At 36.6% G+C, this 57,671-nt stretch carries 53 protein-coding genes, 3 tRNA genes and 2 pseudogenes (1 of these 58 running past the window's edge); 17 read left to right on the top strand and 41 right to left on the bottom strand.

Features of this window, described 5'->3' with window-relative positions; all coding sequences use genetic code 11:
- The 3 genes and pseudogenes from CQ058_RS25165 to CQ058_RS25150 all read right to left on the bottom strand — a co-directional run.
- Positions 1-368, bottom strand: a pseudogene (locus tag CQ058_RS25165) (hypothetical protein) (it extends 397 nt beyond the left edge of the window).
- Between the two features lie 422 nt (positions 369-790).
- Positions 791-970, bottom strand: a complete 180-nt coding sequence (locus CQ058_RS25155; protein ID WP_033709536.1) for a hypothetical protein — start codon at positions 968-970, stop codon at positions 791-793.
- Positions 971-1,045: 75 nt separating this feature from the next.
- A complete protein-coding gene (locus CQ058_RS25150; RefSeq protein WP_002129615.1) occupies positions 1,046-1,393 on the bottom strand; it encodes a YxeA family protein in 348 nt (115 codons plus the stop codon).
- Positions 1,394-1,610: 217 nt separating this feature from the next.
- On the opposite strand from CQ058_RS25150, the gene CQ058_RS25145 reads away from it, so the two are divergent.
- Together CQ058_RS25145 and CQ058_RS25140 are read left to right on the top strand one after the other, a co-directional pair.
- The gene (locus CQ058_RS25145) at positions 1,611-2,069 is read left to right on the top strand and encodes a helix-turn-helix transcriptional regulator (RefSeq protein WP_002191017.1); all 459 of its coding nucleotides are present in this window, start codon (positions 1,611-1,613) and stop codon (positions 2,067-2,069) included.
- Between the two features lie 24 nt (positions 2,070-2,093).
- Positions 2,094-2,477, top strand: coding sequence for a hypothetical protein (locus CQ058_RS25140; protein ID WP_002129618.1), 384 nt, complete (start codon positions 2,094-2,096; stop codon positions 2,475-2,477).
- Positions 2,478-2,527: 50 nt separating this feature from the next.
- Here CQ058_RS25140 and CQ058_RS25135 read toward each other — a convergent pair whose 3' ends face one another.
- Together CQ058_RS25135 and CQ058_RS25130 are read right to left on the bottom strand one after the other, a co-directional pair.
- Entirely contained in the window at positions 2,528-3,127 is a 600-nt protein-coding gene (locus CQ058_RS25135; protein WP_105590034.1) for a DedA family protein, read from the bottom strand.
- Positions 3,127-3,705, bottom strand: a complete 579-nt coding sequence (locus tag CQ058_RS25130; RefSeq protein ID WP_002129619.1) for a class I SAM-dependent methyltransferase — start codon at positions 3,703-3,705, stop codon at positions 3,127-3,129. The genes CQ058_RS25135 and CQ058_RS25130 overlap by 1 nt, the downstream gene beginning before the upstream one ends.
- A gap of 307 nt (positions 3,706-4,012) precedes the next feature.
- Here CQ058_RS25130 and CQ058_RS25125 point away from each other — a divergent pair, with 307 nt between their 5' ends.
- Positions 4,013-4,471 (top strand): epimerase, encoded by a 459-nt coding sequence (locus CQ058_RS25125; protein WP_258169546.1) that lies wholly within the window; start codon positions 4,013-4,015, stop codon positions 4,469-4,471.
- 65 nt (positions 4,472-4,536) lie between these two features.
- Here the strand turns inward: CQ058_RS25125 and CQ058_RS25120 are convergent, their stop codons facing one another.
- Both CQ058_RS25120 and CQ058_RS25115 read right to left on the bottom strand, forming a co-directional pair.
- Positions 4,537-6,486, bottom strand: coding sequence for an ABC transporter permease (locus CQ058_RS25120; RefSeq protein ID WP_000176129.1), 1,950 nt, complete (start codon positions 6,484-6,486; stop codon positions 4,537-4,539).
- Positions 6,473-7,243, bottom strand: a complete 771-nt coding sequence (locus CQ058_RS25115) for an ABC transporter ATP-binding protein (RefSeq protein ID WP_002145182.1) — start codon at positions 7,241-7,243, stop codon at positions 6,473-6,475. Before CQ058_RS25115 ends, CQ058_RS25120 begins: the two co-directional genes overlap by 14 nt.
- A 305-nt stretch (positions 7,244-7,548) precedes the next feature.
- Here CQ058_RS25115 and CQ058_RS25110 point away from each other — a divergent pair, with 305 nt between their 5' ends.
- Positions 7,549-8,421, top strand: a complete 873-nt coding sequence (locus tag CQ058_RS25110; protein WP_002191023.1) for an AraC family transcriptional regulator — start codon at positions 7,549-7,551, stop codon at positions 8,419-8,421.
- Positions 8,422-8,486: 65 nt separating this feature from the next.
- Here the strand turns inward: CQ058_RS25110 and CQ058_RS25105 are convergent, their stop codons facing one another.
- The 4 genes from CQ058_RS25105 to CQ058_RS25090 all read right to left on the bottom strand — a co-directional run bounded on the left by CQ058_RS25105 (position 8,487) and on the right by CQ058_RS25090 (position 11,832).
- On the bottom strand, positions 8,487-10,061 hold the full coding sequence (locus CQ058_RS25105; protein WP_016127569.1) for a hypothetical protein: 1,575 nt from the start codon (positions 10,059-10,061) through the stop codon (positions 8,487-8,489).
- The gene (locus CQ058_RS25100) at positions 10,051-10,767 is read right to left on the bottom strand and encodes an ABC transporter ATP-binding protein (protein WP_002167491.1); all 717 of its coding nucleotides are present in this window, start codon (positions 10,765-10,767) and stop codon (positions 10,051-10,053) included. The genes CQ058_RS25105 and CQ058_RS25100 overlap by 11 nt, the downstream gene beginning before the upstream one ends.
- A gap of 160 nt (positions 10,768-10,927) precedes the next feature.
- Entirely contained in the window at positions 10,928-11,563 is a 636-nt protein-coding gene (locus CQ058_RS25095) for an SdpI family protein (protein WP_002191025.1), read from the bottom strand.
- A complete protein-coding gene (locus CQ058_RS25090) occupies positions 11,560-11,832 on the bottom strand; it encodes an autorepressor SdpR family transcription factor (protein ID WP_002089211.1) in 273 nt (90 codons plus the stop codon). The genes CQ058_RS25095 and CQ058_RS25090 overlap by 4 nt, the downstream gene beginning before the upstream one ends.
- A gap of 207 nt (positions 11,833-12,039) precedes the next feature.
- On the opposite strand from CQ058_RS25090, the gene CQ058_RS25085 reads away from it, so the two are divergent.
- The 6 genes from CQ058_RS25085 to CQ058_RS25060 all read left to right on the top strand — a co-directional run bounded on the left by CQ058_RS25085 (position 12,040) and on the right by CQ058_RS25060 (position 20,617).
- A complete protein-coding gene (locus CQ058_RS25085; RefSeq protein ID WP_000276730.1) occupies positions 12,040-12,735 on the top strand; it encodes a response regulator transcription factor in 696 nt (231 codons plus the stop codon).
- Positions 12,736-12,737: 2 nt separating this feature from the next.
- Entirely contained in the window at positions 12,738-13,760 is a 1,023-nt protein-coding gene (locus CQ058_RS25080; protein ID WP_002015836.1) for a sensor histidine kinase, read from the top strand.
- A gap of 94 nt (positions 13,761-13,854) precedes the next feature.
- Positions 13,855-15,825 (top strand): FtsX-like permease family protein, encoded by a 1,971-nt coding sequence (locus CQ058_RS25075; RefSeq protein ID WP_105590032.1) that lies wholly within the window; start codon positions 13,855-13,857, stop codon positions 15,823-15,825.
- A gap of 85 nt (positions 15,826-15,910) precedes the next feature.
- Positions 15,911-17,869, top strand: coding sequence for an FtsX-like permease family protein (locus CQ058_RS25070; protein WP_002191027.1), 1,959 nt, complete (start codon positions 15,911-15,913; stop codon positions 17,867-17,869).
- Positions 17,870-17,888: 19 nt separating this feature from the next.
- Positions 17,889-18,641: an ABC transporter ATP-binding protein gene (locus tag CQ058_RS25065; protein WP_000393251.1), complete on the top strand. Its 753-nt coding sequence runs from the start codon at positions 17,889-17,891 to the stop codon at positions 18,639-18,641.
- Entirely contained in the window at positions 18,638-20,617 is a 1,980-nt protein-coding gene (locus tag CQ058_RS25060; RefSeq protein ID WP_002143552.1) for an FtsX-like permease family protein, read from the top strand. Before CQ058_RS25065 ends, CQ058_RS25060 begins: the two co-directional genes overlap by 4 nt.
- Positions 20,618-20,670: 53 nt before the next feature.
- On the opposite strand, the gene CQ058_RS25055 is transcribed toward CQ058_RS25060, so the two are convergent.
- From CQ058_RS25055 to CQ058_RS24980, 16 genes and pseudogenes are all read right to left on the bottom strand, one after another.
- Positions 20,671-20,883, bottom strand: coding sequence for a YjcZ family sporulation protein (locus CQ058_RS25055; RefSeq protein ID WP_002129632.1), 213 nt, complete (start codon positions 20,881-20,883; stop codon positions 20,671-20,673).
- Positions 20,884-21,062: 179 nt separating this feature from the next.
- A complete protein-coding gene (gntP, locus tag CQ058_RS25050; protein ID WP_105590031.1) occupies positions 21,063-22,388 on the bottom strand; it encodes a gluconate permease GntP in 1,326 nt (441 codons plus the stop codon).
- A gap of 65 nt (positions 22,389-22,453) precedes the next feature.
- On the bottom strand, positions 22,454-23,179 hold the full coding sequence (locus CQ058_RS25045) for a GntR family transcriptional regulator (RefSeq protein ID WP_002015828.1): 726 nt from the start codon (positions 23,177-23,179) through the stop codon (positions 22,454-22,456).
- The gene (locus CQ058_RS25040; protein ID WP_002191029.1) at positions 23,179-24,195 is read right to left on the bottom strand and encodes a sugar kinase; all 1,017 of its coding nucleotides are present in this window, start codon (positions 24,193-24,195) and stop codon (positions 23,179-23,181) included. The genes CQ058_RS25045 and CQ058_RS25040 overlap by 1 nt, the downstream gene beginning before the upstream one ends.
- A complete protein-coding gene (gene dagF / locus CQ058_RS25035) occupies positions 24,188-24,943 on the bottom strand; it encodes a 2-dehydro-3-deoxy-phosphogluconate aldolase (protein WP_002191030.1) in 756 nt (251 codons plus the stop codon). The genes CQ058_RS25040 and dagF overlap by 8 nt, the downstream gene beginning before the upstream one ends.
- Before the next feature lies 1 nt (position 24,944).
- Positions 24,945-26,048 (bottom strand): DgaE family pyridoxal phosphate-dependent ammonia lyase, encoded by a 1,104-nt coding sequence (locus tag CQ058_RS25030; protein ID WP_002191031.1) that lies wholly within the window; start codon positions 26,046-26,048, stop codon positions 24,945-24,947.
- On the bottom strand, positions 26,026-27,126 hold the full coding sequence (locus CQ058_RS25025; RefSeq protein ID WP_002191032.1) for an amidohydrolase/deacetylase family metallohydrolase: 1,101 nt from the start codon (positions 27,124-27,126) through the stop codon (positions 26,026-26,028). Before CQ058_RS25025 ends, CQ058_RS25030 begins: the two co-directional genes overlap by 23 nt.
- A 275-nt stretch (positions 27,127-27,401) precedes the next feature.
- The gene (locus CQ058_RS25020) at positions 27,402-28,262 is read right to left on the bottom strand and encodes a M15 family metallopeptidase (protein WP_002129642.1); all 861 of its coding nucleotides are present in this window, start codon (positions 28,260-28,262) and stop codon (positions 27,402-27,404) included.
- 82 nt (positions 28,263-28,344) lie between these two features.
- Positions 28,345-29,451: a HAMP domain-containing sensor histidine kinase gene (locus CQ058_RS25015; protein ID WP_002164874.1), complete on the bottom strand. Its 1,107-nt coding sequence runs from the start codon at positions 29,449-29,451 to the stop codon at positions 28,345-28,347.
- Positions 29,444-30,142: a response regulator transcription factor gene (locus CQ058_RS25010; protein WP_002015820.1), complete on the bottom strand. Its 699-nt coding sequence runs from the start codon at positions 30,140-30,142 to the stop codon at positions 29,444-29,446. The genes CQ058_RS25015 and CQ058_RS25010 overlap by 8 nt, the downstream gene beginning before the upstream one ends.
- A gap of 205 nt (positions 30,143-30,347) precedes the next feature.
- The gene (gene menC / locus CQ058_RS25005; protein ID WP_002191034.1) at positions 30,348-31,454 is read right to left on the bottom strand and encodes an o-succinylbenzoate synthase; all 1,107 of its coding nucleotides are present in this window, start codon (positions 31,452-31,454) and stop codon (positions 30,348-30,350) included.
- Positions 31,455-32,900 (bottom strand): o-succinylbenzoate--CoA ligase, encoded by a 1,446-nt coding sequence (locus CQ058_RS25000; protein ID WP_063226033.1) that lies wholly within the window; start codon positions 32,898-32,900, stop codon positions 31,455-31,457.
- 492 nt (positions 32,901-33,392) lie between these two features.
- A complete protein-coding gene (gene menB, locus CQ058_RS24995) occupies positions 33,393-34,211 on the bottom strand; it encodes a 1,4-dihydroxy-2-naphthoyl-CoA synthase (RefSeq protein WP_002089233.1) in 819 nt (272 codons plus the stop codon).
- Positions 34,212-34,282: 71 nt separating this feature from the next.
- A pseudogene (gene menH / locus CQ058_RS24990) lies at positions 34,283-35,092 on the bottom strand (2-succinyl-6-hydroxy-2,4-cyclohexadiene-1-carboxylate synthase); the annotation flags it as partial.
- On the bottom strand, positions 35,089-36,843 hold the full coding sequence (gene menD / locus CQ058_RS24985; protein WP_002164870.1) for a 2-succinyl-5-enolpyruvyl-6-hydroxy-3-cyclohexene-1-carboxylic-acid synthase: 1,755 nt from the start codon (positions 36,841-36,843) through the stop codon (positions 35,089-35,091). The pseudogene menH and the gene menD, both read right to left, overlap by 4 nt.
- Positions 36,840-38,234 (bottom strand): isochorismate synthase, encoded by a 1,395-nt coding sequence (locus tag CQ058_RS24980; RefSeq protein ID WP_002191042.1) that lies wholly within the window; start codon positions 38,232-38,234, stop codon positions 36,840-36,842. The genes menD and CQ058_RS24980 overlap by 4 nt, the downstream gene beginning before the upstream one ends.
- A gap of 193 nt (positions 38,235-38,427) precedes the next feature.
- On the opposite strand from CQ058_RS24980, the gene CQ058_RS24975 reads away from it, so the two are divergent.
- A complete protein-coding gene (locus CQ058_RS24975) occupies positions 38,428-39,381 on the top strand; it encodes a 1,4-dihydroxy-2-naphthoate polyprenyltransferase (protein WP_105590030.1) in 954 nt (317 codons plus the stop codon).
- Positions 39,382-39,660: 279 nt separating this feature from the next.
- A complete protein-coding gene (locus CQ058_RS24970) occupies positions 39,661-40,392 on the top strand; it encodes a yteA family sporulation protein (RefSeq protein ID WP_002034523.1) in 732 nt (243 codons plus the stop codon).
- A 43-nt stretch (positions 40,393-40,435) separates the two neighbouring features.
- On the opposite strand, the gene cspD is transcribed toward CQ058_RS24970, so the two are convergent.
- Positions 40,436-40,636, bottom strand: a complete 201-nt coding sequence (cspD, locus tag CQ058_RS24965; RefSeq protein WP_001193051.1) for a cold-shock protein CspD — start codon at positions 40,634-40,636, stop codon at positions 40,436-40,438.
- A gap of 321 nt (positions 40,637-40,957) precedes the next feature.
- On the opposite strand from cspD, the gene CQ058_RS24960 reads away from it, so the two are divergent.
- Both CQ058_RS24960 and CQ058_RS31915 read left to right on the top strand, forming a co-directional pair.
- A complete protein-coding gene (locus CQ058_RS24960) occupies positions 40,958-41,740 on the top strand; it encodes a TIGR00266 family protein (protein WP_002191043.1) in 783 nt (260 codons plus the stop codon).
- A 417-nt stretch (positions 41,741-42,157) separates the two neighbouring features.
- Positions 42,158-42,307, top strand: coding sequence for a hypothetical protein (locus CQ058_RS31915; protein WP_000521653.1), 150 nt, complete (start codon positions 42,158-42,160; stop codon positions 42,305-42,307).
- Between the two features lie 183 nt (positions 42,308-42,490).
- On the opposite strand, the gene CQ058_RS24950 is transcribed toward CQ058_RS31915, so the two are convergent.
- Complete coding sequence (locus CQ058_RS24950) at positions 42,491-43,261, bottom strand: MerR family transcriptional regulator (RefSeq protein ID WP_002015805.1); 771 nt, start codon at positions 43,259-43,261, stop codon at positions 42,491-42,493.
- 141 nt (positions 43,262-43,402) lie between these two features.
- Here CQ058_RS24950 and CQ058_RS24945 point away from each other — a divergent pair, with 141 nt between their 5' ends.
- Both CQ058_RS24945 and CQ058_RS32415 read left to right on the top strand, forming a co-directional pair.
- Positions 43,403-44,125 carry a lipase family protein gene (locus tag CQ058_RS24945; protein WP_002143573.1) on the top strand — a complete coding sequence of 241 codons (723 nt, stop codon included), beginning with the start codon at positions 43,403-43,405 and terminating at the stop codon, positions 44,123-44,125.
- A gap of 76 nt (positions 44,126-44,201) precedes the next feature.
- A complete protein-coding gene (locus tag CQ058_RS32415) occupies positions 44,202-44,336 on the top strand; it encodes a hypothetical protein (protein WP_000911073.1) in 135 nt (44 codons plus the stop codon).
- A gap of 157 nt (positions 44,337-44,493) precedes the next feature.
- On the opposite strand, the gene glgP is transcribed toward CQ058_RS32415, so the two are convergent.
- The 8 genes from glgP to CQ058_RS24895 form a co-directional block, all read right to left on the bottom strand.
- Positions 44,494-46,902 (bottom strand): glycogen phosphorylase, encoded by a 2,409-nt coding sequence (glgP, locus tag CQ058_RS24930; RefSeq protein ID WP_002015802.1) that lies wholly within the window; start codon positions 46,900-46,902, stop codon positions 44,494-44,496.
- 18 nt (positions 46,903-46,920) lie between these two features.
- Complete coding sequence (gene glgA, locus CQ058_RS24925) at positions 46,921-48,351, bottom strand: glycogen synthase GlgA (RefSeq protein ID WP_002191045.1); 1,431 nt, start codon at positions 48,349-48,351, stop codon at positions 46,921-46,923.
- A 113-nt stretch (positions 48,352-48,464) separates the two neighbouring features.
- Positions 48,465-49,499, bottom strand: a complete 1,035-nt coding sequence (gene glgD, locus CQ058_RS24920) for a glucose-1-phosphate adenylyltransferase subunit GlgD (protein WP_002015798.1) — start codon at positions 49,497-49,499, stop codon at positions 48,465-48,467.
- Between the two features lie 18 nt (positions 49,500-49,517).
- The gene (glgC, locus tag CQ058_RS24915; protein ID WP_002089246.1) at positions 49,518-50,648 is read right to left on the bottom strand and encodes a glucose-1-phosphate adenylyltransferase; all 1,131 of its coding nucleotides are present in this window, start codon (positions 50,646-50,648) and stop codon (positions 49,518-49,520) included.
- Positions 50,596-52,533: a 1,4-alpha-glucan branching protein GlgB gene (gene glgB, locus CQ058_RS24910; RefSeq protein WP_078205273.1), complete on the bottom strand. Its 1,938-nt coding sequence runs from the start codon at positions 52,531-52,533 to the stop codon at positions 50,596-50,598. The genes glgC and glgB overlap by 53 nt, the downstream gene beginning before the upstream one ends.
- A gap of 634 nt (positions 52,534-53,167) precedes the next feature.
- Positions 53,168-54,112 (bottom strand): L-lactate dehydrogenase, encoded by a 945-nt coding sequence (locus CQ058_RS24905; RefSeq protein WP_000715348.1) that lies wholly within the window; start codon positions 54,110-54,112, stop codon positions 53,168-53,170.
- A 468-nt stretch (positions 54,113-54,580) separates the two neighbouring features.
- Complete coding sequence (locus CQ058_RS24900) at positions 54,581-54,751, bottom strand: hypothetical protein (RefSeq protein WP_002067841.1); 171 nt, start codon at positions 54,749-54,751, stop codon at positions 54,581-54,583.
- 145 nt (positions 54,752-54,896) lie between these two features.
- Positions 54,897-55,496, bottom strand: a complete 600-nt coding sequence (locus CQ058_RS24895; protein WP_002067839.1) for a TetR/AcrR family transcriptional regulator — start codon at positions 55,494-55,496, stop codon at positions 54,897-54,899.
- A 323-nt stretch (positions 55,497-55,819) separates the two neighbouring features.
- Between CQ058_RS24895 and CQ058_RS24890 the strand changes: the two genes are divergently transcribed.
- Positions 55,820-57,043, top strand: a complete 1,224-nt coding sequence (locus CQ058_RS24890; protein ID WP_002192379.1) for an MFS transporter — start codon at positions 55,820-55,822, stop codon at positions 57,041-57,043.
- A 30-nt stretch (positions 57,044-57,073) separates the two neighbouring features.
- On the opposite strand, the gene CQ058_RS31910 is transcribed toward CQ058_RS24890, so the two are convergent.
- The 4 genes from CQ058_RS31910 to CQ058_RS24875 form a co-directional block, all read right to left on the bottom strand.
- The gene (locus CQ058_RS31910; protein ID WP_165690453.1) at positions 57,074-57,229 is read right to left on the bottom strand and encodes a hypothetical protein; all 156 of its coding nucleotides are present in this window, start codon (positions 57,227-57,229) and stop codon (positions 57,074-57,076) included.
- Between the two features lie 135 nt (positions 57,230-57,364).
- A tRNA-Glu gene (locus CQ058_RS24885) sits at positions 57,365-57,436 on the bottom strand.
- Positions 57,437-57,442: 6 nt separating this feature from the next.
- Positions 57,443-57,533, bottom strand: a tRNA-Ser gene (locus tag CQ058_RS24880).
- Positions 57,534-57,536: 3 nt separating this feature from the next.
- A tRNA-Asn gene (locus CQ058_RS24875) sits at positions 57,537-57,611 on the bottom strand.
- Positions 57,612-57,671: the final 60 nt, after the last annotated feature.

The following is a 57,671-nucleotide window of genomic DNA, read 5'->3' as shown; positions in this document are numbered from 1 at the left end:
CTCTTCATTTCAGTATGAACGATTTGAAGTGCTAATTCTTTTTTCTCTCTATCTGATAAATATGGAAAATCCTTTACACTCCCACACTCTACAAACACATTCATATATTCAGGAAAAATTCGATATTTCTTCTCCCACTGATTTAATAATGAAATATCATCCACACAGTAAATCAAGATAACTTTTTAATAGTCTGTTCTTAACTTTGACATATGTCGCTCGTATAAAGAAGTAATACAGCTCGTTTCTTTTAAAAAAGATATCTCTTCCTCATAGTTACTCGAGGATGTTGATTGTAATATCTCTAGACTGCTTATATTCTCTTTTCTCTTTAGAAAACTTAATCGGATATCTCTTATAATCGGCATTTACTCTCTCCTTCTTAATTCTACGAATATATAATTGATTCTCTAGCGCCAACTAATCAATTTCAACCCATCCCATTCCCATATAGAGAAATAAAAGCCCCACTACAAAAAAGAGCGCACCAATTAAAAAGTAGAACGGTGCACCTCCCTGCAGCGCATCACAAAATAGCCCTAGAATGTTTTGTGATACTACTGTCCATTTATCTTTTTTTGAATCTTTTTCTTTTATTTATTTTACAAACCTATAAATACTTAGACCAATAAAAATGATGCCTATTAATAGGCACCCTACTATGATAAGAATTTCCAAATATAACACTCCATTTAAACCTTGCTATGTACACCCTATTTTAACTAAAAAAGCGAAAGAGAACATCATTTTCTCTTTCATTTTTCTGAAATCGCAATGTGATTTTTTATAGTTAAAATGTTACATTGCATTTCGAACAAAAAGGAGCAGAATTGCCTCTCCTAATTTTCGCATCACATTTTGGACAATATACATATCGTTCTTCTATCTTTTGTCGCTCTATCCTATGTAAGGATACTATTCTCATACTACACATAAATCCAATTAAAATAAGACTAACAATGAGTAGCATCATTCTTGCCCCCTCCCACTACACTTTACCATAAAATAACAAAACCGATTCCTTCATTAAGAATCAGTTTTATACTTACAGTCCTAACTTAGCCTTCGCCCCATCAGGAATTTTATCTATCGTTACTTGCACTTTATCACGCAAGAACTCGCCTCTAGTAAGCACATGCCAGTACGAACCTTTTTGTAATTCATCTACTCCATCGATTGTAACTTCTTTTTCCTTACCATTTTCATCATAAGCTTTCACTTTATATTCACGACCTTTATCTCCACCTAACTCTTTGCCATCTGTATCAATTATTGCATAATGATCCTCTATATCAAGAAAGGGATTCATTTGATCTAGCTTAGCGCTCCCATTTAATAAATATACCGCTCCTGCCATGATGACAAGTAACGATGCAAGGATAAATCTTTTCATCTATATTCCACCTTTCATTATGTTTTTCTATAGGACGTTTCTAAATATAGAGTGTATTTCTTAATAAAAACTTGTACGGTTTCTTAACATTTTCTTAAACTAAAAGGGAACTATTAATTAGCAAGATCAAAAAAATAAAAAGTGACCCTTTACACCATTATTGACATTTTTACACCTATAGTGTAATTTTACACCATACAAGAGAGGAAGATGTATGATGGACAAGCAAGAATTTATTGGATTAGTCAATTCAAAATTAAAACTCATTCGTGTTGAGAGCGATTTATCACAAGATAAAATGTCAGAAATTATTGGTTTATCAAAGAAAACATTAGTAGAAATTGAAAAGGGTAGACGCACGCTAACATGGGCAGGCGCAGTTTGTGTCGTAACACTCTTCGAACAGAGCGATACAGTCCAAATGACATTCGGGGATGATGTGAATGAAATTATAAAAACGATCGCTTTTACACACTACAATACGAACTTCCCGAAGACTTTAGGAGGAAAAGTATGGTGGCGACAAATAAAAGAATTAAACGGTTACCAAATCCAACAAAATATTTTATCACAACATTATAGAATTTTAGATACAGAAGACCGCAGAATATGTCATTCATTCGAATTGGATGAAATTGAACAAAGATTTACGGAAATGGCAAACTCGTCTCAATAAAATAAATTTCGGAGTATAATTCAAATGAAAAAACAGACAAATATCACGATTTTAAATACGTTAATCATTAGCACCTTAGTATTTAATTTGTTTATTTTCACATCGAGAATGAGCTTTTTACCTTGGTATATTGAAGATGGATGGGGATATTTAGGATTATTATTTACATCCTTTATTTTCTTACTTTGCTTCTTTCAATCTTCGAAGCTTCATAAAGATGGAAAGTTAACTACGCTACAAAAGTTCATTCCACTTGCTTCTGCCGCACTTTCAATCTTTGTTCTTATCACTCCATCAAGTGATTTTATGACTATATTAGCCAATCTGATCAATACAATCATATTAACAATTTATATAATTGTATTTCAGACAATGCCTAATGTAAGCAATAAGAAGCTATTACATTAAAGGGGAGAGTTATTCTACAAAATAACTCTCCCTAAGTATAAACCTCTATTCTACTTACTCATCACTGTATTTCTTCTTTGCTTATACAAATAAGCACCACTCGCAATAACAAAAACAATCCCGCCAAAATACGCGCCATACTTTATCGCAACTGCTACAATACTTTCAATATGTTGTCCAAATAAAGAACCGAGCACAAAATAAACAAGTGTCCAAACGAACCCTGTCGTATAGGAATATAAAGCATACGTCTTAAATGACATGTTATTCATTCCAACTAAATACGGCACAATATGTCTTACAACAGGTATGAAATAACTTGTAACTAACGCATAATGACCGTATTTTTCAACCATCTGTTGCGATTTTAAAAGATATTTTGCTTTTTTCTTTTTCATTAGCTTATCAAGTACTTTCGTACCAAATACTTTTCCTATTATATAACCTAAAAAAAGCCCTGATACAACGCCTAAATATGTTAAGACAAAAGCGGGAATTACATTTAATATGCCTAATGATGATACGAAACCACCACTCATTACAATCATTTCATCTGGAATCGGCATACCGATAATACCAAGCCATAAACAAAAAAATAGTGCCCAATAACCATACTGCTCAATGTATGACATTAATTCATGTAGCTCCATTATGCATATGCTCCCCTTAGCTCTTTTTTACAGCTAAAGACGTAAGCTGGTGGGAAATTGAACCACACTTTTTCTAGTGTAATTTCAGGGAAGAAATGCTGTATAAATCCTTTTTTCACAAGTGAATATTGGAATGTAATAAATTCTCCATTCTCATGTATCGTTTCCATTACACTGTTTAAAATGCGCTTTGAAACCTCTTCTGGTAAAGAAGTGAAAGGCAATCCCGATAAGACGTAATCAATACATTCTATATTCAATTGTTCCATATACTTCTTTATATTTTCCGCTGAGCCGTGTATAACAATCACGTTCTGCTCATCTTTAAATTTTCTCTTTAACTCTTTGAAAAATACTTCATTAATTTCAATAAGAAGAAATATTGTCTCCTTCTTCTTTCTCTTTATAATTTCTTTCGTAAAGGCTCCTGTACCAGGCCCTAGCTCTACAATGCATTTCGCTCTATTAAAATCAATTACATCTACCATTTTCTTTGCTAATATCTTTGAACTTGGCGCAATCGCACCAGTATGTTTCGGATGTTTAATAAATTCATTTAAGAATGTTATGAGCTGCATGTAACTTCTCTCCATTCGTTCAATAGTTTTCAACTTGTGTTTAAGTATAACTATCGTTTCTTAACAAAAATTGAGGAGATTTCTTAAGATTTTATGAAGATGAAGGAAATCTCCTTATTTACTATAAGCAGATATGAAAATTGAATTACAAGGATAAACGACTCGAACATATACGAATAAGGCATCTTGTTTATTTACCATGAATGATCATGATCCTACTCCGATTTTGTATAGCGAAGTTACTATTTTTATGTTAGAATCCTCTAAGATATTTGAAATTAGTATAGAAATCATTTTTGGAGGCTTTATGAATAATCAAAACGATAATAAATCAAATGCATTATTTGCAGCTATACAAATAGTGCTACCACTTTTATTACCTATTCTTGTCCCTACATTTTTAATAGTGGGAATGAAAAAGTGGATGCCCGATGAAGTTAAGTATCCAAGCATAATATCATTGTTCGCATTATGTATGGGATTTTTCATAGTAGGAATTCTCTTCTCTATTGTTTTACGTTTATGTAAATTATCTGAGGAAAAATTAAAGGAATTAGGATTTTTAGGATTTACACTTTCGGCTGTTAGCACATTTCTAAGTTTTTATGTAGGTTACTTTTGGTTGGCAGACCTTAACTTCACATCAGTTGAATTATCACCTCATGCCGTATTAATTTTCGCTATTCTATATACCTTGCTATTGGAAGGTATTTTTAAAGTAATGGACATGTTTGATAGTTCGGACGAAAATAAAGCTCACGTATAGACAAAAAAGCATTCGACTAACATGTTAGTCGGATGCTTTTTTACTAAGATAAAACAACTCTTTCATTACTTCGCGCTCACAATCTTATAATAAGAGCGAACTGTTAAGAAGTAATATCCGATATAAATAACGCTGTATACTCCGATACTAATTAGAAGCGGAATCATAATTTCAAATGGTAGTATGTTCCCTAAACCTTTTAATGCAAACAAACTGTGTAGAATTCCGATTACTAGTGGAATTGCAAAGATAAAGCTCACTTGTTTTGCAATAGCTTTTTTCATTTCTTGTTTCGTTACACCGACTTTATGAAGGACAACGTAACGCTCACGATCTGCACTTGCTTCTGTTAGCTGTTTGAAGTAAATAATAGAACCTGTTGCTAGTAAGAATACAAGTCCTAAGAACATTCCGATGAACATCATTAGTCCAGTTGCTTCAAGTCCCATATGGAAACCAGTATAGAAGTCTCTAAATGGTGGTGCCATTTCTGATTCACTAGCTGGCATCACTTTTGTTAATTTTTCTGTTAATACTTTACTGTTTCTTTCATCTTTTACATCAATATTTTTTACAACACGTGTTCCAAATGCTTGCTTCGCCTGTTCATACATTTCATCTGAAACGACAACAACTAATTCACCTAAGTTCGTAATTGCATTATTATTTGCACCTTGGATCGTCAATGTCTTCGTTTCATTTCCAATTTGGAATACCGCTTTATTTCCTTTATATTCAGGGCTAAACTCATACCCTTCAATATAAGAACTATCATATATAAATGCTTCGCCAGTAGCTATATTCACTGTTTCCGCATCGATTTTTTTCGCAAGTTTGTTGAATTCAGATTGAGATATAAATTGATATTTCTCTGAGATACTGTAGTTCATATTAAAGATGAAATCGACTTTAGCTCCTTCAAACTTTCCTTTTACAGGAACCATCTCAACTTCAAATTGATCTTTTACAGGGTGATTCTCTTTCTCTTCAGCAAAAATCGCATTTACTTTCTTATCTAGTTCTGCATCTTTCTTCTCATAAGAGTAGCTGTATGGTGCAACTGCTTTTGATTGTGTAAATGTGTTGTAATACATCGTAACTGACGTACCAACCGCCGTTAATGTTACTGCACTTAAAATAGAAATTGTCGCAAGTGACTTTGCATTTCCTTTAATACGATATAGTAACTGTGACGTCGTTATCATATTCATACCGTTATAAAACGATGATTTATTATTTCTTGCACGTTTCAATACGAATACTGTAAAGAACATAAATAGTAAATACGTACCTAATACTGTCGCAAGTAATATATAAAGTGCGACTGCCATAAAGTTTGCATACATAACTGCCTTCATAAACATTAACGCTAAGAAATAACCTGAGCCGATTAAGAAAACTGAAATTAACGCCATAATTACGGATCCTTTTGGCATTGCTTCTCCTTCACGCTCTGCGCGGAAAAGTTCAATTAACTTAAAGCGATAAATTAAACGATACCCTTGAAGTGATGTATATAAAATAATCACAAAGAAAATAATTGCTGTATCAATAATCGCAGCCATCGGTACTTCAAAATGAACATTTAAGTTTAATCCCATCATACTTACTAGTAGTTCAAGGAATAGTTTCGAAAGGACGCTACCGATCGCAATCCCGATAATTAAAGACATTAATCCCATTAACATATTTTCATAAAAGAGCATTTTACCGATCTGTCTTTTTCGGATACCAAGTAACGAATATAGCCCAACTTCTTTTTTACGTTTTCTTGTAAAGAAACCGTTCGAATATATAATAAACACTGCTACGAAAATGATTAGCATTACACTGGAAACTTGGAATGCACCGCTAATCTTTTTTGATGCTTCCGCTGCTTTTTCCATTTGTGAATTATATTGCAGTGCTTTAAATGTAAAGTAAATTACGATACTAAATATCATAGATGCAAAATATACAAAGTAGTCTTTAAAGTTCCGCTGTATGTTGCGGAGGGCAATGCTAGATAAGGTCATCAGCCATACCTCCAGAAATGGAAGACATTACGTCAACGACTTTTTGGAAGAACTGTTTACGTGTTAATTCACCACGGTGTAATTCTTTATATAACTCACCATCTTTAATGAAAATAACTCGTTTACAATAACTAGCCGCAAACGCATCATGCGTTACCATTAAAATTGTAGAATTATCATATTCATTTAACGACTTCATACTTTCTAATAAATCTGTCGCTGATTTAGAATCAAGTGCTCCAGTCGGCTCGTCCCCAAATATCATACTAGGACTTGTAACGATCGCACGCGATGCTGCACAGCGCTGCTTCTGTCCACCGGATACTTGATATGGGAACTGACTTAAAATATGATCAATACCGAATTTCTTTGAGATTTCAAGAACGCGGCGATCAATCTCACTCGCTTTCACCTTTGATAACGCAAGAGGTAACGCAATATTCTCTTTCACCGTTAACGTATCTAATAAGTTATAATCTTGGAAAATGAAACCTAAATGATCGCGGCGGAATAACGCTAGCTTATCATCGTTCATCTTCACGATATCTTTTCCATCAATTAAAATTTCACCGTCCGTCGCATTATCAATTGTAGAAAGGACATTTAAAAGAGTCGTCTTCCCAGAACCAGAAGGCCCCATAATTCCAACGAACTCCCCTTCTTTTACTTGTAAGTTAATACCTTTTAAAGCTGCAAATTTATTCCCACCTGTGTCATATACTTTTTCAATATTTTTTGCTTCTAACACTGTTTTCATCTCGACATCCCTCATTTCTTCTATTCTCTATTTTCAACTATATACACTCTCTACTCTTACCACTATCGATGTTTCTTACACAAACATGACAGTTATGTAAGGCACATAAGTAAAGACATCAGAATTTAACCTAATGTACTAAAGTACTTTGTTACTATAACATTGGGATATCATGCCATCCATTCATTCTCCTTACAGGAACATTACAATTTTGTAAGGTTAAAAATGCCCCCACAAAGTTGTGCATGAAATGTCGGATGGAGCTATTTCGTTCCTGATATTCTATATACAAAGGAGGTCATATAATGGATTCACTTAAAAATATGAATGCGGCAATGCAGTATATTGAAGACAACCTTACACACGAAATTGATTTTAAAGAAGTCGCAAAAATAGCTTTCTGCTCCGAATATCATTTCAAAAGAATGTTTTCTTTTCTAGCTGGCATATCACTATCAGAATATATTCGCTGTAGACGTCTTACCCTTGCTGCCTTTGAACTAACAGATAGCAATGCAAAAGTCATTGATGTCGCTATAAAATATGGCTACAACTCACCAGATTCATTTACACGTGCATTTCAAAATTTGCACGGAATAACGCCTTCAGAAGCTCGAAGTACTAGTCGTTCTTTGAAAGCTTATTCACCAATGACCTTCCAACTATCCATTCAAGGAGGAAATGAAATGAACTATCGAATTGAAGAAAAAGGGCCATTTCAAATCATTGGTATACAAAAACGAGTACCGATTGTTTTTAACGGTGTAAACGAAGAAATTGCTTCTATGTGGAAAAGTTTAGACAGCCAATCAATCGAAACATTAAAGTCCCTTTCAAATATTGAACCTACCGGAATTATTAGTGCTTCTACGAATTTTTCTGAAGGAAGAATGGAGGAAAAAGGCGAACTCGATCACTATATTGGAGTAGCCACAACGAAAGATTGTCCAAAGCAATTCAAACAACTTGAAGTCGCAGCTTCAACATGGGCTATATTTGAAGCTGTCGGTCCATTTCCTGATGCATTACAAAATGTGTGGGGACGTATTTATTCCGAATGGTTCCCTTCTTCGAACTATGAACTAGCGGAAGGACCGGAAATATTGTGGAATGAAAGTAAAGACGTATCATCGCCGAATTTCAGAAGCGAGATATGGGTACCTGTTTTAAAAAAGTAATATAAAGGTCTAAAATTTTTCAAAATAAAGAAGCTGCTCTTCCTCTTTAAAGGAAAAGCAGCTTTTTATTTTATACTTCTTCTCGACTCGTTCTTATACAAGAAAATAGTAATAATCGCAAGCACTATAATAACTACCAAAGTAAATACTCTATAGTTCGAGATCGTAGCAGTACCGATTAACAAGGCTGGTATAACAGCCGTAATTAAACCACCAAACATGCCGACAAACGATCCTACACTTTGTTTTACTATTTGAGTTTCTGATACCCAATCATAATAACCAAATCGATTATTAATAAAAATCCCCCATACTGCCGAAAAGAATGAATATGTTATCGGTGTTATTACGATGAAAAGAGAACTCCAAACATCTAGTTTTAACCCTATTATCAGTAATACAGCACTAATAAGTGATGCAGGTATACTTAATGAAAGATTCATAAGAATTTTACTGTCATAAATCATCTTTGGCGCTATAGGCAACGACTTAATAATCCATACATTTTTTCCTTCTAATGACAATGATACACATGTTGTACACGTCATCGAAATCGCTGCTGCAATAGCAAATGGCGCAACCTTTTGCAACAGGGCCTCAATTCCAGGATACGCTATTAATTGACTTGGCCCTACTACAACTATAGCTAGTGCGAAAGCTAGCGCCATCACAACTCCCATTCCGCTATTTACCACATACACTGTAGAAGAAAAGAAACGCTTCAGTTCTTTTTTATACAATGCGGCCAATACACTTTCTTTTCTCATGCTATGAATTTCATAATTTGAAAGCATATGATAAGTGGTAATCTCTGTATTTATTTGCTTATATTTTAACGAAAGGATTTTTACAAAAAGATAATACCAAATAACCGATATCCCAACAAACAGGATGAAAGCTACAATATCAGCATGAACAATTGCTTTTTGAAACATGTTAGCTAATGGATACACTTTAGTTAGTTGCTCTGAAATAATTGCACCTATTCCGTTCATATCATTAAGACTATATTGAGCATTTCCGCTTTTTAGCATAAAGAAACCGAATGTAATAATTACTATAAAACTTAAAGTCGTAGTTATTTTATTCGTATTTTTAAATTTAGAAGCGATTGCCGTAATAGCAGCTCCAAAAATCGCTGCTATTGTTGTTGGAATTAAAGATGCTATAAACATACTGATGAACCACATAAAGTAAAAAGAAACTGATGGCCTCTCATGTATGCCATAAACAACTCCCATTGGTAGCATGATTATGATTGAAAAGATCGTATTCAGCAAATATAAATACAAAAACCTACTTGTAATAACAGTACTTACACGAATCGGTAATGACATTAAAAGATCGTAATCCTTAAAAGCAAAAATCTCTCCATTTGCCTTAAATATAGTGAAAAACAACGTCAATACACTGCTAATAACTAGTGCATAAACTGGGATAATTTCACTTATTCCTAGTCTCACCAATCCATATGCCGAGGCCCCACAATATAGCATTAACATGACACCAACTAAGGCAATAGATGCTGACAGTAAAATCTTATTCTGCTTCTTCTTTTTATCTTTTTCGTATTTAAAAGTATTTAAACCAAGCTGCGTTATCAAGCGGATTTTTAAAAGACCTAGACTACTAATATTCATTAGCAAGCTCCTTCATAAAGAGCTCTTCCAATGATCCTTCCTTTATTAAAGAATTCACTTCCCCTGAAAGTGCTAATTTCCCTCTATTAATCATCGCTATTTTATTACATAACTTCTCCGCCACATCTAAAACATGCGTAGAAAAGAAAATCGCACTTCCCTTTTCACAAAGCTCCTTCATAATACCTTTCAACACTACAGCAGCCTTTGGATCAAGACCAACGAAAGGTTCATCTAAAACTAATAATTTCGGTTTATGCAAAACCGCTGATATAATCGCCACTTTTTGTTTCATACCATGTGAATAAGAAGATATTAAATCACCTAGGTACGGTGTAATCTCAAAAGCATCTCCATACTTTTGTATCTCCTTTTCCCGATCTTTTGCAGACACTTTAAACACATCCGCAACAAAGTTTAAATATTGAATTCCTGTTAATTGCTCATATAAATCTGGATTATCGGGAATATACGCCACTACTCTCTTACATGCAATCGGATCCTTTTTTACTGAATATCCATCAACAAAAATTTCACCCTCTTCAAAATCTATAACTCCAACTAACGACTTAATTGTTGTACTTTTCCCCGCACCGTTATGCCCAATAAATCCAAAGATATCTCCTGCTTGAACAGTAATATTTAACTGATCTACTGCTTTTTTGCCACCTTTGTATGTCTTGCTAAAATTTATAATTTCTAACATGTGATTTCCCCCAAACTATCTTTTTAACTGAATTTTCAGACCTAAAAGCGAAAAATTTACTCAGCGAGCTTTTTCGTTATCCCCACTGAGTATTAAAATTTCTTAATACATAGAAACTATAAATATAAAATTTGACTAGTACAGTTCAATCCCTTATTGCTCACAATTGCATTTCTTTTTTATATAAAACGTAAGAATATAAATTTGTTATGAGGACAGCAACTACTATAATCCCTAGCATCATATAAGATCTCCAATCAGCTGGAGCGAAAACACTTATAATCATAATGAGTCCTAAAGCTACAAATACTTTTCCACTAAATCGATGTGTTTTCCGCCATACTTCTTCATTACTTAACGTCCAAGGATTACGCATCCCAACGAAAAAGTTAGGCTTACACTGCGGTAAATAATTACCCATCACTAAAAATAAAACACCAACTAATAATTCTGGAACTCGATTAATGAATAAATTATATCCTAGTCCACTTGTAATAATATCTATATTTCCTACAAATAGTAGCAATAGTATCCCGTTATTCATCATCATAAAAGCTTTAGAAAATTTCTCGTAATTTGCTTTCCTTGGATCAATCTTTGGTATCACATTTAGAAATACATATAACGCAATCATAATTCCAACCATAGAAATCATTCCGTAAAGTTTAGAAGAATAGCCATCTACCTTACCACCACTCCAATGTGTCGCGATTGTATCCGGCAAATGTGGCCAAGCAAACGCCCATGCGATACAAGTTATAAGAACTAATATAATTGCAAAAAGATGTTTTTTCATTTCCCCTCTTCCCCCTTATTCGTAAACGTAAACACCCAAGTCAATAAATCTTGAAATACAGTTGTGTTTAAAGAGTACATAACGAATTGTCCTCTTTTTTCATCTTGGATAAGTTCAGCATTTTTAAGCGCATTTAGGTGATGAGAAATACTTGGCTTTGTCATATTGAACTGTTCAGCAATTTCGCCAGCTGTTAAATCGCCTTCTTTTAATAAATCTAAAATTTTTCGCCTTGTTGGGTCTGCTAATGCTTTAAATGCTTGATTCAATGTCTTTCTTCCTTTCGATAATTAGACATTTAGATATTTATCTAAATGTTAAAATATTTTCAGTTAATTGTCAATTGTATCCTAGCCCTTTTTACTTTTTCCACTTTTGACCTATATTGTTTACTAGCTTATATTTCAACATAATGAAAAGACGAGAAACACATGATACACTATAGCTACAATTGTTTTTTTAGGAGGAATATACATATGTATAAAATTTTAATCGTTGAAGACGATCCAAATATTTCATCATTACTACAATCTCACATTCAAAAATATGGCTATGATGCTGTTGTTGCGGAGAACTTCGATGATATTATGGAATCGTTTAACGCTGTGAAACCACATCTTGTTTTACTTGATGTAAACTTACCGAAATTCGATGGATTCTACTGGTGCCGTCAAATTCGCCATGAATCTACTTGTCCAATTATTTTCATTTCGGCACGCGCAGGTGAAATGGAGCAAATTATGGCGATTGAAAGCGGTGCGGATGATTACATTACAAAACCGTTCCACTACGACGTTGTAATGGCAAAAATTAAAGGGCAATTACGCCGTATTTACGGTGATTATGCACCAAATATTTCTGAGCGTATCGTTGAAGTTGAAGGACTAAAACTATTCCCTGAGCGTCCAGAAATTCATTTCGGCGCTGAGCAAGTTCTTTTAACGAAGAAAGAAGCAATTTTAGCAGAAATGTTGTTATCTAAATTTCCTCGTACAGCGAGTCGTGAAGATTTACTAGCCGCTCTTTGGGACGACGAAAGCTTCGTTGAGGAAAATACATTAAACGTAAACATCACGCGTCTTCGTAAAAAGTTCAATGAGCTTGGTATTGAAAATGCTATTGAAACAGTACGTGGACTTGGGTATCGTTTTAACGCAACTTGGAGTGAATAAGCATGAAACTATTTTTACGTGATCATTTTGCATTTTTCCTACTATATGTATTAAACTTCGGAATCATTTTCGTTCTTTATGATGCAGTAGACGGATTTCAAAATAATAAGTTTTACTTCATCGTTTTAAGTTTATACTTATTCATCTGTTTCCTCGCTTATCGTTACGTTCGTAACCGTAGAATGTATCACAGATTAAGTGAACCACCAGAGAAACTGGAAGATGCGTTTATTGAAAGAGCGACTGCTCCTATGCCACACGGTGTAAACGAGCTCGTTCGTACGCAATATCGTCTATTCCAAAAAGACCTACAAACATTCGAAGTAAAACAGCAAGAACACCAATTATTTATTAACCATTGGGTGCATCAAATGAAAACGCCTGTTTCTGTTATGCAGCTTATGGTGCTTGAAATGGAAGATGAACATTTAATCCCGAAATTCAAAAAAGAATTAGAACGATTAAATCAAGGACTCGATATGGCTTTATATATGGCAAGGCTAAATAACTTCCATGAAGACTTCCATGTTGAGACGATTTCATTAAAAGATGCTGTGACAAAAAATATTAACGGATTGAAAGAATTATTCATTCGAAACGGAGTCTTCCCCGTTTTAGAAGTTCATTCAGATTTAAAGGTTGCTTCTGATGCGAAGTGGCTAAAGTTCATCATTTATCAGTTAATGACAAATGCAGTTCGCTACTCTGGTGAGCGCGGAAAGAAAGTTTTCTTATCAGCTTATCGCAATGGTAAAGATATTATTTTGGAAGTTCGTGACGAAGGCGTTGGTATTCCACAAGAAGATATTCGAAGAGTATTCGAACCTTTTTACACTGGAAAAAACGGTCGTGCATTCGGAGAATCTACTGGTATGGGGCTTTATATTGTAAGTAAAATTTGTGATTATTTAGGTCACTCTGTGAAACTAGACTCTGAAGTTGGTAAAGGAACGACGATTAAAATCATCTTCCACAACGCTGCAAATAATCAAGCAGAAAATACAGAGAAGGTGACCGAAGCATGACCATAACATATGCTAGCAAAATGTATGAGAATTTACTCTCATACATTTTTTGCAATAAGACTACATATCGGCCTGCTAACGGGAGGCATATATTATGACATTTTGGCAGTTTGCATTTAAAAATGTAACGCGCAACTCAAGAGCTTATTTTGCCTATTTTTTAAGCAGTTCCTTTTCCATTGCTGTTTTCTTTTCGTTTGCTGTTTATTTATTTCATCCGAAATTACAAAATTCCAGTATGATCTCTGAAGTTTCAGGATTAATGATTTTTTCAGAAGTTGTCATTGTCTTGTTCTCTTTTTTCTTTTTACTATATTCAATCGGATCGTTTTTAAAAGTACGTAAAAAACAATTCGGCGTTTTGACCGTTTTAGGAATATCAAGAAAACAATTACACCGTCTCATTTTCACTGAAAATATGTTAATTGGTATTTTATCTATCTTTTTCGGTATGCAGTTTGGACTTGTCTTTTCGCAGTTTTTCTTATTAGTAACAGCGAAAATTACACATCTACCAGGGATATATTTATATATCCCTACGAATGCTTTCATTTTAACGACGATTGTGTTTCTTGGTCTCTTTATCGCTGTATCTTCATTTACACCCCTGCTAATTCGTACGAAAAAGACGGTAAACCTTTTAAAAACTAATGCTGGGAAACAAAAGGAAAGAAAACCATCCATATTTATCTCTCTATTTGGCGCTATCTGTTTAATAGGTGGCTACGCTTTAGCGAGCAAACCAATATATTTCGTATCAATAAGCCCACAAATAGGAATGGTTTATATGCTTTCAAGTATTTTCGTCATTCCGGCACTCGTTTCAATCGGAACATATTTCTTCTTTTCGCAAATTAGTTTCTTGCTCATTCACCTGTTGAAAAAGAGACGGAATTTTTATATGAAGCGTATTAATATGCTCTGGATTTCTGATTTAGCTAGCCGCATTCGCTCAAATATTAATATGCTTTTCGTTGTGGCAATGCTATCTACAATTGCTTTTACGATGATTACATTTTTATATGGATTCGGGAAATTTATGAAGCTTGATGTTGAACGAAATTCACCATTCGCATTTTCATATTTCTCATTTGATGAGAATCCATTTACTTCCCAGCACTTAAATTGGCTAGAAAAACAATTAGAAGATGGGCAATTCTCTTACGACAAAATTAAAGTAGATTTATACGCTACGCCTGTAGAAGCGAAAAATAATACAGAAATTTATTATGACACATATGCCATAAAGCAAAGTGACTATAATAAACTCGCTACGTCATTACAATTACAAAAACTATTTATAAATGAGAATGAAACATATGTATTATCTGGAGCAGCATATGTCCCATTATTTACTTCATTCGATCCAAATTACAATAGAACACATATTACACTCGCTAATACAAATTATAAGCTACAAATAAAAGGGATCAAAATAGATAATACCCTCCCGTCTACTTTTGCTTATGAAACATTAGTATTATCTGATTCTGCCGTTAACAATTTACCAACTAACACTAAACATGTGACAGTCTATAATTACAACGTAGAAAACTGGGAAAATACATACGCTATTGCTGATGAGTTTGTAAAACGAGCAGATAAAGACCGCGCGAGTATCAAGCACGAAGGATCTCTCGTTCGTATTTTTGAATCAGGTAACTCTTTATACAGAATCAAATCCGGAAGTGCTTCCTACTTCCTCATTGGTACATTCCTTGGGATCATTTTCTTTATTGGAGCTGGTAGTGTACTGTACTTCCGTATGTATACAGATTTAACAAACGAGCAAGAAAAATATGTAACGATTACGAAGATTGGCTTAACAGAATCAGAAATGAAGCGTTCAGCGACCATTCAACTTGGAATCTTATTTTTCGTTCCATACATTATGGCTTCTATTCATACGATGTTTGCGACAAAGATGTTGCAAGATATTATTAACTTATCATTGTTCGCTGAAATTACGGTTGTACTTGTGATTTTTGGAACAGTTGAGATTATCTTTTTCCTATTAATTCGTTCACTTTATATGCAAAAATTATCGCAACATATTAAGTTTTAAATAAGCAAAAGGTGAGCTTTATGAAAAGAGTATGCGGACCCCCTCATACTCCTTTCACATTAACTCTATTAGGAGGTTTAGGCGCATGACATTTTGGCAGTTTGCATTTAAAAACGTGACGCGGAACGCCAGAGCTTATTTCGCCTATTTTGTAAGTAGTGCGTTTTCCATTGCAATTTTCTTCTCGTTTGCAGTTTATTTATTTCATCCTAAATTGCATATGACAGGCGTGAATGCTGCTCTGAACATATTAATGACAATCTCAGAAGTTGTCATTGTATTCTTTTCATTTTTCTTTTTACTATATTCAATCGGTACTTTCTTAAAAGTACGAAAAAAACAGTTCGGGATTTTAACAGTACTTGGCATATCTCCAAAGCAATTAAAGAGGCTCGTATTTCTAGAAAACATGCTAATTGGTGGCCTATCCATATTTTTCGGCATTCAATTTGGCCTTGTCTTTTCACAGTTCTTTTTATTAGTTACCGCCAAAATTACGCATGTGCCTGGTTTATATTTATATTGGTGGCCTACAGCTGCTATCGTTTTAACTATAATTATCTTTCTTGGACTCTTCATTCTCGTATCATCTTTTACACCGATGCTAATCCGTACGAGAAAAGCTGTACGTCTTTTAAAAGAAGGAACAAAACAAAAAGAAAGAAAAGCATCTGTACTCATCTCTCTCTTTGGTGCGATATGTTTAATATCTGGATATGTTTTAGCAGCAAACCCACTATATTTTATGTCATTAGGAGATATCGCTGGGCTTTTGTACGCTGCCTCCTGTATATTTGTCATCCCATCACTTGCTGCAGCTGGGACATATTTTTTCTTCTCACAAATTAGCTTCTTACTCATTCGCATATTAAAGACGAGAAGAAAATTTTATATGAAACGTATTAATATGCTTTGGGTTTCTGATTTAGCAACTCGGATTCGGACAAATATTAACATGCTCTTTATCGTGACGATGTTATCGACACTCGCTTTTACAATGATTACATTCTTATATGGGTTTGGGAAATTCACAAAGTTTGATGAAATAAGGCAAAACCCTTTCCCGTTTACTTATTTATCACATACTGAAAATACGTTAGCTGATGAACATTTAAACTGGTTAGAGCAAAAATTTAATGAAGAGCACTTTACTTATACAAAATTTAAAACAGACATATATGAAGTATCTTCTGCTGAGGATAACACACAGCTCTATTATGCCATTAAACAAAGTGACTATAATGTACTTGCTAAAGCATTAAATTGGGAAACGCTCACCGTAAGTAATAATGAGTCTTATATCCTTATTAAAGACATAGATGATCAATTCATTGGAACAGTTTTTGATCAAGAAAAGAGAAATACTCTGACACTTACTCAAAACTCTTTACAGCTACAAGTGAAAGAATATAAAAGTTATAACCCTTTCCCGAATAGCTTAATATCACAACTTCTCGTATTATCTGATGAAAATGTAGAAGCCTTATCAACCGCTTCAAAACAGATGAGTCTATATAGCTTCAAAGTTCCAGATTGGGAAAAGGCACATAATATCGGTTCAGCATTTATAACAAAAATTGATAATGACAATGCAGCTATTCAGGCAGAACATCCACCGTTTCATGCAAGTGAAGCAAGCGATTCTCTATACAAAACAAAATTAAATGTTGCTTCGTTTTTCTTAATTGGTACTTTCCTAGGTGTTATTTTCTTTATCGGAGCTGGCAGTGTTCTTTACTTCCGTATGTATACAGATTTAACAAATGAGCAAGAAAAGTATATAACGATTACAAAAATCGGTTTAACAGAAGTCGAAATGAAGCAATCCGCTACAATTCAACTTGCGATTCTTTTCTTTGTTCCTTACATTATGGCATCGATCCATACGATGTTTGCGACAAAGATGTTACAAGAGATATTACATCTATCATTATTCGCTGAGATTACAGTTGTACTTGTAATCTTTGGAACGGTTGAAATTATCTTTTTCCTTTTAATTCGTTCCTTTTATATGCAAAAATTATCACAACATATTAAGTTTTAAAAATAGAAAGGTGATTATTATGGAAGAAGTATTACACATAAAAAACGTCTCAAAAGTGTATGAAGGAAAAGTCCCTCATACTGCTTTAAAAAATATAAATTTACATGTAGATAAAGGAGAATTTGTTGCTATCATGGGACCATCTGGTAGCGGTAAATCTACATTTTTAAACGTTATCTCTACAATTGACTCCCCTACTTCTGGTGATGTCGTGATTAATGGAAAAAAACCGCACACATTTCGTAGAGAGAAACTAGCTATTTTCCGCCGCCAAGAGTTAGGGTTTGTTTTCCAAAACTTTAACCTATTAGATACACTAACAATCGGTGAAAATATCGTACTGCCTTTAACTTTAGATAATGTTCCTTTAAAAGAAATGGACGAAAAGCTCGATAACATTTCAAAGAAACTTGGAATTGATCATATTTTGGACAAGCGTATTTTTGAAGTTTCTGGAGGACAAGCACAGCGTACCGCGGTAGCACGCGCTGTTATTCATCATCCGTCACTTCTACTTGCGGATGAACCGACAGGAAACTTAGATTCTAAAGCAGCAATTGATGTAATGGAGCTATTTACGAAATTAAATAAAGAAGAGGATGCCACAATTTTAATGGTTACTCATGATCCGTTTGCAGCAAGTTATTGTAACCGCGTTATTTTCATTAAAGATGGTGGGCTTTACAATGAATTACACCGCGGACTATATCGCGAGAAATTTTATCAAGAAATATTAGATGTTTTAGCATTATTAGGAGGAAGGCGTGGATGACGTTTTGGCAATTTGCATTTAAAAATGTCTCGCGTAATTCTAAAGCATATTTTGCTTATTTTGTAAGTAGTGCTTTTTCTATTATGGTTTTCTTTTCATTTACTGTATACGCGTATCATCCACGCTTACAAAATGTACAAAGCTTTCAAGAACGGGATCCTCTAATGAACTTAGCGAGTACAGCACAGCTTGTGATTGTTATGTTCTCGTTCTTCTTTCTCTTATATTCAATTGGAACATTTTTAAATGTACGGAAGCAGCAATTCGGGATACTCACGATTCTCGGTATCTCACAGAAACAATTAAAAAGACTGTTATTTACTGAAAACATGATAATCGGGATATTGTCCATCTTTATCGGTATACAAGGTGGCCTAGTGTTCTCTAATTTTTTCTTATTAGTCACTTCAAAATTAACAAGTGCGAAAGGTCTCTATTTATATTGGCCAACAGAAGCGATTATCGTGACAACCGTAACGTTTATCATTTTATTTTTAATCGTTTCTACATTTACACCTATGTTTATTCGGACTCGTAAAACAGTCCATCTTATTAAAGGGAACAAGAAAGTGACAGCCGAAAAAAGGCCGTCTATACTCATTTCGATATTTGCTTTAACTTGTTTAGGGTTATGTTATTATATTGCTGGTTATCCACAAGGCTACGTAACCGAAAAAAATGTGCAAAACGGATCTGTCTTCTTTATTATATTATCTATTTTGCCACTCGTAGTAGTCGGAACATATTTTTTCTTTTCACAAACATTTCTTCTTTTTATCTATATTTTAAAGAAACGTAGAAAGTTTTATTTGAAACAAATAAACATGTTATGGATTTCAGACTTAGTTGCTCGTACCCGTAGTAATATTAATGTACTCTTTATCGTTTCTATGCTATCTGCGCTTGCATTTACGATTATTATCGGACTATTTGCTGCGAATAATAATACAAAAGCGTCGATACTAGAGCGATATCCTATTCCCTTCACATACAAATTAGAAGGGGATCATTCCCTTGAACGAAAGCACGTTAATACTATTGAATCCGAACTTTCCAATGCTCATTTTCAATATAAAAAATATAAATTTACGCTTTTAAAAGATAATGCTTCAAAAGAAGAGATTGCAATTATGAAAATGAGTGATTATAACGAAATTGCTAAGCAGTTAAAGAGACCTACAATCACCCTTGATTCAAAAGAAGTTTACATTATTTCTGGCTATTCACCAGAGCTATTAAACCTTGTATCAAATCCATTTGTAAAACAAAATACAATTACGCTTGAATCCAATAAAAAGGAGTTTTATATAAAGGGATTTATTAACAAAGGAATAGCACCACCATTTGCATTAGCAAATTTAGTTATTATGCAAGATTATGCAATCGATACTATGATTCCTCATATTGAAACCATTACAGTTTATAACTACTTCGTGGATAATTGGGAAAATGCAATTATTCCAACGAAAAATATATTAAAAAGTATTAGTAATGACACCGAAAAATATTATGAGGCACATAAAGATGATAAGCATGCATCTCCCGTCCCTTTTAATATTTATACAGCTACTGATGAGTTACTCCATAATAAAGAAAATGCAGTTGCTCAATTCTTTATTTGGGCATTTCTTGGCTTTATCTTCTTTATCGGTGCGGCTAGCGTTTTATACTTCCGTATGTATAACGACTTAACGAATGAAAAACAAAAGTACATTACGATTACAAAACTGGGCTTAACTGAATCAGAAATGTTTCGCTCCGCAACGATTCAATTAGGAATTTTATTTTTCGTTCCTTACATCGTTGCTGGTGTTCACACGTTATTTGCGGTTAAGTTTTTACAAAGCATGTTTTCTTTCTCGTTACTAAAAGAGTTACTGATTGTACTCACCTTTTTCGGGATTATCGAGATTATTTTCTTTTTCTTAATCCGCTCTCTGTACATTAATAAATTATCACAGCATATAAAAATATGAATAAAATAGCCTTGTGCATATTGCACAAGGCTATTTCCAATAGTTTTTAATAATTAGCAGTATCCACCATAGCCGCCGCCATATCCACCATAACCGCCGTAACCACAACCACCGCCGCCTCCGCCGAAGCAGCTAGCACCGATGATAATTAATAAAATAAACAATACGATTAGAAGCGCAAAACCGCCTCCGCAGCCACGTCTACGGTCGCAATCATCATGTCTGCGGTTACAATCATCATGTCTGTGTTCACACTTTTCGCTCATTACTCTATTCCTCCTTTAGTATCATTCATAACAAGTTCAACTTGCTCTAAATGAGGGGATTCCATTTATATTATGTTTTCAGGGCAAATCGGAAGCTTGGCACTCCTAAAAACGGGCTTGTTTCATGAAAAGAGCCCCAACACAAAAAGAGGATACCTTTAAATAGGCACCCCCTTCTTCTAAACAAACATATTAAGTAAAAGCGCAAAGCCGAATGCAATAAATGATAACAATGTCTCCAGCACCGTCCACGTTTTAAACGTTTCTTTTACTGTCAAACCTAAATACTCTTTTACAAGCCAGAATCCTGCATCATTTACGTGAGAAAACATTAATGAACCTGCACCGGTTGCAATAACGAGTAATTCTAAATTTACACCAGACATGTGCTGAATAACCGGTGAAACAATTCCAGCTGCTGTCGTTAATGCTACAGTAGCTGAACCTGTTGCAATTCGGATTAATCCCGCTACCATGAACGCTAAGACGATTGGTGATAATGAAATATGTTCTGCCATTTGAGCGATGGCTGTTCCAACGCCGCTTTCAATTAATATTTGTTTAAATCCACCGCCTGCACCAATTATTAAAATAATGGAACCGACAGGTAGTAAACTTTCATCTGTTAATTTTTTAATCATCTTTTTATTAATTCCTTGTTTTATACCAAGCAAATAAAACGCTGCGAAACATGAAATAAGTAAAGCGATTACCGGACTTCCTACAAATACTAAAAATTCAGTTATTTTTTTCGGTAATGAAATATATGGTGCGACTACTGATAAAATCATTAAAACTACTGGTAATAAAATGATAAAGAATGAAGCTTTACGACTTGGCAAATCAGTAGATACTGTCGTAACTCGAACAAGCTCCGGTTCATTTTCAGGTATAACCCTCTTATGTACCCACTTTGCAAATACCGGTCCTGCGATAATTGCTGTTGGTAACGCGATAATTAATGAATACAATAGTACCTTTCCTAAATTCGCGTTATAAATCCCGATTGCTGTCATCGCACCTGGATGCGGCGGCACTAGCCCATGTACAATCGATAATCCAGCAATAACAGGTAAAGCAATTAACAATATATTTTGTTTCGTTGTTTTTCGAATTGAAATAACAAGTGGTAATAAAATGACGATTCCCACTTCAAAAAACACTGGAATCCCTATAACAAATCCGGCGAATAACATAGCCCAAGGTAATTTTTTCACCCCGAAGAATCGAATGAAGAAATCTGCTACTTGCATGCCAGCCCCTGAATCAGACATCATTTCCCCTAAAATTGTTCCGAGAGCCAAAATACCAACTAAATGCCCTAGTACACTACCAACACCAGTTTCATAGGCAGTAACAATTTTGGTCAAGTTCAACCCAGACATAATAGCTAAAAATAGACTAGCAACTGTTAAACTAATAAACGCATGCCATTTCCACCATGATACCCCTAAAATAACAATTGCGATCGCAATTAACGTGACGATTAATAAGTATATATCCATATCCCATTCCCCTTCGATATGAAATTTTTTTACAAAAAAAGAGGGAATTGGTCCCTCTTCATTTTTTACACATCATAATTTACAACGTAATGCTGCATTTCCGTATTGTAGTAGCCTTCACTATATTCAATTACTTCGCCAACTTCATCGTAAGAATAGCGCATACGTTTTAATAACGCTGTTCCCTCTTTTTCTCCTAACGCTTCTGCAACGAAATTAGGCGCAAATCCAACAGCGAATTCATCTCTGAAGTTTTCTAAATGTATACCACGGTCTTCAACTAAATCGTAAAGCGATTGTAAGTCAAAGTCCGCTAAGTCTGTACTTGCCATTTGTGCTGAGAAATAGTGCGTATAATGAATGTACGGAGTATCATTTAAAGCATATAGACGCTCAATACGAAAACTCTCTTTACCAAACAAACGAAATGGTACTGTTCCTTCCTCATTATGAACCACTTCTGCCTTTAGCAATTTCTTTTGTACTTTATAGCCTTCTTCCACTAACACTTCTGTAAATTTCTTTCCCTTTGAAAGCTTTGTCGCAGAAGTATTTCGAATGACTTTCGTTCCTTTACCACTTTTCTTTTCTAAATACCCTTCTTGAACGAGTTCTTTAATTGCGTTTCGCACTGTAATTTTACTCACTTTGAACTCTTCTTCTAATTGTGGTTCAGAAGGAATATTTGTATGAATGGCATAAACACCATGTAATATTCGATCACGAATAATATTTTTAATTTGTAAATATAATGGACCTCTTTTTCTCGTTACGTTCACCGTTACACCCACTACCTTTCTACATCACCTACTGATGCCGTCATTGCCCGGAGTATATCTTTCTCTGATGACATTGGCGTATCACCGACGATTGTATGTGCAAGCATTCCAGCTGCTGACGCAAATGAAACAGCTTTCTCTGGTGCAAACTCTTCTATCTCGCCATGAATAATTCCGCTCGTATAAGCATCTCCAGCACCTATTCTATCATATACAGAAAACGTAAGTGTTTTGGCAAAAGTGAACGTCCCATCTTTACATATGAATCCGCGAAGTGAGTGTGTATTATCACTATTAATAGAGCGATGCGTTCCCGCAATCGTAGCGATATTATATATTTCAGCGACTTTTGGAATAAGATCAACAAGCTGTGCTTCTCGCTCCGTCTCTTCCGTTTTCATTCCGAGAACAAACATCGCATCTTTTTCATTCATCATAACAATATCAGCAAGTCCCAGCATTTCTTCATAATGCGGTTTCGCCTGTTCATACCCATCTTCTCCCCAAAGCGATGGACGATAATTACAATCAAAGACAACAGTGCCTCCATTTTCTTTAACTGCCTTCGCCAAAGATTTCATATGATGGCGCACAGTATCATTCATCGCAAGGGTAATCCCGCAAAAATGAACGATATCAATTTCTTTTGCGATTTCTTCAAATTGGTACATCTCTTCACATGCCGTATTGAAACTACTTTCTAATCGGTTAGAATACGTAACGCGGCTTGCGCGTGCGCCAAATCCATTTTCCAAAAAGTACATGCCCACATATTTACCGCCTCTTGAAACAAACGGTGCCTGAATGCCTAACTTTTGAATATGTGATACCGCAGCATCCCCAACAGAGTTTTCCGGTAAAGTTGAAATAAGAAAACCTTCATGCCCTAGATGAGAAAGTGCTGCTGCAACGTTCACACCTGTACCAGAAAATGAGTAATTTAAGGAGTTTGCTTGCGATAGCAATTCATACCCTGGCACTTGCAGGCGCATCATAACTTCACCGAATGCTGCAATTTTCTTACGCATATTGATCAACTAACTTCTTCACGACCGCTAGTAATTCACGAACATCTTCTGTTTTCGTATTGCCAGTTTCTTTATCAATAATAGAAGAGTACACGTGCGGGATAACTTGTTCTACGTTTGCTTCTAATGCAATACGTACAATTGTTTCAAAGTTTTCTTTATCAATTCCGCCTGTTGGCTCTAATGCAAATCCTTCTTCCGCACATGCTTTCGCAACAGCGCGATATTCTTCTTCATGAGCCAAGCCTTTCATTGGGAAGTATTTCAATGAATTCCCGCCCATATCACGTACAAGTGCGATTGCTGTTTTAATTGGAACGATTGCTTTTTCTTCCCCAGCCGCACTAATTGGGCCAGTAGAAATATTTACGTAACCTACTTTTCCTGTTGGTGATACTAAACTATTAATCCAGCTATCTTTGCCGCCAAGATTTGCGCGCGTCGCTCCTACTGAAGGGAACACTTGGTTAATATGACTACCAGGATAATGCTTCGCAATTTCAGCTACAACTGCCGCTTGGCGATTATCTCCTGCTCCTAGTCCGATTGATACAGCGTCATCAATTTCTTTTCCGTATGCTTTCATCGCTGTAACTGCTTCTTCTACTGTTGGATAATCTTTTGATAACACTCCGACTACTACATAACCTTCTGCGGCTTCAAAAATATCTTTCGCATTTCGGGTATTGTTCGCTAATACATTTAATGCTACGCGGCCTTTATAAAAACGTTTTTGAATGTTTGTCATTTTAGTTTCCCCCTACAATTTCTCTCATTTTTTCTTCAATTACATGTATGTCATCACCTTGAAGTGGACGTGGATCGATATCAAAGAATCCTTGTCTTACTCCGTAATCACGTGTGTAAATTGCGATTTCCCCTTCGCGTAACGCGGTCACAACATCTTTTGCAGTTTTATTTAATTCGTTCTCGTTAATATGAATACGCGCTCTAAAAATTGCTCTTCCAGCTTCATCTTGAACGATCGTTACATTTACACCGTTTAACTCTTTCAGCGGCATAAGTACTTGTAACAACTCTTTTTCTTGTTCGCTCTTATCTTCTTTTACTCCGTACTCATCAAGCGCTTGAAGTAAACCGAAAGTCGTCTCTTTCCCAACTTTCATACTTCTTCCGATGCAATGTAATTGCACTTTTAGCCATTCAATATATTTTCGTTTACCGCCGACAATACCAGAAGTAGGTCCTTCAATCGCCTTTGAACCGCTATAAATGGCTAGGTCTGAATACTTCACGTATTTTTGAATGTCTTCTTCAGCTGCCGCATCAACGATAAGTGGTACATTATTTCGCTGTGCTACTTCCCACGCTTCTTCAACAGAAATCATATTTTTTTGCACTGCATGATGTGATTTCACATAAAGAATAGCTGCTGTATTTTCACCAATTGCATCTTCAATATGCTCCGCTTTTCCTTCATTTGCGTAACCTACTTCAACGAGCTTACCGCCGCCTAAATAAATCATCGTTTCAACAGGAGCACCGTATTGAACGTTATGACCTTTTAACATAATCACTTCGTTTTTCAGGATTACCTCTTGATGAAGTCGTTCACTCTTACGACGATTTCCTTCTGTAACAATACCAGCAATAGAAAGCGCAATTCCACTCGATGCTGAGTTCACAACGACCGCTGCCTCTGAATCTAAAATTCTCGCAATATGGTCTCCCGCTTTATCTACTAAATCGGCAATTTCTACATAATTTTGTCCACCATGCTTCATCGCATCCATCACTGTATTTGTCGGAGCGGATACACCTAAAATACTCATTCTACCGCTCGCATTAATAACTCTTTTTAATCCGTACTTAGCATTCAATGAATGACCCATTGATTACAACCCCTTTCGTATCAATTCTTATTTCAGCAATGCGCTGATCCCCTTCTGAATCAATTAACGTAATCGGTTCATCTTTCACCGTAAATAAAGTTAAGTTTGCAATATCGCCTTCTTGAATACGACCAAGCTCTGGTTTTTTCAGCCACTCTGCCGCATTTTTCGTAACTGCATCAATTACTTCTTCTAGCGGATAACCTAAGTAAAGGAATTTCGAAAGAACGTTAGCCATACTGTAAACTGGACCGTGTATACGATTCTTCCGGTAAATATCTGTACTAATCGTATTAAGGGCAATGCCGTAACGCTTCGCTGCCTCTGCTACTTTAAAAGAAAAACTAGCATTACCATGCCCAACATCTAAATGAACACCGCGTTTCACTGCATCTAATAACACAGATATCGGTTTTCCTTCTTCATCAAATAAATTATTTTCTTTCCCGTTTAAGTAATGTGTAATGACATCATCTTTTTCTAAAAGAGGTACAACTTCCTCTATACGCGGAGGAGCTGAACCGATATGTACCATAATCGGTAATGATGTTTCACAAGATAAAGAACGCGCTACGTGCAGCGGTTCAATTCCGCTATCACAAACGACACTTTTACTCATTCTCGCTTTTAATCCAACGATTACATCTTTATACTTTTCTACTGCATCTATTACTTTCTCTTTATCTATCCATTCCATATTGGATAATTCATCAATTCGTTTCAAACCGATGCGAGAAATATTTAAAAAGGCAAATAAATTCGTTTTTGCCTGTTCTCTACTTTGTACTAAATCTGCGATACGATCAGCTCCGCAGCTTCCCGCATCAACAATTGTCGTTACCCCTTGCTTAACGCCAATTTCATCTACCTCATCGCCATACGGATCAAACTCTGGAAAAGCATGAACGTGCAAATCAATCCATCCACTCGATACGTAAGTACCTGAGTAATCAAGAACCTTTCCACCCTCGCCAGCACCAGCTTTCGTCACCTGTGCGATTTTATTATTTTCAACTACAATGTCAATCTCTTCCCCGTTCACACGCTTCACATTACGTAGCACGAATCGTTCTGTCATTGTATTTCCACCCTTTTCTATAAGAAGCCATAAGAATACGCTTACATTAAAATTTCATTTTATATCTCTTTCACATATTTAGAGTATCACGAAAAAAAAGAAAAGTAAATATAACGTTATAATGTTTAATGGTAAATAAAAAACAATCCACAAAATGTTGATAGTACAGGAAATTATATCAATGATTCGACAAGGAATATCGATTTACCGACAAAAAACGGCAATCTATTTCTTATATGCCAAAAGACTGACCCAAAACGGACCAGCCTTTTTCTCTATTCTTGAACCGTCACAATAACCCCGTCCATATTGTTCCCCGAAATTTCATATTGCTTATTTACTGGAACATTCACGTTCATACGATCTGAAACTTTATAATAAGAAACCGTATATTTCTTACCTTCAACCTCAGTTGAAACTTCTTTTTCCTCTTTTAAAAAGTCCAAATATTCCTCTAACGTAATCTTCTTTTTTTGCATAATTGCGCTATGTGGTAAGCCGACATAACGTATGTGCCACGGCTCATATTGAATGCCCGTAATATCACTTTTATTTTTCGGATAACGTAAAACAAATCCGTGCTTCCATACGTTCTCTTCAATCCATTTTCCTTCAGGAGCTTTCTCCATTTTCTTTTGAGTAGACCCAACGTCGAGTGATAACCCTAAATTATGTTCACTATATCCTGCTGGAAGTGCATAATCAGATCCCATTTCTTTATATAATTTACTTTGTTCTTGAAAATCTCGGTAACCGCTACTCATTAAGAAATGCTGTATTCCATCTTTCCCAGCTGCATCGACAACGTTCAAAAACTTTTTTACAACACCCTTTGATAAGCGAAGATTTCTATCAAATATTACATAGCCCCTTACTAATTCACTATTGTGATTTACATTTATAATATCGGACCTAACACTATCTTTTTTAACCGGGTAATCTTTATTAACTAATAGTAGATCCCCTTTATAAATTTGTTCCTTTGTGACCTCTATCTTTTCAGTGTTCGCGGCTTTTACTTTATTATCTTTTTCTGCAATTTTAACATCGATCTCCTTTTGAAATACTGGTGATATATAAAAGCCTACACATGCTGTACATACTATAAAAAGAGAAATAAATACCCACTTTTTCATTTCTAGTTCCTCCTTAACGTAACTTACGTATAGAATAGAAAAAACTATTAAAATAAAAAGTGGGGTAAAGTTTAAATTTTTATTAAATTGCTTTGCTCTCTTCTTTTGGTAATCTCACTTCAAATATCGTTCTAATTACGTTACTTTCAGCAGAGATTGTCCCATCATGCTGTTCGATAATATTTTTCGCAATAAATAGCCCAAGGCCTGTTCCGCCCTGTTGCTCTGACCTCGCCTTATCACCTGTATAAAACATATCAAATAAATATGGTAAATCTTCTTCTGGAATGCTATCGCCGTAATTAATAATTTGTACAACTACCTCTTCATGATCAATATATCCGTTCACATCAACAAACTTTCCATCGTATCCATAGCGAATCGCATTCGTTAAAAGATTTTCAAATACTCGAGCTAACAATTTCCCGTCACCGTTAATAGGTAAATGCGAATCCATATTCAATCTCGCTTCTAAACCTTTTTTTTCTAATAACGGATATAATTCTTCATCTAACTGTATAAGTAATTCACTTATATCAATTGGTCTTTTTTCAATTTGCAACATGCCATAATTCATTCTCGTTATTTCAAATAATTCATCAATTAAGATTTCAAGCCTTTCGGATTTCGTAAAAGCAATTGTGGAAAAATGTTTAATTTGTTCCTTCGTCAAATTCTCATCTTTAAGAATTAAATCTAAATACCCTAAAACAGATGTTAGCGGCGTTCTTAAATCATGAGCTAAGTTGACAATGAGCTGATCTTTACTACTTTCCGCAAAGTCTCCTCGTTCAACCGCTTCTTTTAATTTTTCACTTGCTACATTAATTTCGCGTGCGATATATCCAAACTCATCATTTGATGAAACACGAACTTGATTTGAAAAATCTCCGTTCGCAAGATGATGAATCCCGTTCGAAATCTCATCAAAATATTTTAAATACGGTCTAGTAAGGAAGAAGAAAAACATAATGGACAGAGGAATAAATACAATTAAAAAGAAATTAATGTCCCCAATTTGTCTTACCATTGAACGAAATTGGGCTAAAGGATCCTCATAACGAACTGCTAATTTATAATAGAGACGTAGCCCCTCATAAATCAAATACGTTACGCCACCAGCTAATATCATACTTAACGCAAATAGCATAATCATCTTCGAGCGAAAGCTTCTCATCGTTTTAGCCATTGAAAGTATAACCTACCCCCCACACTGTTTTTATTAACTTATCCTTTCTTTTATCTTCCCCAAGCTTTTTTCGCAAAGTACGGATATGTACCATAACTGTATTTCCACTTTCGTAATACCCTTCAGCCCATACTTGCTGAAAAATATTTTCCACACTGTACACTTTCTTCGGATGACTTGCTAATACATATAAAATATCAAATTCTTTTGGTGTTAATTCAATTGGCTCTCCGTACACATTTACTGTTCTTCGCTCAGGATCAATAGCGACTCCGCCTATTTCTAAAGCAGATTTATTCTCCGCTACTTTCGGCTGATTTAACGTAAGAAATCTACGCAGTTGTGCATTTACACGTGCAACTAATTCAATCGGTGTAAAAGGTTTCGTCATATAATCATCTGCGCCTAATACAAGACCTGTCACTTTATCAAAATCAGATGTTTTCGCACTTAAGAAAATGATTGGCATGTGGTGCTTGCCGCGAATCTGCCTCGTCACTTCATACCCATCCATTTTCGGCATCATAATATCTAAAACCACTAAGTCAATTGGCTGCGTTTGAATAATATGCATGGCTTCTTCTCCATCAGCTGCTTTAACGACGTGGTAACCCTCTTTTTCTAAATGTATCTCAATTAAATCAGCAATTTCCGCTTCATCATCAGCTATTAAAATTGAAATGCGCTTCATTTTAGTCCCCCTACTTTATTCTGTTTTCATACGCTCGATTTTAAACTAGTCTATCCAATTTGTACACTAAGAAAAGGCTACCCGTAAGAGTAACCTTGATAAATGAAATTATATCGGCGATTTTTTAAATATATCGACTTACCGAAAATTAACGACAAAATCATCCCGCTATTTGCAGGTAGTCAGTACTAATAAAAGCTCCCATTCATCGCTCAAAAATAATCCGCTGCTTTGTTATTTCTTCCAACCTGCCTCGATCTACTTCATACTCACGTTCAATACTTTGCGGTACCCTTACTTTTCCGCCTTCAAGCATCACTTCCGGTGAAATAATATCCCTCTTCCAATGTCTACTAGAAGCAGATATATCTCCAGGAATCGTAAAGTTTGGCAATGAAGCGAGTGCAACATTTTGAGCTCGTGAAATCCCCATTTCTACCATGCCACCGCACCAAACTGGTATGTTATGCTCCATACAATAATTATGGATTTGAACGGACTCTGTTAATCCGCCCACTCGCCCTGGTTTAATATTAACGACGCGGCAACTGCCAAGCGTAATCGCAACACGTGCGTCTTCTAAACTATGGATGCTTTCATCTAAACAAATCGGTGTCTCAATTTTCTTTTGCAGTTGTGCATGATCCAGAAAATCGTAATCCGCTAACGGTTGTTCAATCATCATAAGTTGGAATTCATCTAGTCGTTTCAACTTCTCCGTATCCGCTAATGTATAAGCTGAATTTGCATCAGCCATTAACGGGATGTTCGGAAACTCTTTGCGAATTTCTTTCAGTAATTCGTAATCATGTTCTGGCTTTATTTTCACTTTAAAGCGCTCGTATCCTTCTTCCGCGTACTCCTCGATTTGTTTTAGCATAACTGGAATTGTATTGATCCCAATCACAACGCCGACTTCAATTTCAGACCTATTTCCGCCAAGCAATATCGCTAACGACTGCTTTTGACGCTTCGCATATAAATCCCAGACAGCACCTTCAATTCCGGCCTTTGCCATTCGGTTTCTCTTTATATGTTTGAACAAAGACGGTACTTCATTCGGATGAGAAATTTCAGCTTTCAATAAATCTGGTAATAAAAAATCCTGAAGTACATGCAGCGCTGTCTTCACCGTTTCTTCCGTATACCACGGTTCAGAAAATGCAACGACTTCACCAAAACCAATGTATCCATCTGTATCTTCTAATTCAATGACGATACTTTCACGCTTTTCATAAGTCCCGTAACTTGCCGCAAACGGGATAATGAGCGGCATTTCCGTTATATAAAGTGTCGCTTTTTTTATTTCCACCTACATCTCCTCCACTAATTGTCTTAACTCTCGTCTTAACAATTTCTTCGAAGCATTTCGTGGTAATTCCTCTAAGAAACATGCTTTCTTCGGCACTTTATATTTCGCTAATTTCTCTTCGCAAAAACGAAGAATTTCTTCTTCTGTTACCTCTCCACTTTTTACAACAAAAGCAGCTGGTACTTGTCCCCAACTTTCGTCAGCCATACCGACAACACCCGCTTCTGCTACCGCCGGATGAGAGAGCAATACTTCTTCAATTTGAGCTGGATATATGTTTTCTCCGCCAGAAATAATTAAATCACTGCGTCGATCTAATACGTATAAAAATCCTTCCTCATCTAAATAACCGAGGTCACCAGTATGAAGCCATCCATTTCTGATCGCCTCATGCGTCGCATCTTCACGGTTAAAGTAGCCACCTGTTACGTTCGGTCCTTTTACTACAATTTCTCCTTCAGCACGGGGCGGCACAACTACGCCGTCTTTTTCAATACGAAGCTGACACTGAAATAGTGGTTTTCCGGCTGATCCTACTTTCGTTAACATGTAATCTGCTGTTAACGTACAAATTTGCGATGATGTTTCTGTCATACCGTACGTTTGATACACAGGAATTCCTTTTTCCACACATGTTTCTAATAACGGCTTCGGTGCTGGTCCTCCCCCAAGTAACATGCATCGTAAAGAAGATGGATATGTACCTTCGCCAAGTCGTTCTAATAAATCTGTTAGCATTTTAGAAACGACAGAAATAATCGTAACGCCTCTCGTTTGAAGTGCTTTATGAATAAAATTAGCATCATATTTTGGAACGAGTAAAATGCGCATACCGTACATAATATTTTTCATTAAAAGAGATAACCCGCCAACGTGGAACATTGGCATACAAGCTAACCAACAATCATCATCACGAAGCCCTAAATTAAGCGAAGAACCGACTGCACTTGCCCAGTGGTTACCGTACGTTAAAACAACGCCTTTCGGTTTCCCTGTCGTCCCTGACGTATAAATAATTGTCATCGCTTCTTCTAAAGAGAATTCTTCTTGTATAAATGCTTCCGCCTTCGGTCCTTGCATCACTTCAGCAAATGAACATACTGGAACATTTTCCGTCTCAAACTCTTGATCCGTCACTAAACAAACAACTTCCGCATCATCCATTTGCCAAAGTAGCTCTTCTCTTGAAAGACGCGTATTTAAAAGCACAGCTACTGCACCTATGTAAGATAGGGCGTGAATAACTGTAATCATCTCCATACCATTTTTCATCAGAACAGCCACCTTTTGCGCCCGCTTCACTCCTACATGCGTGAGGTGTTCACAAACAGATACTACTTTTTCATGCAGCTGCACGAAAGTAACCTTCTCCTCTTCAATTTCAATTGCAGTGCGATCAGGTGTTAAAAATGCACGTTGCATTAACCAATTCGGCATCGTCTCCATCACTCATTCTCCTTTCATGAAAGAAAGAGACCTGATATGACATCAAGTCTCTTAGTTGTTTTGTTTCCGGTGTGATCTTTTGGTTGCGTCTCACATTGTGTGCGAGCTGCTTCCGCTTTTCATCACATCCAGCTGCGCCTCCTAGCCCCTTCCGTCTAAGAACCTTCCGCACGAGAAAGTAAAAAACACTTTCTGTGCGAAAGAACCTTAGCCTACGGGGCTAAACAGTCGGCTCCGCTTTTAAAACATCCAGCTACAGCAGCTAGAACAGTCGGTCGTTTCACGCCTTCCTGCGAGGAAAAAAGCGCCTCTTTTTCAGGAGTTCCAACGCCCTCTTGTTCTAAGCGAGCCGCTTCCGCTTTTGGTTTCATCCAGCTACAGCGGCTAGAATGTTCGGTGGCTTCACTTCTTCCTACGAGGCAAAAAGCGCCTCTTTGTCAGAAGCTCCATCCCCCTCACATTCTAAGCGAGCCGCTTCCGCTTTTGGTTTGATCACGGGAAACGAGGGAATTGACCGAAGTCCGGAGTGCGTTTTTCTTTGAACGCGTCGCGGCCTTCTTTTGCTTCGTCAGTTGTGTAGTACAATAACGTTGCGTCTCCAGCTAGTTGTTGAATACCAGCTAAACCGTCTGTGTCTGCGTTGAATGCAGCTTTTAGGAAACGAAGTGCCATTGGGCTGTTTGCTAAAATTTCTTGTGACCATTGTACTGTTTCTGCTTCAAGTTCTTCTAATGGTACTACTGTGTTTACTAAGCCCATATCAAGTGCTTCTTGTGCACTATATTGACGGCATAGGTACCAAATTTCACGAGCTTTCTTATGGCCTACCATACGAGCTAAATAACCAGCTCCGTATCCACCGTCAAAGCTTCCTACTTTAGGACCTGTTTGTCCGAATACAGCGTTGTCTGCAGCGATTGTTAAGTCACATACGATATGAAGTACGTGTCCACCACCGATTGCATAACCTGCTACCATTGCGATAACTGGTTTAGGGATTGCGCGAATTAGACGTTGTAAGTCTAATACGTTTAAACGTGGGATTTGGTCGTCACCTACATAGCCACCATGACCGCGAACTTTTTGGTCGCCGCCAGAACAGAATGCACGTCCACCTTCACCTGTTAAAATGATAACGCCAACATTTGCATCATCACGAGCGTGTGCAAAAGCATTGATTAACTCCATTACCGTTTTAGGACGGAATGCATTATGTACTTCAGGGCGGTTAATCGAAATCTTTGCGATGCCATTGTATGTTGAATAAATAATATCTTCGTAATTGCCTTCTTTTACCCATTCAATAGTCATTACTATTACCTCCTTTTATATTTCTGATCTCCGCTATAAGTGCAACTTCCTTCTTGCTGAAAAAAGTAACACTGCATAGTTTTTAGAAATCCCTTTACTATTGTATCAAACTTTTCCGGTTGTTCCACATGAATTGCATGGCCAGCCCCATCAATTTTGACAAATTTCGCATGAGGGATGCATTTTTTGATGTTTTTTAATAGGCGAAAGAACTTTTCATCGCTTTCTCCATTCATTAAAAGGACAGGCATTTTTAGGTTTTGCAATTCGTTCCACCATGAAGGCTGAGCCCCTGTTCCCATGCCGCGAAGACTATTTGCAAGTCCTTTTGGATTATTAGCAAGTCGTTCTTTTCGCACCGCTTCTTTTACGTTTTGCACTAAACGTTTTTGCGTTTCAAATAGCGGAATATTTTCCCACATCGATACAAAACTTCGGATGCCTTCTTGCTCAATTTTATCGGCAAGTCGTTCATCTTTTTCCTTGCGTTCTTTTCGCTCCTTTGCACTCTCAAGTCCAGCTGTACAGTTTTCTAAAAGAAGTGAACGCACATATTCTGGATATAGGCATGCCATCGTAATCGCAAGTCTACCACCCATTGAATAGCCAAGTATGTGCGCATTTTCAATATGAAGATGATCCAGTAGTTCTTTCATTTGCAGCGCCACATTTTGAATATCATAATGCGTCACATCTTCAGGACTTTCCGTTTTCCCGTGTCCAACAATGTCTACTAGAATGACTTGAAACTGCTCGCTCCAAGAAGGAATAAAGGAACCCCACGTTTCCATGCTTCCCGTAAAACCATGAAGAAGTAGAAGTGGTTCCCCGCTTCCGGCTACTTCATATTCATACGATACACCTTGCAATGTTACTTTCATTTTGATTCACCTTGCAAAGATGTAGTAATAACGTCCATTGTTTTTGCCCATAGTTCACGATGTAATTTCAAGTTTTCTTCGCGATTCGTACAAATTTCCACAACATGTAATCCATTCGTTTTCGTTCCAGTTTGTACTTCTTCTCGGAAGTTTTCCCAACCATTTACACGGCTAAATGAACCACCATACATTTTGACAACATGTTCATAATCAAGCCCAATTGGTGTTCCAAATAATGATTCGAAATGTTCCTTTTTCTCGTATTGTGGTAAGAATGAGAAAATACCTCCACCATCATTATTTACAACAACAATCGTTATATTTAACTCATGTAGTTTCGCGGCTAATAGTCCGTTTAAATCGTGATAAAATGATAAATCACCGATTACTAATACGAGCGGATCACAAATAATACTCGCTCCTAAAGCTGTTGAAATGATTCCATCAATACCATTTACACCGCGGTTCGCCATTACTTGAATGTTTTTATCCGATGTGAAGAAAAATGAATCGGTATCGCGAATTGGCATACTATTACTCGCAAATAACGTTGCCCCTTCTGGTAATACACTTACAATATCCGTAATTACTTTTCCTTCAAATGCCGTTTCATATGTTTCCATCTCACGAAGCGTTTCTCTCGTTTTCTCGTTTATATGTTTCCACATTCCGAACCAATCATTCTTTTTCATAACTGGCATTTTCTCTAGTAATGCTCTGCAAAATTCACTGTCACTAGCTTGTACAACTTCTGTCGCAACTAGAGCTGGATCTCTCCATTGTCCAGATTCATCGACAACGATATGAACAGCTTTCGTTTGTTTTTTGATGAACTGCGTTAATGCTTTAGAGACAGGCATTCCTCCGAAACGAATTAAAACATTCGGCTTCCACGTTTCTTTTAACAATTCATTTCGTAAAAATGTATCGTAACAATCTATAACCATCGTTTTATCATGATTACCACTACGGAGGTTAGAAAGTGGATCTGCTAAAATTGGATACCCTGTTTTCTCAGCTACTTTCATAACAACTTCTGTTATTTCTGGATGACTGCCGTCTCCACAAATAATAAGCCCCTTTTCCATATGTGAAAGGCGCCCTACAAGAGAATCTACATATTCACTCGGCATCGTCACGTTCCCTTGCTGAACTACTCCTGTATATTCACCACGCCCTTTATCCCATAAACTTTCTAATGAGAAATCCGGTATAAGCGGCTCGCGAACTGGAAAATTAAGATGAACAGGTCCTTGCGGCGCTAGAAGTGCGCTTGCTATCGTACGCTGCGTTGTCATTCGAGCGTAATGATACATTGCTTCACTCGCTTCAGGAAGTGCCATCTCTGTAAATTGCTTCACAAAAGTACCGTATAAATTAAATTGATTCATCGCCTGTGGTGCACCCACATCTCTTAATTCATGCGGTCTATCCGCTGTTAATACGATAAGCGGCACTCGTGAATGAAACGCTTCACATACAGCTGGATAATAGTTCGCTGCTGCCGTCCCTGACGTACATAATAGCGCAACAGGACGTTTTTTTGCTTTCGCAATACCGAGCGCAAAAAATCCTGCTGATCTTTCGTCTACATGTAAATATGTTTTCATTCCTTCATGTTGTTCCATTAGTAAGGCAATCGGCGTTGACCGTGAGCCAGGACTAATGACAACATCACATACATTTAGACGCGTCAGTTCGTCCACGAACGCGCCTAAATAATATGATAATGCTTCTATATGATTGTTCATTTCATTAATTCCTCCAAAGCACCAAGCATCGGTCTAAACTTCAAACTTGTTTCTTCATATTCAAGCTGCGCTACTGAATCAATTACGATACCACAGCCGGCAAACAAGGATGCCTTCTCGCCATTTAATAATCCGCAGCGAAGTGCAACCGCAAATTCACCATTTCCTTCATCATCTATAAAGCCAATTGGTGCACCATATAATCCTCTATCTAAAAGCTCTACATCACGAATTAATTTCAACGCCTCATGACGAGGTGTACCACCAAGAGCTGGTGTTGGATGTAATTCTTCTACCATCGTTAAAAGACTTGCATCACCTTTTGCTTCTACTGGCGTATATAAATGGATTAAATTTTTCGTCGTTAATAAGCCTGGGCTCTCCGGAATATTAACAGATTCGCAATGCTCACTTAGCACACCTCGAATCATGTTAACTACATAACCGTGTTCAGCCAAATTCTTTTCATCATGAAGAAGCGTCTCACCATTTTGTTTACTTTCTTCTATAGAATTGCCATGACCAATTGAACCAGCAAGGCACATCGATGTGAACTTCTCGCCTTCTTTTCGAATCAATCGCTCAGGTGTCGCCCCTAAGAAGCATGCTCCTTTATAATCAAAAGAAAATACGTAACAATCCGGTTGCCCAATGCGAAGCGCTTCTAAAACAAGAACGGAATCAATATGCTGATCCATCGTTAATTTTAGCTCCCTTGCTAATACAACCTTCTGCACGTTCCCTTGCTTCATTTCATCTTGCACTTTTCCAATCGCGTTCATCCAGCCACTCGGATCAACTTCTACTTTAGAAGTAACTGTTAATTTTGATCCTACTAGTGCACATTTACTCTCTTGTAAAATTCTCTCTTCTACAGAAATAATTTCGTTATAAAGAGTTTCTGCACAATCTTCAGCTGAAACGAACTGATTAATCGTTAACCACGCCTTTTCATTTTTTACAGTTAATAAAAATGCTGGTAGTGAAAATGTGGTATCATCAAATTCTTTCCAAAGATTCGTTTTTTCTTTTTCTTGGTCAAATGAAAATCCACCAAATAAAAGAGGACCTGTTCCAAATTCGTATCCTTCTCTTTGTACGAATGCTTTCTCTTTTACTTTATCCCACTCGTCACGAGCAGTTTGAAAGCGTTTGTGAGAAGAATTTGCTATAGTGAAAACAGAGCCAATTCCAGCAAATATTACATGCTGAGCTGGGTCTGCAAAATAACATCTATTTTCGAATGCGATCCTTTTTCCTGCTGCATAAAACAGAAGTGGATCCACCCAATCTATTTGTTTTACAAAACTAACTAATGTTTTTTCATCAGTCGTACGCTTAATAGCTGTAACAAGAACTTCTTGTAAGCCTTTTCGTTTCGTTTGAATCACAATTGTCTCCCCCCTATGGGCGAAAAATAGTCATAATTACGCTTGATTTTAAGATACACCTCAAAGGAAAGGCCTGTCAACGTTTAGCATTTCTGAGAAATTCACCTTCTCTTCCTAGAAAATAAACGTTGACACTAAATGATGCTTTTTCTACACTTAATTGTGTACAATATGTGACCAAGGAGGATTCAACATGGAAATGAACGTCGAAACGAATTCCTCTCCTACGGCGCCAAAGCCAAGTAAACAAACAGGCTGGCGAATTTGGTGGAGTTTATTACGTCCCCATACATTAACAGCAGCTTTCGTTCCTGTTTTCATCGGAACAGCTTTTGCAATGCAGGTCGGAGGTATAAATCAAATACATCTTCCTCTTTTCTTTATGATGCTTCTTGCTTGCCTTCTCATTCAAGCAGCAACGAACATGTTTAATGAATACTTTGATTATAAAAGAGGACTCGATCATGAAGGTTCAGTTGGAATCGGAGGGGCTATCGTCCGCGATGGCATTAAACCAAAAACCGTGCTTAACTTAGCATTCGGATTTTTAGGCATCGCAACGCTATTAGGTGTTTATATTTGTATGAACTCTAGCTGGTGGCTTGCTGCAATCGGTCTTGTTTGTATGGCCGTTGCTTACCTTTACACTGGTGGCCCTATTCCAATTGCGTACACACCATTTGGAGAGCTAACAGCAGGATTATTTATGGGTGTCATTATTATTGGTATTTCATTCTTTATCCAAACAGGCGCAGTAACATCAGAAGTGATTTTATTATCTATTCCAAGCTCCATTTTAATTGGTGCAATTTTACTATCTAACAATATTCGTGATTTAGATGGTGATAAAGAAAATGGTCGTAAAACGTTAGCAATTCTCATTGGACGCGAAAGAGCCGTTGGTGTACTTGCTTCTATGTTTATCGTTGCCTACATTTGGACAATCGCTTTAATCATCGTTAACATCGTATCACCATGGATGCTTATCGTATTCTTAAGTGTACCGAAAGCATTTAAAGCGACGAAAGGCTTTATCGGCAAAAGCATTCCAATGGAAATGGTACCTGCGATGATTTCAACAGCAAAAACAAATACAATTTTCGGTCTCCTAATGGGAATCGGATTATTGCTTGGATACTTCCTATAAAGTGAAACTTTAATCAGTGGGGGTTTTGTTCATCACCCACTGATTATTAGCCCTCACCAATCGGGCGTTTACGGGTAGCCCGACTCCCACCTAACTTCTTTGCTCCAGCCAAATTCTAAGGTGGGAGTTTTACTGCCCGGCAAATAGCGGGATAGAAAGGAGCTGCTTATGCGGCTCCTTTTTTCATATACCGACTTCCCGGCTGAAATTCATCTCATAATTCCTACTCTCAACGCTCATACTATGTAAAGAAACTGAATTGTAGGAAGGTGGACGACTATGTTAACTCCACAACAAATAAATCAATTTAAATCTATTCTAGAAAAACAACAGCAAGAAGTTGAACAAACGATACAAACTCATGAAGATGAAAACCGTGCATCTGAACGTGATTCAGTAGGAGAATTGTCTAGCTATGACAACCATCCAGGTGATATGGCTACAGAATTGTACGAACGTGAGAAAGATTTCGGACTCATCGAATTTTGGCATAAACAGTTAGAAGATACGAAACATGCTCTGCAAAAAATTGAAGCTGGTACGTACGGAATTTGCGAAGTGTCTGGTGAGGAAATTCCATTTGAAAGATTAGAAGCAATGCCAACTGCTACAACGTGTATTCAGCACACTACAAATAAATTAGATATGAAGGCGCGCCCAGTTGAAGAAGAGGTGCTAAATTCTTCGTTTCATAAGCACGACGAAGATCATTCTGTAGAGTACGATGCTGAAGATGCTTGGCAAGACGTCGCAAATTACGGAACATCAGAAACACCATCCGATTTAGAAAGACAGGATTCAAAAAACTATAATGGCATGTACGTAAATAGTGAAGAAAATGTTGGGTATGTAGAGGATTTCGAAAACTTTATTGGAACAGATATGTATGGAAAAAACCCACAAGTTTTCGCAACAGAAGAACATGAAGAATATGAACAATTGCTTGATGACTCTGAAGAACGCACCTTTAAAGGTGAATTATCTTCAGATGAGTCTGGTTCTAAAGCATAAAAAAAGCATTCCGAAATTCGGAATGCTTTTTTTCGCTAGCTAATTAGTTTTTTGTAACGTTAGCTGCTTGTGGTCCGCGGTTTCCATCAACGATTTCGAAAGAAACTTCTTGACCTTCTTCTAAAGTTTTGAAGCCGTCGCCTTGAATAGCTGAGAAATGTACGAATACGTCTTCTCCGCCTTCAACTTCGATGAAGCCAAAACCTTTTTCGCCGTTAAACCATTTAACTTTACCTGTTTGCATGTCATGTACCTCCTAAATAAAAATGAAACTATGAATCCACATGAAAAGGTGGATATAAAGGACATGAATGTATAACAAGCTTACAGCCTTTAATACAACGTGCTTTATTTCCGTACCACATTATGTAGCTCAATAGTGTTTTCACTATATCATGCTATATCAAAAACGTCAAATGAGAACACTTTCGTCCCATCGTTTTTTATAATTCTAGTATAACCTTAAATTTTCATTCTATTTTTATTCAAAAATTAATAAAACTACAGTATTCTAATTCCTTTGATTTCTGTACAATATAATTACTACATATGATGAGGTGAAAAAATGCAAGCACATGAAATCGAGTATAAGTTATATGGCGATGATATGCAGTTTGTTGAAATTGAATTGGATCCAGAAGAAAGCGTTGTCGCAGAGGCTGGCGCAATGATGATGATGGAAGATCATATCGAAATGGAAACGATTTTCGGTGATGGTTCTGGACCATCTAGTGGTCTATTCGGTAAATTAATGGGCGCAGGTAAACGTCTCGTTACAGGTGAAAGTATGTTTATGACTGTATTTACAAATACAGGTCATGGCAAACGACACGTATCATTCGCCGCTCCTTATCCTGGAAAAATTATTCCTGTTGATTTAACAGAATATCAAGGAAAAGTAGTCTGCCAAAAAGATGCATTTCTTTGTGCCGCAAAAGGTGTTTCTATCGGAATTGAGTTTACTAAAAAAATAGGAACTGGTTTCTTCGGTGGTGAAGGTTTCATCATGCAGAAACTTGAAGGTGATGGTCTAGCTTTCATGCATGCAGGCGGAACTGTATATAAGCGTGAATTGAAACCTGGCGAGAAACTTCGCATTGATACAGGTTGTCTCGTTGCAATGACGAAAGATGTTAACTACGATGTTCAATTCGTTGGAAAAGTAAAAACAGCTCTATTTGGCGGCGAAGGTTTATTCTTCGCAACGCTAGAAGGTCCTGGAACGGTTTGGATTCAGTCCTTAACACTTAGCCGCTTAGCAGCACGCCTTACAAGCCCAGCAGCTCAAAACAGCGGTGAAGGCAGCGTTTTAGGCGGACTTGGTCGCCTTTTAGATGGGAAAGAATAAATAGTGTCCTTCTGGGGCCTTAGCCATCAACTTAAGAGAATGAATAAAATTAAAACACCCTTTCATAGTACTGCATGAAAGGGTGTTTTAATTTACGTCTACAAACAACAACACGTTGGTTGAGGAGTTACGCATACTAGGTGAAGAATTCCGAAATGAATTTTCCAAATCATCAGTCCATGAGGTTAGATAATATGTCCAGACATAATGCTGTCCTCGTTTTTTCTCCATTTTGGTTCACCCCGCATTATTTAGATAAAATCTGCCTTAAGCTAACGGGCAGGTTGGTTTAATAAGGTAATATTTGGATTAAAATAGATATAAGTAAAAAATTAATAAGGTTTACTTCAGTAAAATAAGGTATATTATATTGGTTGAATAGATTCTCTTTAAAGACAAGAAAAGTAGGTGAACAAAGTGGGAAAATATCAATTGGATTACAAAAGTCAGGTAGCTGTGGCAAAGTTTCATGAAAAACAGACGCCTGCCAAATTTGATAAAAAGCAGCAACTTGAAAAATTGCGTGCGGAGTATTTGAAAAAAAAGCAAAAACAAACAGATAAATAATATGTTATATTTTCCCTGATTTTCTGTATATGGTGCAAACAAACACAAGAAAATAGGTAAGTTATTCATCGTTCAAATATATACAGGCTATTTTTCAAACCTCTTACTTAATGAACTAACGCATGCGTTAGTTCATTAAGTATAACTAAAAAAGTCGATTCCTTGAGATTGAAATCGGCTTTTTTATTTAGGTGGACTATACAAACCATTTTTAACCATATAACATTCCATCGCTTCATTAAGCCATAACTCTTCTTCCTCTGTATAAGGAGAAGGCATCGTATTATTATATTGTTCTTCTACATTCTCTAATTTACCTAGAGAATACATTGTCTCTTCACCGACATACTTAAGAGTCGCTTTCATATGTTCATCAACCAATTTTTGCACTTCTGAATCTTCAATTTGTCTTCCAAATAACCTTTTCACTTCTTTTGCTAAACGCATAAACTCTTTATCAAGTGCTATGTCCTCTTCTTCCGGCTTATTATATAATCCATCAGCCACTTCTTTTGATACATATTCTTCAAGCCATAAACGTTGTTCGTTTTCTTTTTGGATACTATTAATTAAGCTCATTAATATGTTACTATCTACCTCTTCATCTTCCTCAAGGTATACCATTGTTCGTTCAATCGCCTTTATCGAAACTTCAAGTTGTTTTTTCTTTTCTTCAAAGGCTACTCTTTGATTTTGTAATGTTTCTTTTAAGCTTATATTCAAACTTTTCACATTGAGCATGACACGAATTTCTTCTAAACTATATCCTAATACTTTAAGACTCACTATTTTTTGGAGCGCTAATATATCTCTATCTTTATATACACGGTGTCCTGAACTTATATTTTTTTCAGGTTTAAGCAGACCAAGTTCATCGTAATACTGTAGTGTCCTTATTGATATACCTGTTCTCTTTGAAAACTCACCAATTGAATAGCCTTCCTTTTTGCTCATCCTACACTCCTCCTAACAATATGTTTACAAAAATCATACTCCCTTACGTAACTGTAGGTTCAAGCCTTTTTTCAAAAAGAATGAATCAAGTCCCTCACTGCATATATTGAACTATACCTTTTCTTAAGGAGGGCTTTCTTGATGCGTACTCCTTTATCCTTTGATAAAGATACTGCCATATTGTTAGCATCTTGCTGCGAGTTAACGTATGAACAATATAAACAAAATGGCATTTTCGAAATACCCGATGGGTTCCAATATGTACAAGGGTTTCAAGGAAAGGCCATTCAAAAGACAGAATGGTTCGGATTCATATTAGAATCTGAGGATACGATTATTGTAGCTTTTAGGGGCACACAAACAGATACAGATTGGATTATCGATTCACTCGTCAACCAAAGACCATACCCATACGCTTTAAATAGCGGAAATGTTCATAACGGCTTTCTTTCAATTTATGAATCTTGCCGGGATTCTATTATGGATATGCTCGTGTCATTACCAGCCCATAAGAAACTTCTTGCAACAGGCCATAGCTTAGGCGGCGCGCTCGCCACACTACATATACTCGATGCGCGTATCAACACCGCCTTCGCACAGTACGGTCTTTATACATTTGCCTCTCCCAAAGTGGGCGATATTGCATTTCGTAATTATTATAAACTACAAGTAGCTAGTAGCTTTCGCTTTGTTAATTTATTTGATGTCGTTCCCCTTCTCCCTCCGCGCAATGTCCATTTTAATGAACAAGACTGGGAATATGCACATGTTCATCACAACATGACTTTTACAAAAAACACAAAATCTATTACAAATAATCATGCCATGACAACATACAAAACATGTCTGACTTCTCATTTTTAACCAGGTAATGATTGGAAACCCTATATCCTTATACTATAATAATATATGAAGTTATTTTTGGATGAGGGGACCTTACATGCTAAAATTTATCTTTGCACTTTTTCTAATTGTAATTTTTACGTTTACAGGTTTCTTTACATTTTCATACTTTGCGACGGGAGAATATGGTGGAACAGGTATCATATATACCGCTATCCCATTTCTTTCTTAAGCAAAAAAAGAAAACCGAGCTTAATGAGATTAAGCTCGGTTTTTTAAGTGATTATATTCCTCTTTTAAAAGTGAATACACTTTAGCGTCCCTATACGTATTATTCATTTTTACACTTTGTCTCCATGAATAAAAGTCCCTTCAAAAGGGACTTTCACTTAATACTGTGTAACCGCATTACCAATACTCCAAATCTCATTACTATACTGTAAAATCGTTCGATCACTCGCAAAATGACCAGACTGTGCAATATTTAAAATCGACATTTCTAGCCACTTCGTTCGGTTTTCATACGCTCTACCAACAGCTTCTTGCCTTTCCGCATATGGACCAAAATCTCGCAGAACGAAGTATTCATCATTTTGAATTACGAGAGAATCATAAATCGCTTCAAATTCAGCTCCCGAATGTGCAAAGAAACCATTCGTTAACTGATCTACTACTTTTTTAATATGCATATTGTGGTGATAATAATCACTTGCACGATATCCACCATTTTGATAGTAATGAAGAACCTCTTCCGCTGTTAAACCAAAAATGAAACAGTTATCATCACCGACCCGGTCTTTTATTTCAACATTAGCTCCGTCTAACGTTCCGAGTGTAATCGCACCATTCATCATAAATTTCATATTCCCTGTTCCTGATGCTTCTTTACTCGCAGTTGAAATTTGCTCACTCACATCCGCAGCTGGGAATATATCTTCCGCTAAAGACACTCGATAGTTTTCTAGAAAGATAACTTTCATATATTGGCTTACGTACGGATCATTATTTACTTTCCTTGCGAGTTCATTGATTAATTTAATAATTTTTTTCGCATAGTAATAGCCAGGTGATGCTTTCGCTCCGAAGATAAAAGTACGCGGATAAAATGTAAAACTAGCATCCTCTTTCAAACGGTTATACAAATATAAAATATGAAGAACGTTTAATAGTTGTCGTTTGTAAGCATGTAGTCTTTTTACTTGCACATCAAAAATAGAATTAGGATCAATTGTAATCCCCATTTTATTATGAATACGCTCCGCTAAAATCTCTTTACGCTCTTGTTTTACCTCTGCAAATTTCTCTTGGAAACTCGCATCATGTTGAACTGTTTGCAGCGCTTGAAGCTTAATCGGTTCTTTCTTCCACTCTGTTCCAATCGCCTCTGAAATCAGGTTTGTCAGCTGCGGATTCGCCTTCATTAACCAACGTCTATGAGCGATTCCATTCGTTTTATTATTAAACTTATCTGGATAAAACTCATAAAACAATCGCATTTCACGTTGCTTTAAAATTTCCGTATGAATTTTTGCTACACCATTTACGCTATGGCTACCGACAATTGCTAAATGAGCCATTTTCACAAGATCATGCGCAATAATCGCCATCTCTTCAATACGATGCCATTCATATGGATAACGTTCCCAAAGTTCATGACAGAAACGTTCATTAATCTCTTCAATAATCATATAAATTCTCGGTAATAACGGTTTAAAAATGTGAATTGGCCACTTCTCAAGCGCTTCTGATAACGTCGTATGATTCGTATAAGAAATCGTTTGTGTCGTTATGTGCCAAGCTTCTTCCCATGCTAGTTTTTCTTCATCTAATAAAATACGCATTAGTTCTGGAATCGCCAAAACTGGATGTGTATCATTAATATGAATCGCAATTTTCTCATGTAATTGACGAAGGTCACCATATCTTTCTCTATGCATACGAACGATATTTTGCAAACTTGCTGATACGAGGAAATACTGTTGCTTCAAACGAAGTATTTTCCCCTCATCATGCGTATCATCTGGATATAAAAACTCCGATACAGCCTCTGTTTCACGCTTATATTTCAAAATATCTTTGCAATTTTGCGGGAAAGGAACTGGTTCAGCATTCCAAAGTCTGAGTGTATTTACAGTACTCGTCTCATAACCTACTACTGGAACGTCATATGGTACTGCCATAATCACTTCTGCATTCGTATGCCTGAACTCTAAACGACCATCAATATATAGCGGTTCAACATTGCCGAAATAACTTACTTCTACAGCTTGATCATGCCTTCTTACTTCCCATACGTTTTCATGAAGAAGCCACTGTTCTGGAAATTCAACTTGATAACCATCAACAATTTTTTGATCAAATAAGCCGTGTTTGTAACGAATTCCACAGCCATGACCTGGTAAGTTTAAAGATGCAAGTGAATCAAGGAAACAGGCTGCTAATCGTCCAAGTCCACCATTTCCAAGACCTGCATCTGCTTCCACCTCTTCTAATTGTTGCAAAGAAATCCCAAGCTCAGAAAGTCCTTGTTCACATACATCCCTGATGCCTAAATTTAATATGTTACTTCCAAGCAAACGCCCAAGTAAAAACTCAATGGATAAGTAATACATTTGCTTTTGCTCTCCAGACCGATAACTTTCGTTCGTTGCAATCCATTGACTATTCATATACTCACGTACCATGTACCCAAGCGTATTGTATTGATCACGAGTTGTAGAGTCTTTAAAACTTTTACCATACATCGTCTCTAACTTTTCTAGAAAAGCTGATTTGAAACTTTCAACATGAGTAAACATTTCTTCACCACCTACATGTTATTCCATGAGACTTTTATACAATTTCTTATAGGCAAGAGCTGATTTCTCCCAGCTATAATCTTCAGTCATCGCTTGTTTTACAAGCTTATCCCATACCGGTTTATCTTGATAAAACTCAATTGCACGAAGAATCGTATGTAACATGTCATGCGCATTAAAATTCGTAAAGCTAAAGCCATTCCCAGTTCCAGTGTCCTCATCGTAAGAATGTACAGTATCATTTAATCCGCCTGTTTCTCTTACAATTGGAATCGTGCCATATGCTAGCGCAATAAGTTGTCCAAGTCCACACGGTTCAAACAGTGATGGCATTAAAAACAAATCGCTTCCCGCGTACACTTGGTGCGCTAACGCTTCATTAAACCCAATATATACTTTTACCTTTTCTGGATACTCGTATGCCATCCATTCAAAGAACTGCTCGTATTCAGAATCGCCTGATCCCAAAATAATACATTGTACATCTTCTTCCATTATTTCACGGAATACAGTACGTACTAGATCCAGCCCCTTTTGTTTCGTTAATCGTGTTACCATCGAAATAACTGGTGTATCTTCTTTTTCTGGTAAACCAAAATAACGCTGCAATGCGCGTTTATTTTCATTCTTTTCATCTAGCGATTCTGCACTATACTGAGCCGTAATATATGGATCTGTTTCTGGATTATATACGCTCGTATCAATTCCATTTACAATGCCACTAAGCTTATCATTATATTTTCGTAGCAATCCATCTAACTTCTCACCGAAAAACTCATATTGAATTTCCTCTTTGTATGTCGGGCTAACTGCTGTAATTTGATCAGAAGCGATAATTCCGCCCTTCATAAAGTTCACATTTCCATAAAACTCTAGCTGCTCACTATGAAAATATTCATCACCAAGTTCTAACAAGTCGTACATCACTTCAGGAGGAAATACACCTTGGAACTGCAAGTTATGAATCGTATACACCGTTTTAATATGCTCATATAATGGATTATCTTGATACTTTTCACGTAGTAAGAAATTCACCATAGCTGTATGCCAATCGTGGCTATGGAGAACATCCACTTCGAAATCAAGATGCGGAATACACTCTAAAACTGCTTTTGAAAAATAAGAAAAACGCTCCCCATCATCATAATGGCCATATAGAGAATCTCTCTTAAAATAATATTCATTATCTATTAAGTAATACGTAATCCCGTCCTGCTCACCTTTTAAAATCCCGCAATATTGATTTCTCCATCCAAGGGGAACGCTAATTACTTTATGAAGCGTACACCCTTCTCTTAACTCTTTCGGGATAAGACTGTAGTTTGGAAGTATAATGCGAACATTCACTCCTAATTTTTTTAATTCTTTTGGAAGCGCTCCTGCTACATCAGCTAGACCTCCGGATTTAATAAACGGTACACATTCTGATACTGCAAATAAAATATTCACTTGTTGTCCCACTGCACGAAAAGCTTATACGACTTCCCTTGCAGCTTCCTCCCTTCGAGTTTTCATTTGAATGAATGCTTTAATCAGTGGAGGAAAAACCCCCACTGATTCTTTTAAGAATAACTATTAATCGTACTGTTTTGAATGCTTCCTTTTTCTACAACATATGGCTCATCGGCGTTTCCTTTTAGTACAACACCGTCACCAATTTTCACGTCTTTATCAATAATAACACCGTCTATTATGCAATTATCTCCAATTTGGCTCTTTTGCATAATAATACTATTACGAACAATTGAACCTTTTCCAATTTTAACAGAACGGGAGACAACACTATTTTCTACTTCACCTTCAATAATACTGCCGTTTGCAATCATCGTATTTTTCACTACTGCACCCTTCATATAACGAGTTGGTGGCTCATCTTTTACTTTCGTAAAGATTGGTGCTTCTTTCTTAAATAATTGCTTCCAAATAGAAGGCTGCAAAATTTCTAGGCTATGTTTATAGTAACTTTCAATAGAATCAATAATAGCTACATATCCTGTATGTTCGTACGTAGTAATATGCAGTGATTTCCCACTCTTTTCTCTCACTACATCAAATAAACTGTATTGCTCCACATCTTTATATGTCTCAAATAAGTCTAGCAATAATTGTTTCTTTAACACATATGTTTGAAGCGAAACCCCTTCATGACAAACTTCAGTAATATCTGCAGACGTATGTATATGTCGCTCTAACACCGCTTGAAAGTTTAACGCTGTTACAAGATGGCTATTCGTAATAACAACATATTCTTCTCTGCTTCTTAGAAAATAATCAATATGTCTTCTAAAATGTGCAAAAGATCCAAATTCGTCATGATCACATTGGCAGTTCGGTGGGAATAAAAACAGTCCATCACGCTTTCTATCTAAATCCCACTGTTTTCCTGAACCGACATGATCCATTAAAGAACGATTTTTATGACTTGTAAAAACCGCCACGCTATGAATATTAGAATTCACCATATTTGAAAGCATGAAATCAATGAGGCGATAACGGCCTCCAAACGGTAACGCCGCTAATGAACGATGCCCTGTTACTTTCTTTAAGGAAGGAAAACTTCCCGTTGCATTAATAATTCCTAACATTTTTTCTCCCATTCATTTCATCCCCCTTTTCTATTTTCCTTCAGCAATTAGTACTACATCATCAACATTTTTTTCTGGACGAATTATTGTCCCATCTTCAATAACCATTTCCGATCCAACGATCGCTCTTTCAATCACAACGTTTTTACCAATCTTTGCCCCCGGCATAACGACAGAATCGATTACCATACTACCTTCTTCCACCGTCACTCCTTGGAATAAAACAGAATGCTTCACGTCCCCTTCAATGACGCACCCTTCATTAATAAGTGACTCTTCTACTTTTGCCTGCTGTGCAATATATTGAGGCGGCTCGTTTGGATTTACAGAATAAATGCGCCAATTACGATCGTTCAAGTTCAACGATGTTTCATCGCGAAGTAAATCCATATTCGCTTCCCATAAGCTTTTCACCGTTCCAACATCTTTCCAATATCCTTCAAATGGATACGCCATCAACTTCTTCCCTTCATCTAACAAGAGCGGAAGTACATCTTTTCCGAAGTCATTACTAGATTCAGGGTTTCTTGCATCCATCTCTAAATATTCTTTTAAAATAGCCCAGTTAAAAATATAAATTCCCATTGATGCAAGATTACTTCTTGGAAATTGCGGTTTCTCCTCAAATTCAACAACTTCCATCTCTTCATTTGTATTCATGATGCCAAAGCGACTTGCTTCATCCCACGGCACTTCAATAACAGAAATCGAAACGTCCGCTTCTTTCTCAATATGGTAATCTAGCATTTTGCTGTAATCCATTTTATAAATATGATCGCCTGATAAAATAAGGACATATTCTGGTTCATACTGACTTAAATAGTTTAAGTTTTGATAAATAGCACTTGCCGTACCTGTATACCACTTCACACCTGAAGACTCCGCATAAGGAGGTAACACAGTGACTCCACCGTTTACACGATCAAGATCCCAAGCATTTCCGATTCCAATATAATTATGAAGTTCTAACGGTTGATATTGTGTTAAAATCCCCACCGTTTCAATACCGGAGTTTGCACAGTTACTTAACGTAAAATCAATAATGCGATATTTACCACCAAATGGAACAGCTGGCTTGGCTAAATTTTTTGTTAATGCACTTAAACGACTACCTTTTCCCCCTGCTAGTAACATTGCTACGCACTTTTGTTTTTGAGCCATCTTGTTTTTTGCTCCCCTTTCTCGTCTTCACTGGTCGTAATATGGATACGCCAAATGGTGGAATTGTAATTTCTACATGTGCCGCTTGATTATGATATGGCTCTAGAATCGTCTTGAGACGTTTCTTATTAACTTGCCCCGATCCGCCATATTGCGCCGAGTCACTGTTTAAAATTTCGTTATAGTACTCGAAATCTGGTACACCTACTTTATAGTTTTCATATGTAGCTTTCGTAAAATTACATACGACAACTAACGCATCTTCCTGCTTATCCCCTTGGCGGATAAACGAGAAAATACTTTGCTCATTATTATTAGCATCAATCCACTGAAATCCTTCAGGCGAGTGATCTAACTGCCAAAGTGGTTTTGAGCGCTTATACAATGCTATGAGCTCTTTAAAGTAATCATGCATATTACGATGCATTTCAAAATCATGTAAATTCCAATCTAAATCTTCAAGGTCTTTCCACTCATCAAATTGCCCGAATTCTCCACCCATAAAGAGTAATTTCTTACCTGGATGAGTAAAGAAATATCCATATAATAAACGAAGCTGAGCAAACTTATCCCAGTAATCTCCCGGCATTTTATTTAATAACGACTTTTTCCCATGAACGACTTCATCATGAGAAAGCGGCAATATGAAGTTTTCAGAGTGAGCATATATTAAAGAGAATGTCATTTTCTCATGAATGTATTTCCGGTACTCTGGCGCACATTCCATATATTTCAGCACATCATTCATCCAACCCATATTCCATTTATAATTGAATCCAAGTCCACCCTCGTATGTTGGAGCTGTTACAAGTGGCCAAGCTGTTGAATCTTCCGCTGTCATAAGAAACTCTTCATCTTCTGCAAACACGGCTTCATTTAACTCTCGTAAGAAAGAAACAGCATGTTCATTGCTTTGCTCTTTTCCTTCTTTATTCCAGTACAGCATATTCGCAACTGCATCTACCCTGAAACCATCAATATGGAAATGCCTCATCCAAAATAACGCATTTGAAATTAAGAAATTACGTACTTCTCTTTTCCCTAAATCAAAATTAACAGTTCCCCATACAAGGTTTTCTTGTACGTCTCTATCTTTATATTCATAAGTCGGTGTCCCATCAAACAAATATAAACCGTGAGCATCTTTACAAAAATGCCCCGGCACCCAATCTAAAATGACACCGATTCCATATTTATGACATTCATCGACAAAATACATCAAATCATGTGGCGTGCCGAATCTACTTGTCGCTGCATAATATCCTGTTCCTTGATATCCCCAAGAACGATCATATGGATGCTCAACAAGCGGCATAATTTCAATATGTGTAAATTGATGTTCCACCACATACGGAATGAGCTCCTCGGCCATTTCTCTGTAAGAATACAGAGCGCCATCCTCTTTCTTTTTCCAAGAACCGAAATGTAATTCATAAACTGTCATCGCTTCTTTATAAATCGATTTTTTCTTTCTCTTACGAATCCAGTTTTTATCATTCCATTCATATCCCTCTATATCAAAAACTACAGATGCCGTATTTGGTCTTACTTCTGCATATACTGCATAAGGATCCGCTTTTAAAATAACGTCACCATCCATCGTTTCAATCGCATACTTATATATATCATTCTCTTCAATATGCGGTACAAACAAGGACCAAATCCCCTCTTCTGTCACTTGTAGCATCTTATGTTGCTCATAATCCCATTCATTAAAATCCCCAACAACACTCATTGCTTTCGCATGAGGAGCCCATACTGTGAATCGTACACCTCGCATCCCATCTTCCGTCACAATATGTGCGCCAAAGATGTTATAACTGTCATAGTACTTTTCTGTATGAAACTCATCTCGTTTCACTTCTTCACAATTTATTACATCCAATATGTTCACCTCACTAAGATGACAGAAATTTTTTACTCTTTATCATTTCTGCGAAAAACTGAAATATCCTTGTTATTTTTTAAAAAATATTCGTTTTTTTCTTAAATTTCACTTAAAATATTCACATTCTCCGTGTAAATTATCGAATTTTGACGAATATTCATTGCAAACGCTTTATTCCCCTTACTATTTCTCACCTTGCATTGTTGCTCAATATTTATTTTATTGGTTTTTCTCCATTTTTCACGCCATTTCTCACGTAAAATACATGCGAAATAATCTATTGTTTAAAAATATTTCTCAACATTTTTTGTCCCAAATTTTATCACTTCCCGACGGAAAACTCCCACCTCAAGGAATATCTAATGAGTATGCGGGAGATAAATGCCGTTTTGGAAAAATCGCCACAAGGTTAACTCCTAAAGAATAAGGTGAAACTCTGCTCGCAAATAGTGGGATAACGCACAAAAGCACTCTATTCAAAAATAGAGTGCTTTTTCTATAAACGACCCTTCTCCAGCAAAAGGGGTATATTGGGGATATACAAGGGAAACCGGAAAAGGAATTTATATTAAATTATATAAAAACTCAGAGGTAGGAAGCAGTTTCCCGCCTCTGAATTATTTAGCAATTATTATAGTACTGGTGCCATTGTTTCTTTTAATACTTTTACAGAATGAGCGAATTTCGCTTTTTCTTCTTCATTTAGCTCAAGTTCTACGATTTCACGTACACCTTCGCGGTTAATAACAGCTGGAACACCTACGAAAGCATCTTTCTCACCATATTGACCTTCAAGGTATGCAGATACAGTTAATACGCTGTTCTCGTTGCTTAAGATCGCTTTAGTTACACGAAGTAGTGACATACCGATTCCGTAGTAAGTTGCGCCTTTACGCTCAATAATGTGGTAAGCTGCATCGCGTACATTTTCAAAGATTTTATCTAAATCTTCTTGGTTATACTGTTCGTTGTTCGCTAAGATTGTTTCTAGTTTTTGTACACCTACAGTAGCGTGGCTCCATACTGGAAGTTCAGTGTCACCGTGCTCACCAACGATGTAAGCATGAACGTTACGTGGATCTACATCTAAGTAGTCACCTAACATGTAACGGAAACGAGCAGAGTCTAAAGTAGTACCAGAACCGATTACGCGCTCTTTCGGTAAACCAGATTCTTTCCAAGTTACGTAAGTTAAAATATCAACTGGGTTAGTTGCGATTAAGAAGATTCCATCGAATCCGCTATCCATAATGCCGCGAACGATTTGTTTAAAGATCTTTGTATTTTTCTCAACTAAGTCTAAACGAGTTTCGCCTGGCTTTTGTGGTAATCCAGCAGTGATAACTACTAAATCTGCATCTTTACAATCTGCATAGCTACCGCTCCAAACTTTTGTTGGTGATGGAGAGAATGGTACCGCATGGCTTAAGTCCATTGCTTCCCCTTCTGCTTTTGCTTCATTAACATCTACTAGTACGAATTCTTCAGCTACACCTTGGTTGATCATTGAGTAAGCGTAACTACAACCTACAGCTCCTGTTCCTACTAATACTACGCGATTGATACCTTTTTTCATGTTAATTTCCCCTTTCAATTGTTTACATCTATTTTTTATTATTGTTTAAGTAATTAATTAAAATACTAATTTAATGTTGTTTAACTTCTTTACATACATATTGTAGCACGGATTATTGTGAATTCTTTCACAAATTATGACCTATTTGTGAACTTTTTCACATAGAGTGTAAAATGATTAGATCAAGTGTGGAATCAATACCAATGAGGATGTTTTATAAAGATTGTGAATCGAAATAAACAAGTTTAATTACCACTTTAAAAATGTTTTTACCCCTCTCCATTTTTAGCAACGTACAGATAATATCGTTTCATCAATAGAAGAAATAAAAGAGTAGCCTCAAACTACTCCTCATGCAGTAACACACTATATAAACGAAACTGGGCATTTCTTCCCTGATGCCCTAAGCATATGGAAATCTATTCTACAAACCATTTTCCAAGATACAAGTAAGCAAAACGTAACATATTAAACTTCCAGCTGATCTACTATGAGAAGAATAAATACAACAACAATATCTACCCCAGCTAAAATACCAAAGTAAAATCCCTCAACGTTGAAGAAAAATGCAACTGGTGGAAACAATATTGTTTCTACTCCAAATAGAATAACTACTACACCTACTCGTCTTGCTAACACCCTTTCATTCTTTTTTCAATATATTACTTCCTATCCATATAAATAAACAGCCTGCTAATGCGAAAGGAGCAAATAAATTAACATGCGCTGTATCACCTCCATTTTAACAATTACTGTATATCAATTTTAAAAATATCCGTTAAGATCATGCATTCATTTCTAACACCAAACCATTCAATATAAGTGATAGGCTATGTAAAGCTTTAGACAACTGTGCCTCGGCATCTTCAGAATTCGCAATCCAACAAGCGAGGTCCACTAATCCCCCATTTATGAGCCGTGCTAAAGCTTCACAGTCTGTTTTTTCAATAATATGCTCCTGCATCAATTGCAGAAGCATATTACCCATTGTTGCTAAACATTGTGACTGTGATGATTGATAATAGCTAGTTCCTAATACTGCTGGTGCATCCCGAAGTACGATTCTCTGAATTTCTGGATCAAGTGCCATCGTTAAATAAGCTCGACAACGCCCAACAAATCCTTCCCAATTTCCTTCCGCCTCATCTGATACTTTCCGTAATTTATTATCCATTTCCATATCAATTTCTTTTACAACTGCTTCTAGCAATCCTTTTTTATCGCCAAAATGATGATAAATTGCACCACGCGTTAAACCGACAGATGCAGTAAAATCATCCATAGATGTGTTTACATATCCAACTGTACCGAAAGCCTCTCTTGCTGCACTCAGCAATTTAGCGCGTGTTTCAATGATCATTTCTGCTCTTGTTTTTTTAACCATCTTTTCCTCCTACTTCTATTCATTCTCTTTATTCAAAATGAATCCCATTATAGTATCGTTCTCTATGTAAAAGAATAACTCCTTTGAATGTCAGCTCTCTATCCAGAGATAAAACATTTCAATTGACATACGCACCGTATGTTAATATGATATTGGCATACGGTGCGTATGTCAATTATTTCTAGCTTATAAGATAATCTAACTTCTTACTTATACCCTAAATTGACTCACTGTCCCTTTTTATAGAAGGTATTAACGACACAGAGGAGGAGTTACAAGAATGAAGAATGTATATGTAAACGTCAAATACTTTGGTGATTATTATGTTTAATTCCTACCGTGAGATTTTCAGTGCTTCTGGTACAAAAGGATTCTCATTAGCAGGCTTTATAGCTCGGATGCCCATATCAATGATGGGGATTGGTATTGTTACAATGTTATCTCAGTTACGTGGTGACTATTGGCTTGCCGGAGCCGTTGCAGCCACCTTCACATTATCATCAGCTTTACTAGCTCCTCATATTTCTCGTATGGCTGATCAATTAGGGCAATCTCGTATACTTCTTCCGACTACAGGTATCAGTGTTTTCTTTACGATTCTCTTACTTCTATGTACGAAATATGAGGCTCCTTATTGGACGCTATTTCTATCCGCCTTATGTGCGGGTTGTATGCCAAACATGTCGGCCATGGTACGTGCACGTTGGACTAAACTATACCGTGGATCTCATAAATTGCATACAGCATTTTCCTTCGAATCGGTCGTCGATGAACTTTGCTTCATCATTGGTCCTGTATTATCCGTCAGTTTAAGTGTTATGTTCTTCCCAGAAGCAGGACCACTTTTATCATGTGTTTTTCTTACAATCGGGGTATGCCTATTCACCATGCAAAAAAGCACAGAACCACATGTACATCCCCACGACATTACAAACAAAGGAACAGTATTTAAAATTGATACATTACGAGTGCTTGTATTCACACTCATCGCTATAGGTACTATATTTGGCACAATAGATGTAGTTAGTGTGGCTTTTGCTGAGCATCAAGGAAACACAGTAGCTGCTAGCTTTGTGCTTTCCGTCTATGCAATCGGTTCATGCCTGGCAGGTCTTATTTTCGGCACTCTTAAACTCAGTACTCCACCATATAATCAATTTTTAATAGCAGTCACACTATCAATGGTAACAATGCTGCCACTAGTTTTCGTAAACACTATTGCTTGGCTAGTAGTTATTGTTTTCTTTGCAGGCTTATCTGTTGCCCCTACTATGATTATTACTATGGGACTGGTGGAAAAAATCGTACCTGAATCAAAAATAACCGAAGGAATGACCTGGGCAATTACAGGACTTGGTATTGGAGTCTCTCTAGGATCAGCGGTAGCTGGTTTAGTTATTGATACTTTTGGAGCTCGCGCAGGATTTAGTGTGGCTATTATTGCAGGAGGCCTTGCCTTAACTATTGCACTTTTAGGATACAAAACTCTCCACTCCGCATATAGTCATGCTGTTATGAAACCGGATGGGCATTCAGCGGAGAGTTAAAACATATTCAAAAAATAGGATTACCTCTTCTTATGTATAAGAAGAGGTAATCCCATTTAAATTAATATAACTTTTTTGTATCGTATCTTGAACGATATCCTCTGCTTCTGCTGGTGTTACTCCAATTTTAAGCAAATATCTATAAATACTTTTTGATGTTTCTATAATGACCTTTTCATACTCCATCGCTCTCTCCTTTCTATTAGTTAGACGGTTCAAATAGAAAAAAGTATACAAAAATCTATAAAAAAAAGCAGACTATCAAAAGTCCACTTTTATACAACAAAAAAGAGATAGCAGATTATGCTATCTCTTTTAGTATGACCCGTACGGGATTCGAACCCGTGTTACCGCCGTGAAAGGGCGGTGTCTTAACCACTTGACCAACGGGCCAAAATCTGGCAGAGAAGAAGGGATTCGAACCCTCGCACCGCGTTCGCGATCTACTCCCTTAGCAGGGGAGCCCCTTGAGCCACTTGGGTACTTCTCTATATGGCTCCGCAGGTAGGACTCGAACCTACGACCGATCGGTTAACAGCCGATAGCTCTACCACTGAGCTACTGCGGAATAATTATGGTGGGCCTAAATGGACTCGAACCATCGACCTCACGCTTATCAGGCGTGCGC

It is taken from the genome of Bacillus sp. MYb56 (genome assembly GCF_002976445.1).
Taxonomy (GTDB): domain Bacteria; phylum Bacillota; class Bacilli; order Bacillales; family Bacillaceae_G; genus Bacillus_A; species Bacillus_A mycoides.
Note: the sequence above shows the minus strand (reverse complement) of the source record. Positions and strands in the feature narration are given on the sequence as shown.

Coding starts and splice junctions, on each gene's coding strand:
- CQ058_RS25020 (WP_002129642.1), bottom strand. CDS start 28,262: ATGAAAAAGTGGGTATTTATTTCTCTTTTTATAGTATGTACAGCATGT.
- CQ058_RS25135 (WP_105590034.1), bottom strand. CDS start 3,127: ATGGAGCTACATGAATTAATGTCATACATTGAGCAGTATGGTTATTGG.
- glgP (WP_002015802.1), bottom strand. CDS start 46,902: ATGTTTACTCATGTTGAAAGTTTCAAATCAGCTTTTCTAGAAAAGTTA.
- CQ058_RS25115 (WP_002145182.1), bottom strand. CDS start 7,243: ATGAAAACAGTGTTAGAAGCAAAAAATATTGAAAAAGTATATGACACA.
- CQ058_RS24975 (WP_105590030.1), top strand. CDS start 38,428: ATGGAAATGAACGTCGAAACGAATTCCTCTCCTACGGCGCCAAAGCCA.
- CQ058_RS24960 (WP_002191043.1), top strand. CDS start 40,958: ATGCAAGCACATGAAATCGAGTATAAGTTATATGGCGATGATATGCAG.
- CQ058_RS24905 (WP_000715348.1), bottom strand. CDS start 54,112: ATGAAAAAAGGTATCAATCGCGTAGTATTAGTAGGAACAGGAGCTGTA.
- glgD (WP_002015798.1), bottom strand. CDS start 49,499: ATGGGAGAAAAAATGTTAGGAATTATTAATGCAACGGGAAGTTTTCCT.
- CQ058_RS25015 (WP_002164874.1), bottom strand. CDS start 29,451: ATGGCTAAAACGATGAGAAGCTTTCGCTCGAAGATGATTATGCTATTT.
- glgC (WP_002089246.1), bottom strand. CDS start 50,648: ATGGCTCAAAAACAAAAGTGCGTAGCAATGTTACTAGCAGGGGGAAAA.
- CQ058_RS25075 (WP_105590032.1), top strand. CDS start 13,855: ATGACATTTTGGCAGTTTGCATTTAAAAATGTAACGCGCAACTCAAGA.
- CQ058_RS25085 (WP_000276730.1), top strand. CDS start 12,040: ATGTATAAAATTTTAATCGTTGAAGACGATCCAAATATTTCATCATTA.
- menD (WP_002164870.1), bottom strand. CDS start 36,843: ATGAACAATCATATAGAAGCATTATCATATTATTTAGGCGCGTTCGTG.
- CQ058_RS25070 (WP_002191027.1), top strand. CDS start 15,911: ATGACATTTTGGCAGTTTGCATTTAAAAACGTGACGCGGAACGCCAGA.
- CQ058_RS25105 (WP_016127569.1), bottom strand. CDS start 10,061: ATGAATATTAGTAGTCTAGGTCTTTTAAAAATCCGCTTGATAACGCAG.
- CQ058_RS25040 (WP_002191029.1), bottom strand. CDS start 24,195: ATGCGTAAGAAAATTGCAGCATTCGGTGAAGTTATGATGCGCCTGCAA.
- CQ058_RS32415 (WP_000911073.1), top strand. CDS start 44,202: ATGCTAAAATTTATCTTTGCACTTTTTCTAATTGTAATTTTTACGTTT.
- CQ058_RS25120 (WP_000176129.1), bottom strand. CDS start 6,486: ATGACCTTATCTAGCATTGCCCTCCGCAACATACAGCGGAACTTTAAA.
- CQ058_RS25000 (WP_063226033.1), bottom strand. CDS start 32,900: ATGGAGACGATGCCGAATTGGTTAATGCAACGTGCATTTTTAACACCT.
- CQ058_RS25095 (WP_002191025.1), bottom strand. CDS start 11,563: ATGAAAAAACATCTTTTTGCAATTATATTAGTTCTTATAACTTGTATC.
- CQ058_RS24970 (WP_002034523.1), top strand. CDS start 39,661: ATGTTAACTCCACAACAAATAAATCAATTTAAATCTATTCTAGAAAAA.
- CQ058_RS25025 (WP_002191032.1), bottom strand. CDS start 27,126: ATGACAGAACGATTCGTGCTACGTAATGTGAAGCGTGTGAACGGGGAA.
- CQ058_RS24950 (WP_002015805.1), bottom strand. CDS start 43,261: ATGAGCAAAAAGGAAGGCTATTCAATTGGTGAGTTTTCAAAGAGAACA.
- menB (WP_002089233.1), bottom strand. CDS start 34,211: ATGACTATTGAATGGGTAAAAGAAGGCAATTACGAAGATATTATTTAT.
- CQ058_RS25080 (WP_002015836.1), top strand. CDS start 12,738: ATGAAACTATTTTTACGTGATCATTTTGCATTTTTCCTACTATATGTA.
- cspD (WP_001193051.1), bottom strand. CDS start 40,636: ATGCAAACAGGTAAAGTTAAATGGTTTAACGGCGAAAAAGGTTTTGGC.
- CQ058_RS25030 (WP_002191031.1), bottom strand. CDS start 26,048: ATGGGTCATTCATTGAATGCTAAGTACGGATTAAAAAGAGTTATTAAT.
- CQ058_RS25155 (WP_033709536.1), bottom strand. CDS start 970: ATGCTACTCATTGTTAGTCTTATTTTAATTGGATTTATGTGTAGTATG.
- CQ058_RS25145 (WP_002191017.1), top strand. CDS start 1,611: ATGGACAAGCAAGAATTTATTGGATTAGTCAATTCAAAATTAAAACTC.
- CQ058_RS24890 (WP_002192379.1), top strand. CDS start 55,820: ATGTTTAATTCCTACCGTGAGATTTTCAGTGCTTCTGGTACAAAAGGA.
- CQ058_RS25150 (WP_002129615.1), bottom strand. CDS start 1,393: ATGAAAAGATTTATCCTTGCATCGTTACTTGTCATCATGGCAGGAGCG.
- CQ058_RS24945 (WP_002143573.1), top strand. CDS start 43,403: ATGCGTACTCCTTTATCCTTTGATAAAGATACTGCCATATTGTTAGCA.
- CQ058_RS25055 (WP_002129632.1), bottom strand. CDS start 20,883: ATGAGCGAAAAGTGTGAACACAGACATGATGATTGTAACCGCAGACAT.
- CQ058_RS25130 (WP_002129619.1), bottom strand. CDS start 3,705: ATGCAGCTCATAACATTCTTAAATGAATTTATTAAACATCCGAAACAT.
- CQ058_RS25010 (WP_002015820.1), bottom strand. CDS start 30,142: ATGAAGCGCATTTCAATTTTAATAGCTGATGATGAAGCGGAAATTGCT.
- gntP (WP_105590031.1), bottom strand. CDS start 22,388: ATGGATATATACTTATTAATCGTCACGTTAATTGCGATCGCAATTGTT.
- CQ058_RS25100 (WP_002167491.1), bottom strand. CDS start 10,767: ATGTTAGAAATTATAAATTTTAGCAAGACATACAAAGGTGGCAAAAAA.
- dagF (WP_002191030.1), bottom strand. CDS start 24,943: ATGACAAACATTCAAAAACGTTTTTATAAAGGCCGCGTAGCATTAAAT.
- CQ058_RS25110 (WP_002191023.1), top strand. CDS start 7,549: ATGGATTCACTTAAAAATATGAATGCGGCAATGCAGTATATTGAAGAC.
- CQ058_RS24895 (WP_002067839.1), bottom strand. CDS start 55,496: ATGGTTAAAAAAACAAGAGCAGAAATGATCATTGAAACACGCGCTAAA.
- CQ058_RS25140 (WP_002129618.1), top strand. CDS start 2,094: ATGAAAAAACAGACAAATATCACGATTTTAAATACGTTAATCATTAGC.
- CQ058_RS25065 (WP_000393251.1), top strand. CDS start 17,889: ATGGAAGAAGTATTACACATAAAAAACGTCTCAAAAGTGTATGAAGGA.
- CQ058_RS25060 (WP_002143552.1), top strand. CDS start 18,638: ATGACGTTTTGGCAATTTGCATTTAAAAATGTCTCGCGTAATTCTAAA.
- CQ058_RS25125 (WP_258169546.1), top strand. CDS start 4,013: ATGAATAATCAAAACGATAATAAATCAAATGCATTATTTGCAGCTATA.
- CQ058_RS31910 (WP_165690453.1), bottom strand. CDS start 57,229: ATGGAGTATGAAAAGGTCATTATAGAAACATCAAAAAGTATTTATAGA.